General features: G+C 42.3%; 58 protein-coding genes and 2 rRNA genes (2 of these 60 only partly in view). 46 read left to right on the top strand and 14 right to left on the bottom strand.

Features of this window, described 5'->3' with window-relative positions:
* The 3 genes from ACQY73_RS19180 to rrf all read left to right on the top strand — a co-directional run.
* Nucleotides 1–1,837 (top strand): 23S ribosomal RNA (locus ACQY73_RS19180) (it extends 968 nt beyond the left edge of the window).
* 198 nt (nucleotides 1,838–2,035) lie between these two features.
* Nucleotides 2,036–2,167: a hypothetical protein gene (locus ACQY73_RS19175; protein ID WP_428653839.1), complete on the top strand. Its 132-nt coding sequence runs from the start codon at nucleotides 2,036–2,038 to the stop codon at nucleotides 2,165–2,167.
* A gap of 17 nt (nucleotides 2,168–2,184) precedes the next feature.
* A 5S ribosomal RNA gene (rrf, locus tag ACQY73_RS19170) occupies nucleotides 2,185–2,296 on the top strand.
* Nucleotides 2,297–2,388: 92 nt separating this feature from the next.
* On the opposite strand, the gene ACQY73_RS19165 is transcribed toward rrf, so the two are convergent.
* The 8 genes from ACQY73_RS19165 to purU all read right to left on the bottom strand — a co-directional run bounded on the left by ACQY73_RS19165 (nucleotide 2,389) and on the right by purU (nucleotide 10,073).
* On the bottom strand, nucleotides 2,389–2,610 hold the full coding sequence (locus ACQY73_RS19165; protein ID WP_013927448.1) for a DUF2795 domain-containing protein: 222 nt from the start codon (nucleotides 2,608–2,610) through the stop codon (nucleotides 2,389–2,391).
* Between the two features lie 140 nt (nucleotides 2,611–2,750).
* Nucleotides 2,751–3,248 carry an NADH-quinone oxidoreductase subunit C gene (locus tag ACQY73_RS19160; RefSeq protein WP_428653835.1) on the bottom strand — a complete coding sequence of 166 codons (498 nt, stop codon included), beginning with the start codon at nucleotides 3,246–3,248 and terminating at the stop codon, nucleotides 2,751–2,753.
* Between the two features lie 4 nt (nucleotides 3,249–3,252).
* Nucleotides 3,253–3,789 carry an NADH-quinone oxidoreductase subunit NuoB gene (nuoB, locus tag ACQY73_RS19155; RefSeq protein WP_428653833.1) on the bottom strand — a complete coding sequence of 179 codons (537 nt, stop codon included), beginning with the start codon at nucleotides 3,787–3,789 and terminating at the stop codon, nucleotides 3,253–3,255.
* An 11-nt stretch (nucleotides 3,790–3,800) separates the two neighbouring features.
* Nucleotides 3,801–4,643, bottom strand: a complete 843-nt coding sequence (locus tag ACQY73_RS19150; protein ID WP_428653832.1) for a phosphatase — start codon at nucleotides 4,641–4,643, stop codon at nucleotides 3,801–3,803.
* Nucleotides 4,630–5,832 carry a DUF1501 domain-containing protein gene (locus ACQY73_RS19145; RefSeq protein WP_428653830.1) on the bottom strand — a complete coding sequence of 401 codons (1,203 nt, stop codon included), beginning with the start codon at nucleotides 5,830–5,832 and terminating at the stop codon, nucleotides 4,630–4,632. Before ACQY73_RS19145 ends, ACQY73_RS19150 begins: the two co-directional genes overlap by 14 nt.
* A 33-nt stretch (nucleotides 5,833–5,865) precedes the next feature.
* A complete protein-coding gene (locus tag ACQY73_RS19140) occupies nucleotides 5,866–7,302 on the bottom strand; it encodes a DUF1800 domain-containing protein (protein ID WP_428653827.1) in 1,437 nt (478 codons plus the stop codon).
* 157 nt (nucleotides 7,303–7,459) lie between these two features.
* Nucleotides 7,460–9,073: a sodium:solute symporter family transporter gene (locus ACQY73_RS19135; protein ID WP_428653825.1), complete on the bottom strand. Its 1,614-nt coding sequence runs from the start codon at nucleotides 9,071–9,073 to the stop codon at nucleotides 7,460–7,462.
* 172 nt (nucleotides 9,074–9,245) lie between these two features.
* Nucleotides 9,246–10,073 (bottom strand): formyltetrahydrofolate deformylase, encoded by an 828-nt coding sequence (gene purU, locus ACQY73_RS19130; RefSeq protein WP_428653823.1) that lies wholly within the window; start codon nucleotides 10,071–10,073, stop codon nucleotides 9,246–9,248.
* Nucleotides 10,074–10,216: 143 nt separating this feature from the next.
* On the opposite strand from purU, the gene ACQY73_RS19125 reads away from it, so the two are divergent.
* The gene (locus ACQY73_RS19125; RefSeq protein WP_428653821.1) at nucleotides 10,217–11,578 is read left to right on the top strand and encodes a CotH kinase family protein; all 1,362 of its coding nucleotides are present in this window, start codon (nucleotides 10,217–10,219) and stop codon (nucleotides 11,576–11,578) included.
* A 19-nt stretch (nucleotides 11,579–11,597) separates the two neighbouring features.
* On the opposite strand, the gene ACQY73_RS19120 is transcribed toward ACQY73_RS19125, so the two are convergent.
* Nucleotides 11,598–12,434 carry an outer membrane beta-barrel protein gene (locus ACQY73_RS19120; RefSeq protein WP_428653819.1) on the bottom strand — a complete coding sequence of 279 codons (837 nt, stop codon included), beginning with the start codon at nucleotides 12,432–12,434 and terminating at the stop codon, nucleotides 11,598–11,600.
* A gap of 468 nt (nucleotides 12,435–12,902) precedes the next feature.
* Here ACQY73_RS19120 and rplC point away from each other — a divergent pair, with 468 nt between their 5' ends.
* The 33 genes from rplC (at nucleotide 12,903) to ACQY73_RS18955 (ending at nucleotide 32,363) form a co-directional block, all read left to right on the top strand.
* A complete protein-coding gene (gene rplC, locus ACQY73_RS19115; RefSeq protein ID WP_428653817.1) occupies nucleotides 12,903–13,523 on the top strand; it encodes a 50S ribosomal protein L3 in 621 nt (206 codons plus the stop codon).
* Nucleotides 13,524–13,561: 38 nt separating this feature from the next.
* Nucleotides 13,562–14,191 (top strand): 50S ribosomal protein L4, encoded by a 630-nt coding sequence (gene rplD, locus ACQY73_RS19110; protein WP_428653814.1) that lies wholly within the window; start codon nucleotides 13,562–13,564, stop codon nucleotides 14,189–14,191.
* Between the two features lie 4 nt (nucleotides 14,192–14,195).
* Entirely contained in the window at nucleotides 14,196–14,486 is a 291-nt protein-coding gene (gene rplW, locus ACQY73_RS19105) for a 50S ribosomal protein L23 (protein WP_013927436.1), read from the top strand.
* A 36-nt stretch (nucleotides 14,487–14,522) separates the two neighbouring features.
* On the top strand, nucleotides 14,523–15,347 hold the full coding sequence (gene rplB / locus ACQY73_RS19100) for a 50S ribosomal protein L2 (RefSeq protein ID WP_428653812.1): 825 nt from the start codon (nucleotides 14,523–14,525) through the stop codon (nucleotides 15,345–15,347).
* 10 nt (nucleotides 15,348–15,357) lie between these two features.
* Complete coding sequence (gene rpsS, locus ACQY73_RS19095) at nucleotides 15,358–15,636, top strand: 30S ribosomal protein S19 (RefSeq protein ID WP_013927434.1); 279 nt, start codon at nucleotides 15,358–15,360, stop codon at nucleotides 15,634–15,636.
* 76 nt (nucleotides 15,637–15,712) lie between these two features.
* Nucleotides 15,713–16,078 carry a 50S ribosomal protein L22 gene (gene rplV, locus ACQY73_RS19090; RefSeq protein WP_114068154.1) on the top strand — a complete coding sequence of 122 codons (366 nt, stop codon included), beginning with the start codon at nucleotides 15,713–15,715 and terminating at the stop codon, nucleotides 16,076–16,078.
* A gap of 13 nt (nucleotides 16,079–16,091) precedes the next feature.
* Nucleotides 16,092–16,955: a 30S ribosomal protein S3 gene (gene rpsC / locus ACQY73_RS19085; protein ID WP_428653809.1), complete on the top strand. Its 864-nt coding sequence runs from the start codon at nucleotides 16,092–16,094 to the stop codon at nucleotides 16,953–16,955.
* Nucleotides 16,956–17,004: 49 nt separating this feature from the next.
* A complete protein-coding gene (rplP, locus tag ACQY73_RS19080; RefSeq protein WP_298355412.1) occupies nucleotides 17,005–17,439 on the top strand; it encodes a 50S ribosomal protein L16 in 435 nt (144 codons plus the stop codon).
* 11 nt (nucleotides 17,440–17,450) lie between these two features.
* Nucleotides 17,451–17,651 carry a 50S ribosomal protein L29 gene (gene rpmC, locus ACQY73_RS19075; RefSeq protein ID WP_013927430.1) on the top strand — a complete coding sequence of 67 codons (201 nt, stop codon included), beginning with the start codon at nucleotides 17,451–17,453 and terminating at the stop codon, nucleotides 17,649–17,651.
* Between the two features lie 39 nt (nucleotides 17,652–17,690).
* A complete protein-coding gene (rpsQ, locus tag ACQY73_RS19070; protein ID WP_428653806.1) occupies nucleotides 17,691–17,975 on the top strand; it encodes a 30S ribosomal protein S17 in 285 nt (94 codons plus the stop codon).
* 2 nt (nucleotides 17,976–17,977) lie between these two features.
* Nucleotides 17,978–18,346, top strand: coding sequence for a 50S ribosomal protein L14 (rplN, locus tag ACQY73_RS19065; RefSeq protein ID WP_114068150.1), 369 nt, complete (start codon nucleotides 17,978–17,980; stop codon nucleotides 18,344–18,346).
* 5 nt (nucleotides 18,347–18,351) lie between these two features.
* Nucleotides 18,352–18,705 carry a 50S ribosomal protein L24 gene (gene rplX / locus ACQY73_RS19060; RefSeq protein WP_428653802.1) on the top strand — a complete coding sequence of 118 codons (354 nt, stop codon included), beginning with the start codon at nucleotides 18,352–18,354 and terminating at the stop codon, nucleotides 18,703–18,705.
* A gap of 82 nt (nucleotides 18,706–18,787) precedes the next feature.
* A complete protein-coding gene (rplE, locus tag ACQY73_RS19055) occupies nucleotides 18,788–19,342 on the top strand; it encodes a 50S ribosomal protein L5 (RefSeq protein ID WP_428653800.1) in 555 nt (184 codons plus the stop codon).
* 27 nt (nucleotides 19,343–19,369) lie between these two features.
* Nucleotides 19,370–19,639, top strand: coding sequence for a 30S ribosomal protein S14 (rpsN, locus tag ACQY73_RS19050; protein WP_013927425.1), 270 nt, complete (start codon nucleotides 19,370–19,372; stop codon nucleotides 19,637–19,639).
* Between the two features lie 77 nt (nucleotides 19,640–19,716).
* Nucleotides 19,717–20,115: a 30S ribosomal protein S8 gene (gene rpsH / locus ACQY73_RS19045; RefSeq protein WP_428653798.1), complete on the top strand. Its 399-nt coding sequence runs from the start codon at nucleotides 19,717–19,719 to the stop codon at nucleotides 20,113–20,115.
* A 19-nt stretch (nucleotides 20,116–20,134) separates the two neighbouring features.
* Entirely contained in the window at nucleotides 20,135–20,692 is a 558-nt protein-coding gene (gene rplF, locus ACQY73_RS19040) for a 50S ribosomal protein L6 (protein WP_428653796.1), read from the top strand.
* Between the two features lie 27 nt (nucleotides 20,693–20,719).
* Nucleotides 20,720–21,076 (top strand): 50S ribosomal protein L18, encoded by a 357-nt coding sequence (gene rplR, locus ACQY73_RS19035; RefSeq protein ID WP_428653794.1) that lies wholly within the window; start codon nucleotides 20,720–20,722, stop codon nucleotides 21,074–21,076.
* Between the two features lie 6 nt (nucleotides 21,077–21,082).
* Nucleotides 21,083–21,598 carry a 30S ribosomal protein S5 gene (gene rpsE / locus ACQY73_RS19030; RefSeq protein WP_428653792.1) on the top strand — a complete coding sequence of 172 codons (516 nt, stop codon included), beginning with the start codon at nucleotides 21,083–21,085 and terminating at the stop codon, nucleotides 21,596–21,598.
* Between the two features lie 12 nt (nucleotides 21,599–21,610).
* On the top strand, nucleotides 21,611–21,790 hold the full coding sequence (gene rpmD / locus ACQY73_RS19025; protein WP_013927420.1) for a 50S ribosomal protein L30: 180 nt from the start codon (nucleotides 21,611–21,613) through the stop codon (nucleotides 21,788–21,790).
* Nucleotides 21,791–21,803: 13 nt separating this feature from the next.
* Entirely contained in the window at nucleotides 21,804–22,250 is a 447-nt protein-coding gene (gene rplO / locus ACQY73_RS19020) for a 50S ribosomal protein L15 (protein ID WP_428653789.1), read from the top strand.
* Between the two features lie 60 nt (nucleotides 22,251–22,310).
* Entirely contained in the window at nucleotides 22,311–23,624 is a 1,314-nt protein-coding gene (secY, locus tag ACQY73_RS19015) for a preprotein translocase subunit SecY (protein ID WP_428653787.1), read from the top strand.
* Between the two features lie 8 nt (nucleotides 23,625–23,632).
* Nucleotides 23,633–24,427: a type I methionyl aminopeptidase gene (map, locus tag ACQY73_RS19010; protein WP_428668501.1), complete on the top strand. Its 795-nt coding sequence runs from the start codon at nucleotides 23,633–23,635 to the stop codon at nucleotides 24,425–24,427.
* A gap of 22 nt (nucleotides 24,428–24,449) precedes the next feature.
* The gene (gene infA / locus ACQY73_RS19005; RefSeq protein ID WP_013927416.1) at nucleotides 24,450–24,668 is read left to right on the top strand and encodes a translation initiation factor IF-1; all 219 of its coding nucleotides are present in this window, start codon (nucleotides 24,450–24,452) and stop codon (nucleotides 24,666–24,668) included.
* A 66-nt stretch (nucleotides 24,669–24,734) separates the two neighbouring features.
* Nucleotides 24,735–24,851 (top strand): 50S ribosomal protein L36, encoded by a 117-nt coding sequence (rpmJ, locus tag ACQY73_RS19000; RefSeq protein WP_428653785.1) that lies wholly within the window; start codon nucleotides 24,735–24,737, stop codon nucleotides 24,849–24,851.
* A gap of 9 nt (nucleotides 24,852–24,860) precedes the next feature.
* A complete protein-coding gene (gene rpsM / locus ACQY73_RS18995; protein ID WP_013927414.1) occupies nucleotides 24,861–25,238 on the top strand; it encodes a 30S ribosomal protein S13 in 378 nt (125 codons plus the stop codon).
* A gap of 113 nt (nucleotides 25,239–25,351) precedes the next feature.
* Nucleotides 25,352–25,747 (top strand): 30S ribosomal protein S11, encoded by a 396-nt coding sequence (gene rpsK / locus ACQY73_RS18990; protein ID WP_428653782.1) that lies wholly within the window; start codon nucleotides 25,352–25,354, stop codon nucleotides 25,745–25,747.
* 103 nt (nucleotides 25,748–25,850) lie between these two features.
* The gene (gene rpsD / locus ACQY73_RS18985) at nucleotides 25,851–26,462 is read left to right on the top strand and encodes a 30S ribosomal protein S4 (protein WP_428653781.1); all 612 of its coding nucleotides are present in this window, start codon (nucleotides 25,851–25,853) and stop codon (nucleotides 26,460–26,462) included.
* 130 nt (nucleotides 26,463–26,592) lie between these two features.
* Nucleotides 26,593–27,582, top strand: coding sequence for a DNA-directed RNA polymerase subunit alpha (locus ACQY73_RS18980; RefSeq protein WP_428653778.1), 990 nt, complete (start codon nucleotides 26,593–26,595; stop codon nucleotides 27,580–27,582).
* Nucleotides 27,583–27,718: 136 nt separating this feature from the next.
* On the top strand, nucleotides 27,719–28,495 hold the full coding sequence (gene rplQ, locus ACQY73_RS18975) for a 50S ribosomal protein L17 (RefSeq protein WP_428653776.1): 777 nt from the start codon (nucleotides 27,719–27,721) through the stop codon (nucleotides 28,493–28,495).
* A gap of 187 nt (nucleotides 28,496–28,682) precedes the next feature.
* Nucleotides 28,683–29,783: a glutamine-hydrolyzing carbamoyl-phosphate synthase small subunit gene (carA, locus tag ACQY73_RS18970; protein ID WP_428653774.1), complete on the top strand. Its 1,101-nt coding sequence runs from the start codon at nucleotides 28,683–28,685 to the stop codon at nucleotides 29,781–29,783.
* A gap of 216 nt (nucleotides 29,784–29,999) precedes the next feature.
* The gene (locus tag ACQY73_RS18965; RefSeq protein ID WP_428653772.1) at nucleotides 30,000–30,935 is read left to right on the top strand and encodes a bile acid:sodium symporter family protein; all 936 of its coding nucleotides are present in this window, start codon (nucleotides 30,000–30,002) and stop codon (nucleotides 30,933–30,935) included.
* Between the two features lie 27 nt (nucleotides 30,936–30,962).
* Complete coding sequence (locus ACQY73_RS18960; protein ID WP_428653770.1) at nucleotides 30,963–31,730, top strand: SDR family NAD(P)-dependent oxidoreductase; 768 nt, start codon at nucleotides 30,963–30,965, stop codon at nucleotides 31,728–31,730.
* Between the two features lie 6 nt (nucleotides 31,731–31,736).
* Nucleotides 31,737–32,363, top strand: coding sequence for a LysE family translocator (locus ACQY73_RS18955; protein ID WP_428653766.1), 627 nt, complete (start codon nucleotides 31,737–31,739; stop codon nucleotides 32,361–32,363).
* 77 nt (nucleotides 32,364–32,440) lie between these two features.
* Here ACQY73_RS18955 and ACQY73_RS18950 read toward each other — a convergent pair whose 3' ends face one another.
* Nucleotides 32,441–32,683 carry a type B 50S ribosomal protein L31 gene (locus tag ACQY73_RS18950; protein WP_428653764.1) on the bottom strand — a complete coding sequence of 81 codons (243 nt, stop codon included), beginning with the start codon at nucleotides 32,681–32,683 and terminating at the stop codon, nucleotides 32,441–32,443.
* Nucleotides 32,684–32,912: 229 nt separating this feature from the next.
* Here ACQY73_RS18950 and ACQY73_RS18945 point away from each other — a divergent pair, with 229 nt between their 5' ends.
* Both ACQY73_RS18945 and ACQY73_RS18940 read left to right on the top strand, forming a co-directional pair.
* On the top strand, nucleotides 32,913–35,030 hold the full coding sequence (locus ACQY73_RS18945; RefSeq protein WP_428653762.1) for a molybdopterin-dependent oxidoreductase: 2,118 nt from the start codon (nucleotides 32,913–32,915) through the stop codon (nucleotides 35,028–35,030).
* 57 nt (nucleotides 35,031–35,087) lie between these two features.
* Nucleotides 35,088–35,834 carry a glycosyltransferase family 2 protein gene (locus ACQY73_RS18940; RefSeq protein ID WP_428653760.1) on the top strand — a complete coding sequence of 249 codons (747 nt, stop codon included), beginning with the start codon at nucleotides 35,088–35,090 and terminating at the stop codon, nucleotides 35,832–35,834.
* A gap of 54 nt (nucleotides 35,835–35,888) precedes the next feature.
* Here the strand turns inward: ACQY73_RS18940 and ACQY73_RS18935 are convergent, their stop codons facing one another.
* Nucleotides 35,889–36,530 carry a thioredoxin family protein gene (locus tag ACQY73_RS18935; protein ID WP_428653758.1) on the bottom strand — a complete coding sequence of 214 codons (642 nt, stop codon included), beginning with the start codon at nucleotides 36,528–36,530 and terminating at the stop codon, nucleotides 35,889–35,891.
* A 44-nt stretch (nucleotides 36,531–36,574) separates the two neighbouring features.
* The gene (locus ACQY73_RS18930; protein WP_428653755.1) at nucleotides 36,575–37,060 is read right to left on the bottom strand and encodes a TlpA disulfide reductase family protein; all 486 of its coding nucleotides are present in this window, start codon (nucleotides 37,058–37,060) and stop codon (nucleotides 36,575–36,577) included.
* Between the two features lie 156 nt (nucleotides 37,061–37,216).
* Between ACQY73_RS18930 and accC the strand changes: the two genes are divergently transcribed.
* Nucleotides 37,217–38,710 (top strand): acetyl-CoA carboxylase biotin carboxylase subunit, encoded by a 1,494-nt coding sequence (gene accC, locus ACQY73_RS18925; RefSeq protein WP_428653753.1) that lies wholly within the window; start codon nucleotides 37,217–37,219, stop codon nucleotides 38,708–38,710.
* Between the two features lie 96 nt (nucleotides 38,711–38,806).
* Here accC and ACQY73_RS18920 read toward each other — a convergent pair whose 3' ends face one another.
* A complete protein-coding gene (locus tag ACQY73_RS18920) occupies nucleotides 38,807–39,220 on the bottom strand; it encodes a DoxX family protein (protein ID WP_428653751.1) in 414 nt (137 codons plus the stop codon).
* Nucleotides 39,221–39,338: 118 nt separating this feature from the next.
* Here ACQY73_RS18920 and ACQY73_RS18915 point away from each other — a divergent pair, with 118 nt between their 5' ends.
* From ACQY73_RS18915 to ACQY73_RS18895, 5 genes are all read left to right on the top strand, one after another.
* Complete coding sequence (locus ACQY73_RS18915; protein ID WP_428653749.1) at nucleotides 39,339–39,719, top strand: hypothetical protein; 381 nt, start codon at nucleotides 39,339–39,341, stop codon at nucleotides 39,717–39,719.
* A gap of 95 nt (nucleotides 39,720–39,814) precedes the next feature.
* A complete protein-coding gene (locus tag ACQY73_RS18910) occupies nucleotides 39,815–42,109 on the top strand; it encodes a TonB-dependent receptor (RefSeq protein ID WP_428653747.1) in 2,295 nt (764 codons plus the stop codon).
* A complete protein-coding gene (locus ACQY73_RS18905; protein ID WP_428653745.1) occupies nucleotides 42,106–42,570 on the top strand; it encodes a thioredoxin family protein in 465 nt (154 codons plus the stop codon). The genes ACQY73_RS18910 and ACQY73_RS18905 overlap by 4 nt, the downstream gene beginning before the upstream one ends.
* 79 nt (nucleotides 42,571–42,649) lie before the next feature.
* Nucleotides 42,650–43,048, top strand: coding sequence for a group III truncated hemoglobin (locus tag ACQY73_RS18900; RefSeq protein WP_428653743.1), 399 nt, complete (start codon nucleotides 42,650–42,652; stop codon nucleotides 43,046–43,048).
* Nucleotides 43,049–43,214: 166 nt separating this feature from the next.
* Nucleotides 43,215–43,526: an isoamylase early set domain-containing protein gene (locus ACQY73_RS18895; protein ID WP_428653741.1), complete on the top strand. Its 312-nt coding sequence runs from the start codon at nucleotides 43,215–43,217 to the stop codon at nucleotides 43,524–43,526.
* A gap of 54 nt (nucleotides 43,527–43,580) precedes the next feature.
* On the opposite strand, the gene ACQY73_RS18890 is transcribed toward ACQY73_RS18895, so the two are convergent.
* Nucleotides 43,581–44,000: a hotdog fold thioesterase gene (locus ACQY73_RS18890; RefSeq protein ID WP_428653739.1), complete on the bottom strand. Its 420-nt coding sequence runs from the start codon at nucleotides 43,998–44,000 to the stop codon at nucleotides 43,581–43,583.
* A 134-nt stretch (nucleotides 44,001–44,134) separates the two neighbouring features.
* Here ACQY73_RS18890 and ACQY73_RS18885 point away from each other — a divergent pair, with 134 nt between their 5' ends.
* Nucleotides 44,135–44,171, top strand: partial view of a histidine phosphatase family protein gene (locus ACQY73_RS18885; protein WP_428653737.1) — the start only. It continues 599 nt past the right edge of the window; 37 of the gene's 636 nt are visible here — the first part of the coding sequence; it begins with the start codon at nucleotides 44,135–44,137; its stop codon lies off the right edge, out of view.

The raw sequence follows: 44,171 nt of genomic DNA, 5'->3' as shown, positions 1-44,171 counted from the left end.
GCCGGGGTGCTAAGGTCACGGTCCGAGAGGGGAACAACCCAGAGCAACCGCTAAGGTCCCTAAGTATATACTAAGTTGAACAAAGGAAGTCCGACTGCCGAGACAGCCAGGATGTTAGCTTGGAAGCAGCTATACATTTAAAGAGTGCGTAACAGCTCACTGGTCGAGCGGGGCGGGCGTCGATAATAAACGGGCATCAAGTATATCACCGAAGCGATGCGATAGTAATATCGGTAGGGGAGCATTCTGTTTGCAGCGAAGCTGTAGCGTGAGCTATGGTGGAGCGGATAGAAAAGCAAATGTAGGCATAAGTAACGACAATGTATGTGAGAACCATACACACCGTAAAGCTAAGGATTCCTCAGCTATGTCAATCAACTGAGGGTTAGTCGGGGCCTAAGGGGAAGGCGAAGGCCGCACCTGACGGACAGCAGGTTAATATTCCTGCACCTGATGCAAGTGTGAAGCGCACGGGGTGGAAGAGACGCTACGAAGTGACGGAAGTCTTCGTTGAGCAGAGTCTACGGACGAAGCGAAGTGTTGAATCTGCCTCCAAGAAAAACCGCTGAAACATCAGCTTGCATGAGCCCGTACCGTAAACCGACACAGGTAGCTGGGTAGAATATACCAAGGTGCTCAAGTGAATCACGGTTAAGGAACTCGGCAAATTAGTCCTGTAACTTCGGGAAAAGGGACACTCGAGTAAAATTGAGTCGCAGAGAAATGGCCCAGGCGACTGTTTAACAAAAACACAGGGCAACGCAAAGTGGAGACACGACGTATGTTGCCTGACACCTGCCCGGTGCCGGAAGGTTAAGAGGGGAAGTCATCGCAAGAGAAGCTTTGAATCGAAGCCCCGGTAAACGGCGGCCGTAACTATAACGGTCCTAAGGTAGCGAAATTCCTTGTCGGGTAAGTTCCGACCTGCACGAATGGTGTAACGATCTGGGCACTGTCTCAACCGTGAGCTTGGTGAAATTGTAGTAGCGGTGAAGATGCCGCTTACCCGTCACGGGACGGAAAGACCCCGTGCACCTTTACTACAACTTTGCGTTGAACATGGGATATGAATGTGTAGGATAGGTGGGAGGCTGTGAACCGGGTTCGTCAGGATTCGGGGAGCCAACGTTGAAATACCACCCTTTTGTATTCTGTGTTCTAATTCAGTTATGAAGACCGCGCATGGTGGGTAGTTTGACTGGGGTGGTCGCCTCCAAAAGAGTAACGGAGGCTTCCAAAGGTCGGCTCAGCACGCTTGGTAACCGTGCGGGGAGTGCAAAAGCACAAGCCGGCTTGACTGTGAGACCGACGGGTCGATCAGGTGGGAAACCAGGGTTTAGTGATCCGGTGGTTGCGCATGGGTGTGCCATCGCTCAAAGGATAAAAGGTACGCCGGGGATAACAGGCTGATCATCCCCAAGAGCTCACATCGACGGGATGGTTTGGCACCTCGATGTCGGCTCGTCACATCCTGGGGCTGGAGAAGGTCCCAAGGGTTCGGCTGTTCGCCGATTAAAGTGGCACGCGAGCTGGGTTCAGAACGTCGTGAGACAGTTCGGTCCCTATCTGTGATGGGCGTAGGAAATTTGACGGGGGCTGACCTTAGTACGAGAGGACCGGGTTGGACTCACCGCTGGTGAATCGGTTGTAACGCCAGTTGCACGGCCGAGTAGCTACGTGGGCAACGGATAAGCGCTGAAAGCATCTAAGTGCGAAACCGGCCTGAAGATGAGATTTCCAAACAAGGGACGTTATAGACGATGACGTTGATAGGCTGCAGGTGTAAAGGTGGTGACATCAAAGCCGAGCAGTACTAATTGCCCAATAGCTTCTATATATACTGCTTATTTATTTTTCTTTCCAATGTCAATTAATGTATAAGACCCTATAGTCTGAAAAGACCTGATAAGAATTGAGAGGCGACAGATGTCCCTGATTAACTCGAATCAAAAAGCCTTAAAGATAGGTTAGCAAGACAGGATGGTGCGGTAATTAATTTTACTGATGTCAGTTCTGAAACGCTAAAACGACCTTGATGGTGGTTACAGGTTGGGACGGTGCGACGGTTCGCTTCACCTGTTCTCCTTCCGAAAACCCCAAAACGACCTTGATGGTGGTTACAGGTTGGGACGGTGCGACGGTTCGCTTCACCTGTTCTCCTTCCTAAAACCCCAAAACGACCTTGATGGTGGTTACAGGTTGGGTGTTCACCTCTTCCCATTCCGAACAGAGAAGTTAAGCCCCAATCCGCCGATGATACTGGGATAAAACCTGGAAAAGTAGGTAGCCGCCACAATATTAAAAGAAAAGCTCACTATATGTGAGCTTTTTCTGTTTCTAATCATACCTATTAAAAAAAAGCCCATTTACTGGGCTTTTTTTGTTTTTTTAATATTCATCTTCGTTAAAGAAGAAATCGTCTTTGGTTGGATAATCAGGCCATATTTCCTCAATACTTTCATAAGGTTGACCATCATCTTCCAACTCCTGAAGGTTTTCGACGACTTCCAGAGGAGCTCCCGTGCGAATAGCAAAATCAATTAATTCGTCCTTTGTGGCGGGCCAAGGCGCGTCCTCCAAATAAGAGGCTAATTCCAGTGTCCAATACATACTCAATTCCTTTTATTAGTTCTAAAATAAGGTTTAAAAACCAAGCAAACTTGCCAATCCAACGCTTTTTTAGCTGAATTTGTTGCGAAGGATAGCATTTTTTTTGATTATGTCAAGAAAAATTTTCAACTCATTGATTACTAGTATTTTACTTTTATTCCGTGGTAGGAGTCCTGTTCTTCGTAATCTTTTCTTAATGGGTATCCTTCCCAGTCTTTAGGAAGTAGTATACGACGCAAATCAGGATGGTTTTCAAAGGAAATTCCAATTAGATCAAACGTTTCGCGTTCATGCCAATTAGCGGTTTGCCAAATACCGCTTACACTTGGAGCTGAAGGTAACAAACTGCCTGTTTGCCTTGGTATCACAATTTTGAGAACTAAATTTCTTTGGTATGGAATTGACGTTAAATGATAAATTATTTCAACAGTACCTTTGTCAGGGCCATTATCAATACCGGTAACGCAAGCCAAAAAGTCAAAAAATAATAGTTCGTCATCGTGCAAAAATTGACAAGTGCTGATAAGCAACTCAACCGGTATTTGCAGAATAGGTTGTGTTGACCTTTCGTTCACAACTATTATCGACTCTGTTGCAAACACATCAATTAACCGCTGTTGTATATCTTTTGTAGTCATAAGGCTAGGCGGGCTGATTTTCAATTTCTAATAGTAACGTTGGAGCAATCGGATGTTCCTGTCGAATTTTTTCCTGTAATTTCAGAAAACCTCCAATTAATGCTTCGGGGCGGGGCGGGCAACCGGGCACATACACATCTACAGGAATAATTCTATCTACTCCTTTTACAACATGATAGCCATGCTCCCAATACGGCCCTCCGCAGTTTGAACAGCTTCCCATAGAGATCACATAACGCGGCTCCGGCATTTGCTCATACAAACGCCGAATGCGGTCGGCCATTTTGAAAGTAACAGTTCCTGCAACAATCATTACATCAGATTGACGTGGAGAAGGCCTTGGAAAGATCCCAAAGCGTTCGAGATCATAATTAGAAGCATACGAAGCCATCATTTCTATGGCGCAACATGCCAGTCCAAATCCCATAGGCCAAAGAGACGATAATCTTGACCAGTTGAGTAAATCTTCCACACTGGTAAGAATTATTCCCCCTTCGCCTGTTTTTAATCTATTTTCCTGAAAATTTATGGATTGTGACATTACGATAAATACTACAGAGTTTGCAATTCAAATTTCCCCTCAGCCAACGTAAAAAATGAACTTTCAATCATTTGACGTTCAGAGAGGTATTGGTCATATTCAGGATAAAAACGTAGCCTTTTTGTAATTGTTTGATCATGTATTTGGTCAACTCCCAATAAGAGTTCACATCCTTCTCTGACGGCAAAAGCGCCGCCTACCTGACCGGTAATATAGTCAACAAGATTATTGTCGACAACGTATTTTTGAAATAAAGGATTTCCATTATGTCGTATCATGATACGAATACCGCATTGTTCTGCGATTGATAGATCTAAAGCATCATCAAAAAAGAACGCTATTTCCTCCGATTTAAGACCGTATATATTCATGAAGTGTTCCAGGGCGGCAATCTTATGTTTGATACGAAAATAACAGGATTCGTAATGCTCACGCTGAACCAACTGAAAAGACATAACATTCCGTTCGCCTGAAATAATAGCAGTATGGGGCATTTTTGAATGAGATAACCACCAACCAAACCGCAGTAAATTGATTCCCATTGAATCAACCTCACTGAAATTACTGGTTCCCTGTTCGTTTTTAGTGCCATCATTAAAAACGCCGTCCCAGTCAAAAATGAAGGCCTTTATCTTTTTTACTTTTTCGGCAAATATGTCTGTTGGAATGATGAATTCTCCGCCAAGTGTACTGAAAATTTTTGCTGTATCATTGATAGTATGGGGCATTTCGTCTTTTATTGATTGACGTAAAAATAGGAAAAAGCCACCAAGGAAGAGGAGAATAGAAAAGATAATTAGCTTTAAATTAAAATGACTGCTCTCAGGCAGCCATTTTAATTTAAAATAGGGCAAGTTTACTGAATTTCTTATTAAGGATATTGCCGGAATCGGTATGTAACCAATCATCCAATAAGGTTGCATAGATTTCCCTAAAATCAATTTTGTATTTTAGATCACCATTGTCTAAATCTGTTAAGTCAGGCGCTTCGCTGACAATAGGTTTTGTACGTTTAGGCCCGCCAATCAAAAATACATTATTGGCAGTACCGTGGTCAGTGCCGTTACTGGCGTTTTGTTTTACCCGCCGGCCAAATTCACTAAAGGTTAAGATCATAACATCGTCAAGTCGACTATTGGATTTCATATCATTCACAAAAACATTGACCGCTTCAGAGTATTGACGTAAAAGACGGTCTTGCTGGTCGTTTTGGCGAATATGCGTATCAAAACCGGACAATGAAACGTAATAAACACTTGTGCTTACACCGGCAGTAATAAGTTCGGCAATTGTATTAAGGCTTTTTCCGAGTTCGGTTGTTGGGTACAACAACCGAGATTTGTTGACCTTTGCCTTGGAATGAACATAATCAGCAGAAGATATGGTTTCGGCTAATGTTTTATAGAGATAGCCTACATTTTCATGCGTATCAGCAGCCGGAGTGTTATCCAAGGTCTTAACAAATGCACTTTGAGTTTGCTTATAGAGCTTTTCAGGGTTTTGTAATGAAAGTCCATTCACCTGTTGACCCTTTAACGCTAAGCTCAATGTATCATCAATTTCAAGCGCCTGATGCGGTAAACACGAATGCCCGATGCATTGTGCGTCCAAATAACGCCCGATCCAACCCGTAGAAAGATAATCTTCCGAGCCGCTTCCTGTTTGCCAAATATCCATCGAACGGAAATGAGAACGGTCGGGGTTTGGATAACCTACATTATTAACAATGGATACCAAACCGTTATCATACAGTTCTTTTATTTTTTCCAACGCCGGATTTAGCCCAATTTCGTCATTTAATCGCAGAATATTATTTTGATTAATGGAAATCGAAGGCCGTTCGCGGTAATAAATATCGTTCCTGAACGGAACTACCGTGTTCAGTCCATCATTGCCACCGGAGAGCTGAATAATAACAAGAATTTTATCGTTCAACGGTTTTTGCCCAAGGTGTTTTTGCTCATACGCTTTTAAAAATTGTGGAATTAAAAGTGAGCCGGCCGTGGTGAAAGCAGTGTTTTTAAGGAAGTTGCGACGTTTCATAAGTTAAATAGATAGTATTTGAAGGCCGGAGGTTTAGCAAACTTGGTATTCGAGTGTACTCATTAAAGCAATGCTGAGTTGTTTGATAACGTCAGGTCGCTCTTTTGTAGAAACCTTATTTTCAATGCGTTTCATCAACTCATCACTAATCGGGACCTGTAACAAATAAGATGCCAAGGTTTTACAAAGTTCAGCATCCGAAACCGATTTGAAGGATTGGGCAAAGGCCTGCCAATCCATGTTGGTTTCAAACCTGTTTTTGTGTTTTAAGGATTCTTCATTTGCGTCTCCGCTCTCTTTTACGCTGACATTGATAACTTCGTTGCGAAAAAATATGTTTGGCATTTGTAAACGTGAAAGCAGACTTGAACTGTCGATCCATGCTTTTCCGCCGGGCCAGCCGGCCACATTAGGTGGATTGAAAAGCACTTGTCCCAGAATTTTTTGGGTGTATAATACGGGTGCTTTATCAACGAAATCCAAATTCAGCGTTCGCTGCAACCCGGCAATGTATTCGACCGGTGATTTGATTTGAGCGCCAACATTCGTTGAATTATAAAACCAATCGGACATAAAAACGAATTCCATTAAATCGGCAATGTCGTAATTGGTATTATAAAAACGCTTCGACATGGCATCAACGTGGGCTTGAACTATTTTTTCATTCACAAAATGTCGATATATTTTCGTTGAAATATGTCGTGCAGTCATAGGGTTGGATAAAAGCATTTCGATCACATCCTCACCGGTATAATTGCCTGATCTGCCAAAGATGGTTTTGGTGCCGTCATCGTGGAAAATTTCCCGAAATACGAAATCACCATTGATCGTAAATCCCCAGCCTGTAAATGCCCGGGCGGCTTCTTTAATATCCTGCTCGGTATATTGGCCTCGACCAACGGTAAATAGCTCCATGACTTCACGGGCAAAGTTTTCGTTAGGGCTTTTTTTGCGATTTTGCTGATTGTTCAAAAATTGCAGCATGGCCGCATCTTTGGAAATCGCCATCAGTAAATCACCGAACTTCCCAAAAGCATGGGTACGAATAGTATTATTTTGTTGTTGAATAAACGCACCTATTCTACTGCGACAGGCAAAATGATTATGCCAAAAAAGGGTCATTTTTTCACGCAATGCATAATCGGGATTTCCCATTTTGGCAACCCACGCATCATTAAGGCTTCCGATGGTTTCGCGGCGTTGCTGCGCAATGTCCTTTAATCGGTCTCTCATTTCTTCGCGTGAACTGCCGGCGTTTTGTTTCGCTGCTTTTTTAAGATTTTTTAAGTCCTGATAAGGCGCATCTGATACTTGAGCAAGCAACTCCAGGCCTCTTCCATTCTTGAATAAATCTTTTACAAGCTGATGCCTGGACTTAGACATTGCTTTTTGCACTTCCATTGGGGACGCTCCGAAGCCTGCCCGCCAAAATAAGTGTTGAATGTTGCGTTGGTGTTGGATAATGTCCATAGTGGATTGATTAACAGCGTTGAGTAATTTTTAGAAAATTTCAAACGGCATTGAAGCTTAGAGAGATAAACAACCCGGAAAGTTTAATGAAGAGCAAAAAAATACCCCTATCAGTACCGGTACCGATAGGGGTAAACAATCTATTGAGTAAAGTCGACTACCAGAATACAGTATAAAGTATTGTAATTATAGTACAGATAATAACCGTCCCGATGGCGAATGTACCTTTAATTTTAAACATAGACGCGTCAATTTTGAGCCCTTTGTCGCTTGGTTGCCAAAGACCCAGTGCAATCATAACAGCTACACAAATCAAGAATACAATGCCCATCCGATCCAGAAAAGGAACGGCTGTCCAATCAGTACCCGGAAGCCAGTTGTTGTGCATGGAAAAGGCAAGTAAGAAGCCACCTACAATGGCAAAAAGAGCGCCTGCGGAATTGGTCTTTTTCCAGAAAAAGCCCAAAATAAACGCTGCGAATACACCCGGAGAAACAAGGCCTGTCATCTCTTGGATAAATTGGAACCCACCTTTTTTGTCAATGCCCATATACGGAGAAATCACAATCGCCAAAATCATGGCAATAACAATAGTCACCCGACCAACCCAAACCAATTTCTTTTCATCGGCATTTTGCTCGATGTATTTTTTATAAATATCAAGGGTGAAGATCGTAGAGATACTGTTTGCCTTTCCGGCCAATGAAGCTACAATTGCGGCAGTTAGTGCGGCGAATGAAAGCCCTTTCAAACCTACCGGAAGTAAGTTAAGCAATACGGGATAAGCACGATCTTGGTTTAATTCGCCACCCTCAAGCATTTCCATTTGAAATAAGCCTTTTTGGTAAAGAGTATAAGCGGCAATTCCCGGTAATACAACGATAACGGGCATCAATATTTTTAAGAAAGCAGCAAACAGGATTCCTTCACGCGCTGTCTTAAGATCAGCCCCCAATGCCCGTTGCGTAATATATTGATTACAACCCCAATAGTTAAGATTCACAATCCACATTCCTCCGATCAATACCGTTAAACCCGGTAAGGCCATATAGTTTGGATTGCCTTCGTGGAATATCATATGAAAATGGTCGGCTGATTTATCAAGCATTGTACCGAAAGCACTTGTGATTCCCTCAACCCCAAACTCTTGCGAAACCAGATCCATGGCGAGATAAGTCGTAGCCAATCCACCTAAGATAAGAAAGAAGACCTGAATCACGTCGGTGTAACCAATTACCTTCATACCCCCTACGGTAATGATTACGGCAAAAATGGCTAAGCCGATCATACAAACGGTAAAATCAATGCCTGAAATGGTTGAAACAGCCAGCGCACCTAAAAACAAAATAGATGTCAAATTCACCAAAACGTATAAAAACAACCAAAAAACGGCCATAATAAGGCTGACAGTTGTGTTATAACGTTGGTTTAAGAACTGGGGCATCGTGAAAATGCGATTCTTTAAATAGATGGGCATAAAGAAAATACCTACCACCAAAAGAGTCGCTGCGGCCATCCATTCGTAAGTGGCAATGGCTAGCCCCATTGAAAAACCGTTTCCTGACATTCCGATAAATTGCTCAGCCGAAATATTCGAAGCAATTAAAGAAGCGCCGATCGCCCACCAGGTAAGAGAGCCTTCGGCTAAAAAGAAATCAGTTGTACTGGCTTCTTTGGTTTTTTTTCGTTGATAAATCCAATAACCGTAACCGGCCACTACTATGAAATAAAAAAGAAAGACCAGATAGTCTAAGGATTGAAGTTTTTGCATGTCTTCCAAAAGGTTAGTTATAGGGTTAAAAACGGGTTGCAAGATACTTAAACCTAAACAACAATTACAGAAAATTAGATTTTAAGTTGATTTTGTTGTAGAGAACTTCTCTCAAATAGATAGAAGGACTTAATTGCCTAAAAACCGGTAAAAGCGCTCACTGAAAAATGACTTATAATATGATTGTTCGATTTCCGTGAATGAATACGCGGTCATTGAATACCAACTTCAACGCTTTTGACAGTACCGATTTCTCAGTATCTTTCCCTAACGTTGCCATGTCGGCAGCCGTTAGGCGGTGATCCGCTTCTTTTACGTCCTGAGCAATTATTGGCCCTTCATCCAGGTTATCATTAACAAAATGAGCCGTAGCACCAATGATTTTTACACCGCGCTCATACGCCTGACGATAAGGATTGGCCCCAATAAAAGCCGGTAAAAAGGAATGATGAATGTTGACGATTCGGTTGGCATAATGTTTAACAAAATCGCTTGTAAGCACGCGCATGTATTTGGCCAATACTAAATATTCGGGATGGTAAATATCCAACGTTCTTAAAATAGCTTCTTCGTGTTCCTGACGGGTTTTATGTTCATGAGAAATATAGTGAAAAGGAATTCCGAATTTGCTCACTAAAGGTTGCAGAATATTATAATTGCTGATCACGGCCTGAATGGTAGCATCCAGTTCGTCGAAGGCATATCGAATAAGCAGCTCACCCAAACAGTCATGTTCTTTGGTGACGAATACAACAATGTCTTTCTTTTTTTTAGGATTAAGACGAAGATTAATTCCTGAGGGTAAAGTGCTATAAAGATCATCCATGATTTTTGCCACATCGCCTTCGCCTTCAAATTCCGTCCGCATGAAAAACTGTTTGGAAGGACTTACGTATTCGTCTTGACTGATAATGTTTTGGTTGTGATTATACAATACGTGGGTTACGTGATAAATAAGCCCTTTGTGGTCAGGGCCGTCCATAAGAAGGATATGTTTCATTGAACAAAAAATCAAGTTAATGCTTTACCAACCTCAAAGAAAAATAAGAGATTGCATCGAAAAAACAATTGAATGCGTAAAGTAAAAGAACTTCCGATTAATATAAAGAGTACTGATTTTTAAAAGCCTGATTTGACATCCTTATGAATATACTAAAGGTATTAGCTCTATTTATTCTCCTTACCATTGCATTTGCCTGCAAAGATAAAGAGATTGTTGCTACCGATGATGGAAGTGGGGCAGGTTTGGCAGATTGGACAACAGAAACACACAGTAAAGACGGTGTACCTAATTATGACATTGTTTTTCCACAAAATCAGGTAAATACCCTTGAAATTCGTATGAAAACGACGGATTGGAGTGCTATCCGTACAGATATGAAAGCCTTGAAAGGCAGTGATTTCGGCGTAGCGGGAGGTGGTGCCGGCGGAGGCGTTAATACGTCTGACGAACCTAATTATGTAGCAGTATCAATGAAGTTCAACGGCAAAGAATGGTATAAGGTAGGTTTTCGTCTAAAAGGCAATTCCAGCTTATCGTCTATATGGCGGGCAGGTATTTATAAACTTCCCTTCCGTCTGAAAATGGATGAATTTGAAGATCAATATCCTGAAATAAATGATCAGCGTTTTTATGGGTTTAAAGAATTTTCGCTGTCACCGGCCTTTAAAGATAATTCCCTTATCAGAGAAAAAGTTACGGCGGATATTTTTCGAATGGCAGGAATTCCCGCAGCACAAACATCTTTCTATAAAATTTATATTGATTTTGGCGACGGCCTGAAATATTGCGGTGTTTATACGCTATTGGAAACGATAGAAGATGAAATGCTGAAATCACAGTTTGGGGAGAAAAAAGGGAATGTCTACAAACCGGAATCTACTTTTCAATCTTTTTCTCAAAGCCAATTTGAGAAAAAGAACAACGAAGATGTTGCCGATTGGAGTGATGCAAAAGCGTTTATTACAGCATTGAATGATCCTATTCGCACGACGAATGCATCGCTATGGAGAGAGAATCTTGAAAAGATATTTAACATAGACCACTTTATTAAGTGGCTGGCAGTGAATACAACGATGGTCAATTGGGATACCTATGGAGCTATGGCCCATAATCACTATCTATACAACCATTCTGCCAAGAAGCTTACATGGATTCCGTGGGATAATAACGAAGCTTTAACAAGTAATGCCCGTGTGCAACTCTCATTGGCAGGTGTTGCAGGCAGTTGGCCGCTCATTCGGTACGTGGCAGATGACGCCGTTTATTACGCTAAGTACAAGACCTATGTAAAAGAATTTAACAACACGGTTTTTACGACGGCCAAAATGAATGAGCTTTTTGATAAAAACACAACGCTGATTTCCCCTTTCGTAAATGGAACGGAAAAAGAGCAGACACCTTACTCCAACTTAGCTAATCTCTCCAATTTTACAAGTGCATTGCCTGTCTTGAAGCAGCAGGTTGTGAGTCGAAATCAAGCAGTTACTGATTTCTTAAAATAAAAGACTGATTTAGTTGTGCTTAATAATAGCATCTCAACTTGCGGCGTTCGGCGCGTCTTGCCTGAGTGCCGATCAGGTATTCGGCCCGAAATGAAAGAAACCCATATGAATCTTTCACTTTAGGATTTCCACGTTGGTTCCCCGGTTCATTCCGTGGGGAATACCCGGAAGGCAGATTCGTTAATTCCGACCTTCTGTCAGATAGAGCTAAGGCCAACTCAGACATTCCTGTCGGATTTGGATAATTGGTACTGACATCGTCTAAGTAATCTGAACCAGCAAAGTTGTCAGTAAGTTCTACTGCAAAATTCCAACGATCATCGTATTTCCAAGAGACTCCAAAGCCAATAACGGCAATGCGTACGTTACGTTTATAAGCTACCCCTTCAGTCATTAGCGGAGGCAAACTATACCAATTGCCTTGATAATTAGCTTTGGGATTAATTCTTGTTATTCCTATTCCACCCAACAAATAGGGCTTCAAAAAGCGTTCATCATTATAGCGAAAAGCATCAATTTGTAATCCGATATAGCCCGCAGGATTATCAGAACGAAATGACAGGTTATTGTACCAAATAGGACCCCCTTCCTGCTTTCCTGAAATACGATACAGATCAAATTCTCCTCTTAAAGCAAAACGTTCAGCCAATCGATAACTGATTCCTAAAGCTAAATGGGGCTGAAGAAACCGTAAGTCAGTCTTTGCGCGCATATCTCCCATATAATAAGATATGCCCGTACCGGCATAGACCTTCAAAACTCCAAAAGCGGGAACATTACGATAAATAGGGCGATTGCGCCGTGACTGAGCGCTGAGATCAAAACAGGAAATGATTGCTAACAGAGTGATTATCACTCTAATACATACGTTTTTCATAGTTTACGGGTATTCCTCTGTATTGTCTACTAACGAAAATAGTGTCAATAGTTGTACAACCGTTTAATCAATATTCGGTATGCGGGATGGAGAGAAAGTTGTCAAAAATAGCCGAATAAAATTATTTTATAAAATTTTTCAGAATTACGCTTGCTTTTAAAGAGGAAAATGCAGACCTTTGCGAGCCTTTTACAAAAAGACACTTTCAAAATTTCAATCGACATAGATTGGATGAAGGTCCGAAAGGAAACCGCATCTGAATTCATAACTAGGTTAAGTAGCTTTTGCTTTCCCACAGTAAAATGAGGTCAGATGTTTATCATCTGACCTTTTTTTATGGAAGAAAAATAATAAAAGAAGTAAAAGATTTGGATTGCTGAATTTAATTTCAGACTTTTGCAGTCCGTTTTACAAAATAAATTTTATAACCTGCTGTAAATCAAAAAGATGTCTGGTTTAATAGGAAAAAAAATCGGGATGACCAGCGTGTACAGTGCGGACGGGCAGGCTCTGGCATGTACGGTAATTGAAGCTGGTCCTTGTGTTGTTACACAAGTTAAAACCGACGAAACAGATGGATACAAAGCTGTCCAACTCGGTTTCGGGGAAAAAAAAGAAAAGCATACGACTCAGCCGCTCGTGGGTCATTTTAAGAAAGCAGGTACTACGCCAAAACGTAAATTGGTAGAGTTCAAAGAGTTCGAACAGGAACTTGATCTCGGCCAGGCACTGTCAGTAGCAGATGTATTTGGAGAAGGCGACTTCGTTGATGTTGTAGGTACTGCCAAAGGACGTGGTTTCCAAGGCGTAGTAAAACGTCATGGTTTCGCAGGGGTAGGTGGCCAAACACACGGTCAGCACAACCGCCAACGTCACCCGGGTTCAATTGGTGCATGTTCATTCCCTTCTCGTGTATTCAAAGGGATTCGTATGGCAGGACGCATGGGGAACAATCGCGTTAAGGTTCAAAACCTTAAAGTGTTGAAAGTAATTCCTGAGCAGAATCTGGTTGTTATCAGTGGTTCGGTGCCGGGTGCGAAAAATTCGTTTGTAATCATCGAGAAGTAGTTAATCGCTAACGCGAACCGTTCAATCCGATCAAGACAATGGAACTTTCAGTATTAGATATAAAAGGACAAGATACGGGCAAAAAAGTAGCCCTTGCCGAAACGGTTTTCGGTATTGAGCCAAATCAGCACGTAGTGTATTTAGACGTAAAGCAATATCTTGCCAATCAACGTCAGGGTACACACAAATCAAAAGAGCGCGCCGAAGTTTCTTACTCTACAAGAAAAATCAAGCGTCAAAAAGGAACAGGAGGCGCACGTGCCGGGTCAATTAAATCACCTTTGTTTGTAGGTGGTGGCCGCGTATTCGGACCAAGACCGCGCGACTATAGTTTCAAACTTAACAAGAAAGTGAAAGTATTGGCTCGTAAGTCAGTTCTTTCAGCCAAAGCGAAAGCAAACGGTATTTCGATTGTAGAAGATTTTACCTTCGACGGTCCTAAGACCAAACAATATCTTTCTTTCCTGAGTGCTTTCTCTTTAACAAATAAGAAAACACTTCTTATTCTGCCTAACCACGACGATAACGTATTTTTGTCAGGGCGCAATATTCCAAAGGTAAACATCACTACTGCTGATTCTGTAAACACCTACGATCTTATCAATGCGGAAGTATTGTTGATCAGCGAGGCTGCAGTGTCGAAGTTAGAAAATCTCTTGAACAAGTAAGACAATGAGTGTACTCAAGCGACCGATATTGACCGAAAAAGCTACTGCGCTCAGCAACTTGGGCAAGTATGTATTTGAAGTGTCTAAAACTGCCAATAAAATTGAGATCGCAAACGCCATCGAAAAAGTCTATGGCGTTAAGGTAGCCAGCGTGGATACCATGCGTTCAATCGGTAGAAAAAAATCAAGAATGTCACGAGGTAAAGCAATTAGTGGTATTACTTCAACGTACAAGAAAGCCATCGTGACACTAAAAGCAGGCGAAATAATTGATATTTATTCTGATATCGCCTAACTAAATCGTTGAAGTAGCAAATAACTGAAAAAAACAATGGCAGTCATTAAGCTAAAACCAACAACTCCCGGTCAGCGCTTTCGTACGGCTCCGTCGTTTGATGAGATCACAACCGACACGCCTGAAAAAAGCTTGTTGGCTCCGATTAGAAAGACAGGTGGACGTAACAACCAAGGTCGTCGTACTGCTCGTTATATTGGTGGTGGTCACAAACGCATGTACCGTATTATTGACTTCAAACGTAACAAGTTTGATGTTCCGGCAACAGTAGTATCCGTTGAATACGATCCCAACCGTTCTGCCCGTATTGCTTTGGTAGAATATCAGGATGGTGAGAAACGGTATATTCTTGCTCCGCAAGGTATTAAAGTAGGACAAACGATTGTGTCCGGAGCGGGTGTAGCACCTGAAGTAGGTAACGCCCTCCCATTAAGTTCAATGCCAATCGGTACAATTGTTCACAACGTTGAGTTGCATCCCGGTAAGGGAGGACAATTGGTACGTAGCGCAGGTACTTATGCACAATTAGTAGCTCGTGACGGCAAATATGCAGTATTGCGTATGCCATCAAGTGAAATGCGCATGATACTTTCTACGTGTATCGCAACGGTGGGTTCAATATCCAACGCCGATCACATGAACGTAAGTCTTGGAAAAGCAGGACGTAAGCGTTGGTTGGGTGTTCGTCCACGAGTTCGTGGGGTTGCGATGAACCCGGTCGATCACCCTATGGGTGGTGGTGAGGGCCGTGCCTCAGGAGGTCACCCTCGTTCACGCACAGGTTTGTATGCGAAAGGTAAAAAGACCCGCACGCCGAAAAAGTATTCTAACCGTTTGATTATCAGCAAACGTAAAAAATAATCGAAGATAAATGGGACGTTCGATAAAAAAAGGACCGTACATTGATTTCCGCCTTCAGACCAAAATTGATGTAATGAATGGTGCCGGCAAGAAATCAGTTATCAAGACTTGGTCAAGACGCAGTACAATCTCTCCGGATTTTATTGGTCATACTTTTGCAGTACACAATGGCAATAAGTTCATTCCTGTGTACGTAACCGAAAACATGGTCGGACATAAATTGGGTGAGTTTTCCCCAACACGTAATTTCCGCGGACACATTGCCAAAAAAGATAAAGGCAAAAGATAGAATAGTCAATAGTTGTTCAGTCAATAGCCATTTGACCAGATGACTGACACTAACCACTAACGACGCACAAAAGAAAATGGAAGCAAGAGCTATATTAAGAAACGTACCTACTTCACCTCGTAAGATGCGGCTTGTAGCTGATATGATTAGAGGACAGAAAGTTAGTCGTGCGCTGGCAATTTTGCAATATCAACCGCAAGGTGCCGCTCCGGTTTTGAAAAAAGTATTGATGTCGGCTGTCGCCAACTGGCAACAACGCAACGAAGATGCTAAACTTGAAGATGCTGAATTATACGTAAAAACAATTTTTGTTGATTGTGGCGCAATGTTAAAGCGTCTGCGTCCGGCACCCCAAGGTCGTGCTTACCGAGTTCGTAAACGCTCTAACCACATTACCATTGTGGTAGATGACGCAGCAGAAGTAATCCAACAAGAAGCCTAAATTTCAATAACGAATGGGACAGAAAGTTAATCCTATAGGTCTGCGACTCGGTATCGTCCGTGGTTGGGAATCAAGCTGGTACGGAGGACGTGAGTTTGCCGACAAGCTGATTGAAGACGAGCAGATCCGCAAATATATTTCAGCTCGTATTCCTAAAGGTGCAATCTCCAAAGTAGTCATTGAACGTACTTTGAAGCGGATCACCCTTACTATTCACACGGCCCGTCCGGGAATAGTGATCGGTAAAGGCGGAAACGAGGTCGACAAGATCAAAGAAGAGCTCAAGAAGATTACGGGTAAAGATATCCAGATCAACATCTACGAAATTAAGCGTCCTGAAATTGATGCTAAATTGGTGGGAGAGTCAATCGCTCAGCAATTGGAAAATCGTATCTCTTATCGTCGTGCTATGAAGCAAGCGATATCATCAGCGATGCGTGTAGGTGCCCAAGGAATCAAAGTTCGTGTTTCGGGTCGTCTGGGTGGTGCTGAAATGGCCCGTACAGAAGAATACAAAGAAGGACGTGTGCCTTTGCATACACTCCGCGCTGATATCGATTATGCAATTTCAGAAGCACTTACCGTATATGGTAAGATCGGTATCAAAGTTTGGGTATTCAAAGGTGAAATCTTCGGAAAACGCGATTTATCACCAATAAGCGGTGGTGCTGCTTCAGCAGAACGTGCCGGTGGCAATGAGCGTGGCGGAGATCGCGGAGATCGTCGCAGAGGTGGCGGAGACCGTGATGGAGATCGTCGCAGAGGCGGTGGCGGAGACCGTGACGGTGGAGATCGTCGTGGAGCTGGTAACGGTCCGGGAGCCGGCAACGGTCCGGGCAAAGGCCGCAACAATAATAACCGTAATAAGAAAAAGTAATTATCGAAAGCAACGGGTCTTTATTGACACCGAATAATACTGCTGAACCATGTTACAACCGAAAAGAACCAAGTTCCGCAAACAACAAAAAAGCAAAGGGTCTGAACAAGGTATGGCCACTCGTGGCCACCAGATCGCTTTCGGTACGTTTGCCATCAAATCGCTTGAACCCGGCTGGATTACAGCTCGTCAGATTGAAGCGGCTCGTATTTCTGTAACACGTGCTATGAAGCGTGAAGGTCAGGTATGGATTCGAATATTTCCTGATAAGCCTATTACCAAAAAACCTCTTGAGGTTCGTATGGGTAAAGGTAAAGGTGCCCCTGAATATTGGGTAGCCCCTGTTAAAGCAGGAACCATTCTATTTGAAGCAACAGGAGTTTCACTTGAATTAGCAAGTGAAGCCCTTCGGTTAGCCGCTCAAAAGTTACCTGTGAAGACTAAATTCGTAGTTCGTCGCGATCATCAAGAAGAAGCAGAATAAGCATTAGTCAAATGAAAAATAGTGAAATCAAAGCGCTGACGGTAGAGCAATTGAAGCAAACCCTCGTCGAGGAGCAAGATCGTCTACTCAAGTTGAAGTTTGCTCACGCCGTATCTCCGATTGAGAATCCGATGCGTATTCGTAATACGCGCCGTCTGATTGCCAGATTGATGACGGAGTTGTCGGCTAAGGATAAAGCCGCAAGCGCGTAATAATGGTCAGGAGACCCCAATTGCAAAATAACCGACACAATGGAGGCAGCAGCACAAACAACTACAACTGTAGAAAGAAATTTACGCAAAGTCAGAGTTGGCCGCGTGGTAAGCAGCAAGATGGACAAATCTTGTGTTGTCGCGGTAGAGCGTAAAGTTAAGCACCCTAAATATGGTAAGTTTATGAAAAAAACGACCAAACTAATGGTGCATGACGAAAACAATGAGTGTGGAATCGGTGATACCATTCGCGTAATGGAAACCCGCCCACTCAGTAAGAACAAGCGTTGGAGATTAGTCGAAATCATTGAAAAAGCGAAATAACAATGGTACAGCAAGAATCAAGACTGTCTGTGGCCGATAACAGTGGCGCAAAAGAAGTACTGGTAATCCGTGTATTAGGCGGAACCGGGAAACGATACGCTTCTATCGGAGACAAAGTAGTAGTGACAGTTAAGCAGGCAATTCCTTCAGGTAACGTAAAGAAAGGTACAGTTTCTAAAGCTGTAGTTGTTCGTACCAAAAAAGAAATCCGTCGTAAGGATGGCTCTTATATTCGGTTTGAAGACAATGCCGTCGTATTACTCAACAACCAGGATGAACCTCGCGGTACTCGTATCTTCGGACCTGTTGCTCGTGAATTGCGCGAGAAAAATTTTATGAAAATTGTTTCATTGGCACCTGAAGTATTGTAGAAGCAATGGAAAGAAAATACAACAAACAGCCCAAATTACACATTCGTACGGGAGATTCCGTGAAGGTAATTGCCGGTAACTCAAAAGGCCAGTCGGGTAAAGTCACTAAAGTTTTGGTAGAAAAACAACGTGCTATTGTGGAGGGTGTGAATTTGATCACCAAACACATCAAGCCAACAGCCGCCAATCCTCAGGGTGAACTCAAGAAAACAGAAGGTTCAATTCATATCAGCAATTTGATGGTGATTGACCCTGCAACCGGACAAGCTACTCGTATTGGCCGTAAAGCCAACGAAGCAGGTAAGTTGCAACGTTACTCAAAAGAATCGGGTAAGTTTATCCCTGATCCTTCAAAGTAAGTGGTTTGGTGAATGGTTGAGCCATTTGCTGTAAACTCAAATTAACAACTGTGGGTCGGAAATCCACAAAACAATTCAAAAAATGGCAACTCCGAGATTAAAAGAAAAATACTCAAAGGACGTAGTTAAGCATTTGCAAGACAAGTTCCAGTATAAATCGGTAATGCAAGTACCTCGTTTGTCGAAAATTGTTATCAACAAAGGAATTGGTGCAGCGGTAGCTGATAAGAAGTTGATTGACCAAGGGCTTGAAGAGATCACGATTATTGCCGGTCAAAAGGCAGTACCTACCATCTCTAAGAAAGCAATTTCAAACTTTAAGTTGCGTGAGAAAATGCCGATCGGTGTTAAAGTTACTCTTCGCGGCAACCGTATGTTTGAATTCCTGGATCGTTTAACTTCGATTGCTCTACCTCGTGTACGTGATTTCCAAGGTATCAGCGATAAAGGTTTTGATGGACGTGGCAACTATACATTTGGCGTGAAAGAACAAATCATCTTCCCCGAAATTCAGTTTGACAAAATCAACAAGATTTCAGGAATGGATATTACGTTCGTAACCACGGCCAATACTGACGAAGAAAGCTATGAATTGCTTAAATCGCTTGGTATGCCCTTTACTAAAGGTAAGAAATAAGAATCCCTTTTTCAACGAAATAAGGAAATGGCTAAAGAATCCGTAAAAGCAAGAGAATTGAAAAAACAAAAGCTGGTTGCTAAATATGCCTCCAAAAGAGCTGCATTGAAAGAAGCTGGCGATTGGGAAGGTTTAGACAAGCTGCCACGTAGTTCATCAGCAGTTCGTTTGCACAACCGTTGCCGTTTAACCGGACGTCCCCGTGGATACATGCGTAAGTTTGGTATTTGCCGGGTGGTATTCCGCGAAATGGCTTCGGCAGGGAAAATTCCCGGTGTTACCAAAGCCAGCTGGTAAATCTCTTTTGTTTTTTAAAATCAATTCCGTAACTTTGCAGCCCTTTTACGGAAGGGCCGCAACAAATCAGTAGAGAAATGTTAACCGATCCCATAGCAGATTATCTGACGAGAATCAGAAACGCCATAAAGGCGAAGCACCGGGTTGTGGAGATACCTGCTTCTAATATTAAGAAGGAGATCACCAAGGTACTCTACGATAAAGGCTTTATCCAAAACTACAAGTTTGAAGATAACGGCCCGCAGGGTATTATTAAGATTGCTTTAAAGTACAACCCGGTAACAAAGCAATCAGCAATTGTTGACTTGCAACGTGTAAGCCGTCCGGGGTTGCGTAAATATTCGGGTTCTGCCGATATTCCACGCATTCTCAATGGACTTGGTGTAGCGATTGTATCTACCTCAAAAGGGGTAATGACCGACAAAGAAGCGCGCGTACTTAACGTGGGCGGAGAAGTATTGTGTTACGTTTACTGATAAAATTCACAGAAAGAACATGTCACGTATAGGAAAAAAGCCGATTACGCTACCGGCAAACGTCACAATAAGTGTCTCTGACGATAACGTTGTGACTGTGAAAGGTCCAAAAGGAACGTTGTCTCGTCCCATTGACCGCGATATCAAGGTAGAAGTAGAAGGAAGCGAATTGACAGTCGTACGTCCGACTGAGCAAAAACGCCATAAAGCATTGCACGGCCTTTACCGTTCTCTTATCAATAATATGGTAACAGGAGTAAATGAAGGCTACAAAGCTCAACTGGAAATAGTAGGGGTAGGTTATAAGGCATCAGTGAATAATAATATTCTTGAAATGAGCCTTGGCTACTCACACGGAATCTACTTTGCTGTTCCTTCAGAAGTGAAGGTTACGGCAACGATGGAGAAAGGACAAAATCCAAAAGTTTTTTTAGAGTGTATTGATAAAGAACTTTTGGGTCAAATTGCCGCTAAAATCCGTTCTTTCCGTAAAGTAGAACCTTACAAAGGTAAAGGTATCCGCTTCATCGGTGAGCAAATCAGACGTAAGGCCGGTAAAGCAGCAGCTAAGAAGTAATCAGTAATCTGAAAATTGTAATCAATCATGGCTTTAGCAAGAAGCGACAGAAGACAGCGCATCAAGTACCGGATTCGGAAGAAAGTAGCCGGAACAACAGAAAAGCCTCGCCTTTCAGTATTTCGTTCAAATGCCCGCATTTATGCACAGGTAATTGACGATACAAAAGGAGAAACGTTGGTCTCTGCTTCATCTATTGAACTTGATACTACCGGTAAAGCAAGTGTCAACGCAGAAGATGCGAAACAAGTAGGCATTAAATTGGCTGAAAAAGCAATTGCAGCCGGTGTAAGTTCAGTTGTATTTGACCGAAACGGTTATTTGTATCACGGCAAAGTAAAAGCATTGGCAGACGGCGCTCGCGAAGGGGGTCTCAAATTCTAATAAGATATGTCAAACAGTATCAAACCTCTTAAATACAACGAGGCAGACCTGAAAGAAAAGGTTGTGGCTATAAACCGCGTTGCCAAAGTAGTAAAAGGTGGTCGTCGTTTTAGTTTCTCGGCAATCGTAGTCGTAGGTGACGGCAAAGGAGTAGTAGGTTATGGATTAGGTAAAGCTAATGAAGTAACTGATGCTATTGCAAAAGGAATCGAGGATGCAAAGAAAAACCTCGTACAGGTTCCTCTCTTAAAAGGAACAGTTCCTCATGAGATGCACGGTAAATTTAGTGGAGGTCTGGTTTTTGTTAAGCCCGCCGCCCCTGGTACAGGTGTAATTGCAGGAGGTGCTATGCGTGCTGTTCTTGAAGCCGCAGGTGTACACGACGTGTTAGCAAAATCAAAAGGATCATCAAACCCTCACAATGTAGTGAAGGCAACCATTGATGCACTTCTTAAGATGAGAGCTCCTCACCAAGTTGCATTCCAACGTGGAGTAAAGTTGGCCAAAGTATTTAATGGATAATCTTTTGGGAACATGGCAAAGGTAAGAGTAACACAGGTTAGAAGTAAGATTGGACGTCCTGAAGACCAAAAGCGCACTTTAGCTGCTTTAGGTTTAGGAAAAATCAGTCGCAGTATAGAGATTGAAATCAATCCTGCCATTTCCGGCATGATTCAGAAAGTAAATCATTTGGTGAAAGTCGAAGAGATCTAATTGGCATACGACAATGAATCTTAGCTCATTAAAACCGGCTTCGGGCTCGGTTAAAACAAAAAAACGCCTAGGTAGAGGGCATGGCTCAGGAATGGGCGGTACATCTACGCGTGGACACAAAGGTGCGCAATCACGTTCAGGCTATAGCCAAAAAAGTCACTTCGAAGGAGGGCAGATGCCACTTCAAAGACGTGTACCTAAATTTGGTTTCAAAAACATTAATCGCGTAGAATACAAAGCGCTCAATCTTGATTCAATTCAGGCATTGGTTGAAAAAACGAATGTAACTGTCATCGACATTGAAGTATTGTACAGCAACGGTTTAGTTTCAAAAACTGACTTAGTAAAGATTCTTAGCCGCGGTGAATTAAAAGCTGCTGTTGAGCTGAAAGCACATGCTTTCTCAAAAGCAGCAGCAGAGGCCATCGAAAAAGCAGGCGGTAAAGCGGTTACTTTGTAATCTTACCAAAGATTTTTTGTAACTTTGCCTGATTTTTTCACGGGTAAATCTAACAAACGCATGAAACGGTTTATACAGACCTTAAAAAATATCTTTTCAATCGAAGAGTTAAAGAACAGAATCCTTTACACTCTTCTTTTGATTGCGGTTTATCGGCTTGGTTACTATATCGTCCTTCCGGGAGTAGATAGCAGTAAACTCAATATCGATACATCAGGCTTACTAGGCTTGTTAGATACATTTTTGGGAGGCGCCTTCAGTAAGGCTTCTATCTTCGCGTTGGGTATCATGCCCTACATTTCTGCTTCAATTGCCATTCAGTTATTAACAATGGCGCTTCCGTATTTCCAGAAAATGCAGAAGGAAGGAGAATCGGGTCGTAAGAAGTTAAACCAAATCACACGCGTCTTAACCATCTTTGTTACCATTGCTCAGTCGATAAGTTATTTACAAACTACTATTTCGACGGATGCTCTTTTGATCAGCCGTACTGCCTTTACAATATCTTCAGTATTTATTCTGACAGCCGGTACGATTTTTTGTATGTGGTTGGGAGAAAGAATTACGGATCGCGGTATTGGCAACGGAACATCAATGTTGATCATGATCGGGATTGTATCACGTTTTCCAAGAGCAATTTATCAGGAAGCAGTTTCGAGAGGAACAGGAGAAGCGTTGATTTTTGTACTTGAAATTGTAGCATTGTTCTTAGTTGTAATGTTTGCAGTAGCATTGACGCAGGCAGTTCGTCGAGTACCGATTCAATATGCAAAGCAAGTTGTGGGGAATAAGGTAATGGGCGGTCAGAGACAATATTTGCCTCTAAAACTTAATACCTCAGGCGTAATGCCAATCATTTTTGCGCAGGCTCTAATGTTTATTCCATCGCTTATTGCCGGATTGTTCGCTGAGAAAAGTGATTTTGCAAGCTCTATTGCAAGTACTTTTAATGACTATACCACTTGGCAATATAATGGACTTTTTGCTACCTTAATCATTGTCTTTACATTTTTCTATACTGCAATCGCGATCAGTCCGCAGCAAATTGCAGATGATATGAAGAGAGGAGGAGGATTTATTCCGGGAGTTAAGCCGGGCCTTTCTACTTCCGATTTTATCGCTACAGTATTGGATCGGATTACGTTACCCGGTGGGATTCTTTTAGCAGTGGTAGCTATTCTGCCATCGCTGGCAAGTATGACCGGTATGACGAGAGAGTTTGCTCAGTTCTTTGGAGGTACATCTTTGCTGATTTTGGTAGGTGTTGTACTTGATACATTGCAACAGGTCGAAAGCTATCTCCTCATGAAACGCTATGAAGGCTTAATGAAGTCGGGTCGTGTAAAAGGACGCACTGAAACGGTAGCGGTATAATGACAAAAATGATTTTTCTTAAATCAGAAGAAGAAGTTTTACTGATTAAAGAAAGTGCGCAAGTCTTGGGGAAAGCCCATGCAGAGGTGGCAAAGTGGATAAAACCCGGAGTAACTACGAAGCAATTAGATAAAGTAGCTGAAGAGTTTATCAAGGACCATAAAGGATTGCCTTCTTTCAAAGGATATAACGGTTTTCCTGCTGCGCTTTGTATTTCGTTAAACGATATTGTGGTACATGGTTTTCCAAGCCAATATCAATTGCGGGAAGGAGATATTATCTCAATTGATTGCGGAGTAAAATTAAACGGATTTCATAGTGACAGCGCTTATACCTACCCTGTAGGAAATATAAGTCCGGAAGTAATGAATCTTCTGAAACGTACCAAACAATCACTTTATTTAGGGATTGAGCAAGCCACAGAGGGGAAGAGAGTAGGAGATATCGGCTATGCAATTCAATCTTATGTTGAAAGGTTTGGATACGGTGTAGTAAGAGAACTGGTAGGACACGGTGTTGGACGTAATTTACATGAAAGTCCGGAAGTACCAAACTATGGTAAAAGAGGTCAGGGGCCTAAGTTAAGAGAAGGAATCGTGATTGCAATAGAGCCCATGATCACCTTAGGAAAAAGAGCCGTAGTGCAGGAAAAAGATGGATGGACCATTCGTACTACTGACCGTAAACCTGCCGCTCACTTTGAGCACACGGTATTGGTTAGGAAGGGTAAAGCAGAAATTTTAACGACGTTTAAGTACATAGAAGAAGTAACCGAAAATACGACGTTAATGGTAAGCGTCTAATTCACTTACCGAAAAGCAGTATATGGCAAAACAAGGACTCATCGAAGTAGACGGAATTATAGTAGAAGCGCTCTCTAACGCTATGTTTCGAGTACAACTGGAAAACAAACATGAGGTTATTGCTCATATCTCCGGTAAGATGCGAATGAACTATATTAAGATTTTGCAAGGTGACAGAGTAAAATTAGAGATGTCGCCGTATGATTTGTCAAAAGCACGGATTATTTACCGATACAAATAATAGTCACTTGATTATAGATTATTGGTTATAAAGACCGAACATCTTAAATCCAAAATAAATACGACAATGAAAGTAAAAGCGTCTATTAAAAAGCGCAGTGTTGACTGTAAAGTGATTCGCCGCAAAGGCAAACTTTATGTTATCAACAAGAAAAATCCAAAGTACAAACAAAGACAAGGATAATCATAAGATATGGCACGTATTGCAGGTGTTGACATTCCGGACAAAAAACGTGGAGAAATCTCGTTGACTTACATCTACGGGATTGGCCGTAGCTCTGCTCGCAAAATTTTGGAGAAAGCCGGAATCAATTTTGACAAAAAAGTAGCTGAATGGTCTGACGAAGAGTCTAACGCTGTTCGTGGAATCATTAACGGTGAATTTAATACTGAAGGTGCGCTTCGTTCTGAAGTTCAGCTGAGTATCAAACGGTTAATGGATATTGGTTGTTATCGTGGTTTGCGTCACCGTAAAGGGTTGCCTGTACGTGGACAAAGAACTAAAAATAATAGCCGTACTCGTAAAGGCAAGCGTAAGACTGTAGCCAATAAGAAGAAAGCTACTAAGTAGTAAGTAAAGTTATCCGTTATCTGTTAATGGTTAATTGGGAACATTTGTAACAGATAACTATTAACAGACGGTTCGCCGCAGCGATAACAACTAACGATTAACATTACAAAAAAATGGCTCAAAATAAGCGTAAAGATAAAGCTAAAAAGCGCGTTGTACAGGTGGAGCAAGTGGGTCAAATTCACATCAGAGCTTCATTTAACAACATTATTATCTCGGTTACCAACTTGTCCGGACAAGTAATTTCCTGGGCATCAGCGGGTAAAATGGGTTTTAAAGGATCAAAGAAAAATACTCCTTATGCTGCTCAAACAGCAGCCCAAAGCTGTGCACAGGTTGCATACGACCTTGGAATGCGTAAAGCAGAAGTCTTTGTAAAAGGACCGGGTTCAGGTCGCGAATCAGCTATCCGTACCGTACAGAATGTAGGAATTGAAGTTACTACAATCAAAGACATTACTCCGCTACCTCACAATGGTTGCCGTCCACCCAAACGTAGAAGAGTTTAGTTTTTAAATTTTTATAAGGCCGTAAGGACAATCCGCAATTTGGACACTGGGGTTGCTGGATTGTTCCTACGGTAATTTTTGTGTTTAAATAAATCAAAATCAAATGGCACGGTATACAGGTCCAAAGTCAAAGATTTCGCGTCGTTTTGGTGAGGCCATCATGGGTCCCAGCAAGGCGCTTAACAAAAAGAATTATCCTCCCGGTCAACATGGCCGTGGACGTCGTAGCAAGAAGTCAGAATATGCACTTCAATTGCAGGAAAAGCAAAAGGTAAAATATACCTACGGAATCTTGGAACGTCAATTCCGTAACCTATTTCATCGTGCAGCGGTTCGTGAAGGAATTACAGGGGTAAACCTTTTAAAACTTTGTGAAGCTCGCCTTGACAATACTGTTTACCGTTTAGGAATTGCTCCTACTCGTCGGGCGGCTCGTCAATTGGTAAGCCATAAGCACATTACGATCGACGGTGAAGTAGTAAACGTTCCTTCTTTCTCGTTACGTCCGGGTCAAACCGTAGGCGTTCGTGAAAAATCGAAGTCGCTCGAAGCAATTACTGATAGCTTGGCGGCACGTACAGCTACTACAAAACGTTTCAATTGGCTTGAATGGGATAGCAATTTATTGGTTGGTAAGTTTGTTCAATATCCGGAACGCGATCAGATCCCGGAAAATGTGAACGAGCAGGCAATCGTCGAGTTGTACTCTAAATAGTCTTAAATTATTACAAAACCCATTTGATGTGGTGTTTCCATATCAGGGGTTTTGTTTTTGTGTGTTTGGTAAAACATACTTTTTTGCGGTTAATTACCGCCCTTCGGACTCTAAAAAAACTGCTAATCCTATGTCTATTTTAGCATTCCAAATGCCCGACAAAGTCGTAATGGAAAAAGCCGACGATTTTCACGGGTTGTTTGAGTTCAAGCCACTGGAAAAAGGCTTCGGTGTAACCATTGGAAATGCGTTGCGTCGTATCCTGCTTTCATCGTTGGAAGGCTATGCCATCACCAGCGTGAGATTCCCCAGTGTGCTCCACGAATTCTCTTCGATCGAAGGGGTTGTGGAAGATGTTACCGAAATCGTGCTGAACCTTAAGATGGTTCGCTTTAAAAAGATTTCGGAAATGGTTGATAACAAAATCACAGTAAGTGTTAAGAACCAATCAGTGGTGACGGCCGGCGATATCGCCAAGTTTACGTCTTCATTCCAAGTTTTAAACCCTGATTTAGTTATTTGCCATATTGACGACCAAATGACTTTCGAGATGGAAATCCTGATTGAAAAAGGTCGTGGTTATGTACCCGCTGATGAACCGCGTAATCAGGAATTGCCCATTGGCCATATTCCCATTGACGCGATTTACACACCCATCAAAAATGTTAAGTACAGCGTTGAAAATACGCGCGTTGAGCAGAAAACTGACTACGAAAAACTGTTAATTGAAGTGACAACCGACGGGTCAATCCACCCGGAAGAAGCACTGAAAGGGTCAGCTTACATTTTGATTCAGCACTTTATGTTGTTCTCAGATCAAACCATGACGTTTGAAACTCAGAAAAACGACGAAGTAAGCGAAGTAGATGAAGAAATGTTGCGTATGCGCAAACTTTTGAAAACGCCTCTTGCTGACCTTGATCTGTCAGTTCGTGCTTACAACTGTCTTAAATCAGCCGACATCAAGACCTTGGGAGACCTTGTGAAACTTGAAGTTGCCGATATGATGAAGTTCCGCAATTTCGGTAAGAAATCACTCACTGAATTGGAACAACTTGTCGCTGAGAAAAATCTGGTATTCGGTATGGATGTTGTGAAGTACCGTTTGGATGAGGACTAAGTAATTATGGGCTTCGAAAGCCTGATCTGAAAATAGATCAGGTTCTTTCGAAGCCTAAATTTTAAGTAAATGTTTCACCGGTTAGTATTCTGAAGCGCGTGAACCGCAGCTCGAAGCTAATCACAAACTCAAACCAATGAGACACGGTAAGAAAGACAATCATTTAGGACGTACCTCCTCGCACCGCAGTGCATTACTGCGTAACATGGCGTCGTCTTTGATCTTACACAAGCGCATTCAGACAACATTGGCAAAAGCCAAAGAGCTTAAAAAGTACATTGAGCCAATTTTGACAAGAGCGAAAGAAGATAATACGCATAATCGTCGTATCGTTTTCTCTTACATCCCTGAGAAGGATGTAGTAAAAGAACTTTTCAGTACAGTATCTGACAAAATCGCTGACCGCCCGGGTGGTTATACCCGTATCATCAAATTAGGTACTCGTCAGGGAGATGCCGCTGAAATTTGCTTGATAGAGTTGGTTGATTTCAACGAAACGTTATTGACTGCTGCTGAAGAAAAAACAACTAAAACACGCCGTAGCCGTCGTGGAGGTAAAAAAAGCGCCGATGCTGAAACTTCTGCCGTAGAAGTAAAAGAAGCAAAAGCTGCGCCGGTAGTTGTTGAAGAAGCACCTATCATAGAAGCTGAAGCTACTCCTGCGGGTGCAGACGATCTTGAAATTGTGGAAGGAATTGGGCCAAAAATCGCAGAAGCGCTTGCCGAAGCAGGTGTAACTACCTTTGCTCAGTTGGCTGATATGACCCCTGAAGCTATTCAGGAAATCGTATCTGCAGCAGGTATTGGTTCAAAAAGCCCCGCAACATGGCCGCAACAAGCTGCCCTTGCTCGTGATGGCAAGTTTGATGAATTGAAAACTTGGCAAGACGAATTAAACGGAGGCCAAGAATAACTTTTATCATTGATACTTTTAAGAAATGAAGAAAAGTTAAAATATTAAAAAAGGGGGTTAAACGAAAGTTTAGCCCCCTTTTTTTGAAATTTGCAAAATCAAACCCGGTTGGACGTAGACGGCTAGGAACAAATATGATACTCCGCTCGTTTATTAAGACCATTAACTATACAATACCAATCAAAAAATGAGTTCTCAACAACCGGCACTCTTACTTCTTGAAGACGGAACAGCACTGAGAGGTTTAGCTCTTGGTAAAATCGGCACCATGGGTGGTGAAATTTGTTTTAATACCGGTATGACGGGTTATCAGGAGATTTATACAGACCCCTCTTACTTTGGACAAATTGTAGTTAACACAAATTCTCACATTGGCAATTACGGTGTACAGTTGGAAAACGAGGAAGAATCAAACTCGATCAAAATAAGCGGGATGGTTTGTAACTCATTTTCGCAAATTTACTCGCGAAAAACGGCCGACTTTTCACTTCAAAACTATTTTGAAAAAGCCAATATCGTTGGGATCAGCGAAGTTGATACCCGCCAATTGGTACGGCATGTAAGGGAAAAAGGAGTAATGAACGCCATTATCTCATCCGAAATTTTGGATGAGAAAAAATTGATGGAATACCTGAAAGAGGTTCCGAACATGGATGGATTGGAATTATCCTCAGTTGTAAGCACGAAAGAGCCCTATTTTATGGGCGATGAATCAACGGCTCGCTACCGCATAGCCGTTATGGACTACGGTATTAAAAAAAGCATTTTATTGAACTTGACTCGTCGTGGATGTTTCTGCAAAGTATTTCCGGCTAAAACGCCTGTTGAGGAAGTATTGGCGTGGAATCCTGATGGCTTTTTCATTTCAAACGGCCCGGGCGACCCTTCGGCAATGCCATACGCAGTGAAAACAGTACAGGAATTTTTGGAAACCAACAAACCACTCTTCGGTATCTGCTTAGGACACCAGATATTGGGCTTAGCCAGTGGAATTTCTACTTTCAAAATGCACCATGGTCACCGGGGATTAAATCACCCGGTTAAAAATTTCCGAACAGGATTGTGTGAAATTACCTCCCAAAATCACGGTTTTGCGGTCAGTCCGGCCGAAATTGAAGCCCATCCGGATGTAGAAGTAACGCACATCAATCTGAATGATAAGACAATTGAGGGCATCAAAAGAAAAGACAAACCCGCGTTTTCGGTGCAATACCACCCGGAAGCTTCTCCCGGCCCTCATGATTCACGTTACCTTTTTGATGATTTTGTAAAATTATTTGAAGCATAAAATTTCAATATATTGTTTTCAAAAAGCTCCTTACCAATGGCAAGGAGCTTTTTGATTTTAACAGTAAAGTAAGTATAATAGCTTTGCATTCCGCATGACAGTAATTTTGAGGGTAGCCCTGCTTTTGTGAGGGCAGCTTTTTCCATTTAGTCCTTATTCATTAAGGCGATTTGCGGAAATTGCGTATTGCCACTTACTAAGCCTTTAAACCGAAAAATGAAAAATTACCTGTACACTTTTTCAATCATCGTTGCGGTGATCATTGCCTACAATTTCCCTCAGTATTTTATTGAAATCAATGGATTCAAATTAAAAGGGTTGATCGTGCCTTTACTCCAAATCATTATGTTTGGAATGGGAACAACCATGAGTTTTGAGGATTTTATCGGAGTGGTTAAAACACCAAAAGCAGTATTTATCGGTATTATCGGGCATTATATGATCATGCCCACACTGGGATACATCATTGCCAATTCCTTTGACTTTGAACCCGAAATTGCGGCCGGGATTATTTTAGTAGGATGTTCGCCCAGTGGTTTGGCGTCCAATGTTATTTCATTTATTGCCAAAGCCAATGTCGCACTTTCTATTACAGTTACTGCCGTTTCGACACTTTTGGCTCCGTTACTTACGCCATTGTTGATGAAATTACTGGGGGGACAGTTTATTGAAGTCAATTTTTTGGATATGGTATGGGAGATTTTCAAAATTATTATTATTCCGGTAAGCATTGGCTTCCTGATTAACAAACTTACCAAAGGGCGTGCTGAATGGCTTCAAAAAGTATTGCCGATTATTTCAATGGTGGGAATTGCGCTGATCATTGTGGTCATTACTGCCGCCGGCCAAAAAGACCTGCAAAAAGTAGGTTTTCTGTTGATCATATGTTCTTTGATCCATAATTGCTTCGGATATTTTTTTGGGTATTGGGCAGGAAGAGCTATCGGCTTAAATGAACAGGACAGTCGGACAACCGCCATTGAAGTAGGCCTGCAAAATGCCGGTTTAGCTTCAGGGTTAGCAAATCAAATGGGTAAATTGGCTACCGTAGGACTTGCTCCCGCACTTTTTGGTCCTATTATGAACATAACAGGTTCATTGTTGGCAAGCTGGTGGAGTAAGAAACCGATTGAAAATGTTGCTTCAAAATAAAGACACAAATTATCAGTAAAAGAATTAATGACGCAATTTAAAAATCAGGTGGCAATCGTAACGGGTGCCGGACAAGGCATTGGCTTGGAAATTGCCCGACAGTTGGCCGAACAGGGAGCCGCAGTACTTCTCAATGACCTTGATGATGAACTTGCCGATACGGCAGCCGCATCTATCCAAAAAGTAGGTGGAAAGTGTATGGCCTACAGTGGTAACGCGGCAGATGTGGACTTTGTACGGGAAATAGTAGACGAAGCGGTAAATGTATTTGGTAAACTTACCATCATTGTTGCCAATGCCGGTATAACAACTTTTGGCGATTTCTTTGATTATACGCCCGAGTCTTTGCAAAAATTACTGGATCTAAACCTTCGGGGAAGTTTTTTCTTAACGCAGGCAGCGGCTCGTCAGATGCGTTTGCAGGGAGAAGGAGGACGTGTTTTATTGATGTCGTCTGTAACCGGGCATCAGGCACACCAATTTTTGGCGGCGTATGGTATGACCAAAGCAGCACTCGAAATGCTGGCAAAAAGTTTGGTTGTTGAACTTTCCCCTTTTGGTATCACCATTAATGCCGTAGCCCCGGGCGCAACCATGACCGAACGCACTGCCGAAGACCCCGAATATGAAAAGACCTGGGGCCGCATTACACCGATTGGCCGCCCTGCAAAAGTGCAGGATATTGCCCATGCGGCCTTATTTCTGGTTTCGCCGCAGGCAGGTCATATCACAGGGCAATCGTTGGTCGTTGACGGTGGATGGACAGCGGTAAGTCCTTCGCCTTATAATGGGTAATTGATAATGGAAAAAGCAATTATCATTTTCTTGGTTACGGCAGGAATTAGTTTTACGGGATCATTACAAATAGGCCCCTTAAGTCTAACGGTGGTTCAAACGGTGTTGCAACGGCACCTAAGGGCCGGTTTGTTGGTCGCATTGGGAGGCTGTATACCGGAATTTATATATGCCACTGCCGCAGTTAGAGTAGGGATGTGGTTGGAAAAAAATCCTGAAATCTGGCGAATGATGGAGTGGGCATCCATCCCGATCCTGATCCTGATAGGAGTTATGTTGCTGCGTAGTCCCGGTCAACCTTTAAAAGTAACGGCATCGAATAAGTCTCATTCCGATGTATTGAAAGGCTTTACATTGGCAATGTTGAATCCTCAGCTTTTTCCGTATTGGTTGTTTATTTTGGTCCAATTTCAGGGATATAAGCAATTAAATGTTGAACAGCCGGCCGAACAGATCGCATATGCAGCAGGGGCCTCATTGGGGGCGGCAGGTTTATTGAGCGGAGTAGCTTATTTTACAAATCGTTATCGGGAAAGACTGCTTAACAGATTAGGCAAAATAAACCTTAATAAGGTGTTGGGCGGGATATTTATAGCACTTGCGGTCGTCCAGTTTATTAAACTGATGCGCTAAAAAAAGCGGTAAGCTGTCTCAGACAGCTTACCGCTTTTTTACTTCGATTTGCAATTAAATCAAAAAGTAACGGAGAATTATTTCTTGCCGTATTTTTTGAAGAATTTATCAACACGACCTGTAGTATCGATCAAAGTGTTTTTGCCGGTGTAGAATGGGTGAGATTCTGAACTAACTTCCACTTTGTAAACAGGATATGTTTTTCCTTCGAAATCAACTGTTTCTTTGGTAGGTGCGCATGAACGCGTAATGAATTTGTGATCGCTCGACAAATCCCAAAAAACTACCTCTCTGTAATCCGGATGAATGCCCTTTTTCATTTCTGTATCAACTATTTATGATGTTACTGTGCTTTTTCTAAAACGGGACGCAAAGATAGTAACTTTTTGAAAATCAAAAAAATATCTAAAAAAAGAAGTTATAAACGGAAAGTGCCGAAAAAAATCAAAGTGCTTATTTACAGCATATTATATATTTATTGGTTTTTAACTTTCCTATCCGGAAACTGCATTCGAAAAATTGATAAATTGCATCAAACTAGTTAAAAATATGACTAACCCCAGTGTTCATTATCGGGCGTGCAATTTATGTGAAGCTATTTGCGGATTAGAGATCACTTACGTTGACAATCAGGTTGTGTCAATAATCGGGGATAAAAAAGATTCGTTCAGTCGTGGTCATATTTGTCCTAAAGCATTGGCATTGAAAGATATATATGAAGATCCTAACCGCCTCAAGCTTCCGTTAAAGCGATCTGAAAACGGTTGGAAAACAATTTCTTGGGAAAATGCCTTTGATGAAATAACCAACAAGATTAAAGCCGTTCAAATACGCAATGGAAACAACGCCGTAGCCATGTATGCAGGCAATCCATCGGTGCACAATTCCGGTACTTTTCTGTCCGGAACGAGTCTCATGCGTGTTTTGAAAACCCGAAATATTTATTCAGCTACTTCCGTTGATCAATTGCCGCATCATTTTGCGGCTTGGCAAATGTTTGGGCATCCTTTTCTGCTGCCCATTCCCGACATTGACCGAACGGATTTTTGGCTGATCATGGGCGGTAATCCCATCGCTTCAAACGGAAGTCTGATGACGGTTCCCGACGTGGGCAATCGCTTAAAAGCAATTCAACAAAGAGGCGGCAAAGTAGTCGTGATAGATCCGCGTTTTACCGAAACGGCCACTAAAGCCGACGAGCACCATTTCATCCGACCGGGCACGGATGTCTTTTTATTGTTAGCCATGTTGCAGGTCATTTTTGCAGAGGGGTTAGATAAAACGCCCGATTTTGTCACAGGATTGGAAGAATTAAAACATATCGTAGTGGAGTTTTTACCCGAAAAAGTAGAAGCTCAGACAGGCATTGCGGCAGATTCAATCCGAAGTTTGACCAGAGCTTTTGCCAATGCGCCCTCAGCCGTAGCTTATGGGCGTGTAGGGCTTTCGATGCAGGCATTTGGAGGAGCGTGTCAATGGTTGTTAAACGCACTGAATATAGTAACTGGGAATATTGACCGAGCGGGCACAGCTATGTTTACACATCCTGCCGTAGACATATTGGCTAACCCTAAAGGTTTGTATGATAAGTACAATCGTTACCAAAGTCGGGTGCGCGGTTTGCCGGAGTTTATGGGAGAACTTCCCGTTTCGGTATTGGCGGAAGAAATCTTGACCGAAGGAGAAGGACAAATCAAAGCCTTGATAACCAGTTGCGGTAACCCTATTCTATCAACGCCCAATGGTCGTCAATTAGATAAAGCATTGGAAAGTCTGGAGTTGATGGTTGCAATTGATATTTACGTTAACGAAACAACGCGCCATGCCGATTATATTCTGCCACCGGCTACGGGCTTAGAAGTAGCTCATTATGATTTGACCTTTAATGCCTTAGCGATTAGAAATGTTACGCGTTTTTCGGAGCCGTTGTTTCCAAAGGCAGAAAATGCTAAATACGACTGGGAGATTTTTCAGGAATTAGCGGCGCGGCTATCAGGAGATTATTCCGCAAAAACGGCTTCTGCACCGCAAGATCCGCATAGTAAAGTAGACATGGGGTTGCGTTTTGGAGGTTATCAATTAAGTTTGGAACAACTTCGTCAACAACCTCACGGGATGGATCTGGGGCCGCTTCGACCGGATTTGCCGAATCGTTTGCAGACGCAGGATAAAAAGATTCATCTTGCGCCTGAACTTTTGAGAAAAGACGTGGCCCGTATCAAAAAAGTGTTGGAGCAAAGCCTTTCAAATTCAGACTTTGACTTATTGCTGACCAATCGTCGGCATTTGCGGGATAATAATTCTTGGTTGCACAACTCACAGCGTCTCGTAAAAGGACGTAATCGTTGCACATTAATGATGCATCCTGATGATGCTATGCAGCGCAACATTGCCGAAATAGATGTCGTAAAGATCAGCTCCCGCGTGGGAGAAGTGGAAGTTCCGGTGGAAATTACGGATAAAGTAATGAAGGGAACGGTGAGTTTACCGCACGGGTATGGACACGGTCGCGAAGGTGTACAACTTTCTGTGGCGCAATCACACGCCGGAGTGAGTGTTAATGATTTGACCGACGACTTGGTTATTGATGAATTGACGGGTAATGCCGTTTTTGTCGGAGTGCCTGTGCGTGTTGAAGTTGTCGAGGTGGTTGGAAATACTGTCTGATAAGACTAATTTTGCCGCTTCGCATTTCATAAAACGTTGAGTTGCGAAAGCTGATGTATGTATAAAAACAAAAAAGTAATCATTGTGATGCCGGCCTATAAGGCATCACTTACCCTCGAAAAAACGTATCTTGAAATACCTTTTGATCTGGTCGATGAGGTGATTTTGGTCGATGATGCCAGTCCGGACAATACCATAGAAGTAGCAGAGCGTTTAGGCATTAAACATGTGATTCGCCACGATAAGAATAAAGGCTATGGCGGCAATCAGAAGACCTGTTATTCGAAAGCACTTGAACTTGGAGGCGATATTGTGATTATGCTTCACCCTGATTATCAATATACTCCGTTGTTGCTTACGGCCATGATTTCCATCATTGGCAATGGATTATATCAAGTTGTATTCGGATCACGCATTTTGGGAAAAGGGGCGCTTAAAGGTGGAATGCCGATGTACAAATACATTGCCAATCGGTTTTTGACCCTCGCACAAAATATCTTAATGAATCAAAAGCTCTCGGAATATCATACAGGATACCGAGCATTCTCCGGAGAAGTATTGCGAAATGTTCCTTTTCATAAATGCGATGATGATTTTGTGTTCGACAATGAGATGATTGCGCAGATTTTTTGGAAAGGGTACGAAATCGCCGAAGTAACGTGCCCGACAAAGTATTTTGACGAAGCCTCTTCCATTAACTTTACACGAAGCATGAAGTATGGTTTGGGCGTTTTAGGCGTATCAAGCCGTTATTGTTTGGCAAAACTGGGTCTTTGGAAATGGAACTTGCTGGAAAACCAATAAAAAAAGCCCAACGTCAATTGGGCTTTCTCTTTATAATATTTAGGTGATGGCTGCTTACGCATCTTTCCATCCAATGGCGCAGCCAACCGCTTTGGTTTGCGTTGCTACTACCGGTTTGCCGCTTAAGATATTTGAAACGGCATCTTCTACGTATCTTTTGGTTACACCACTTGGGTCCTGATAATTGTCGTCAATGGTTCCAATGTATTGAACGGTGAATTTGCCGCCGTCATTACGCAACACAAAAACGTGAGGAGTGCGGGTAGCGCCAAATGCTTTTGCGATGGCTTGCGTATCATCCTGTAAATACGGGAATGTATACCCTTTTTCCTGCGAACGTTTTTTCATGTTATCAAACGAATCTTCTTCGTAATCACCGGCATCGTTTGAATTTATGGCTACCAAGGGAAAACCCTGCGAAGCGTATTTTTTATCCAAACCCATGATGCGTTCTTCGTAGGCTTTTGCAAATGGGCAGTGATTGCAGGTAAATACCACGATTACTCCTTTTTTATCTTTGTAGTTGGACAAAGCAACAACGTTACCGTCCACGTTTTTAAGCTTAAAATCAGCGACGGTTCCTCCTATCGGATAGCCCGTAGGAGAGGCTTGGGCGCGCTCTTGTCGGAGCACCAGACTGACCAGTATACCTAAGGTCAGTGTTATGATGAATGAGATCCAAAATTTCTTTTTCATGCTAGTTCAGGTAAGTACCGTTTTGACATTATTCTATTTAAAAGTCACAGAAAATCAGAGAGTTCCTTCACCAAACGGTCATATTCCAGTTTTTGTTCAAAAAAGACCTTTTTCTTCTTTTGGTTGTTTACAATCAATGTTGCCGGAATCGCTCCCGACCATTCTGCGCTTACTTTATCAATCCAACTGTTGGCATCAGGTTCGTTCAATACCCAAACCTTGCTTATCAACTGACGTTTATTCACAAACGGAATGACCCGCGTTGTTAAATCCTTTGCAAAATCCATGCTAACCAATACTACTTTGACATTTTTGTCTTTAAAATTTCGCTGAACCTCTTCAAAATAAGGGATTTCCGTCACACAGGGCTTACACCAAGTAGCCCAGAAATTAATAACAAAGGTTGTGTCGGAAGACTGTGACAAAATGTCTTGAATTTCTTTCCATTTTACCACTGTCACTTCTTGAGCCTGAACTGATTGCAAACCAATAAACAACACTATTCCGCACACACCAATGATTTTTCTCATTACCCTGTCGTGATTTACTAACATAAATTTAACTCATTAAACGATATGTTGTAACTTTCGGTGCTTATTAAAGACCAAAAGTTATAAATTGATTTAAAAGAGTTGTGATTGCCGAGGCCCCAACTTATTTAAATTTTTACAATCCCATGACTTACAATGCCTTCTATCAAAAAAATTCTTGTTGCCAACCGTGGTGAAATTGCCTTACGGGTAATGCGTACCGCCCGTGAAATGGGTATTAAAACAGTCGCCGTTTATAGCGAGGCTGATCGCACGGCGCTGCACGTCAGATACGCCGATGAGTCGGTGTGCATTGGCCCGGCGGCTTCTTCCGAATCCTATTTGCGGGGAGATAAGATCATTGAAGTGTGCAAACAGTTGGGAGTAGATGCGATTCACCCCGGTTATGGATTTCTTTCCGAGAATGCCGGGTTTTCTCAAATGGTCAAAGACGCCGGACTGATTTTCATTGGACCTTCGGCCGAGAGCATTGAGATCATGGGCGATAAATTATCGGCTAAACGGACCGTGGCAAAATACAATATTCCGATGGTTCCGGGCACGCCTGATGCCGTTGAAGATCGTGCCGAAGCAAAAAAAATAGCGAGTCAAATCGGTTACCCGGTCTTGATCAAAGCAAGTGCAGGCGGAGGAGGTAAGGGAATGCGTATCGTTGAAAATGAAGAAGAGTTTGATGAGCAAATGGAACGTGCTGTCAGTGAAGCTATTTCTTCGTTTGGGAACGGATCCGTTTTTGTGGAAAAATACGTAGCTTCTCCCCGTCACGTAGAAATTCAGGTGTTAGGAGATCAACACGGTAATATCATCCATTTGTTTGAGCGGGAGTGTTCTGTCCAGCGTCGCCATCAAAAAGTAGTTGAAGAAGCACCTTCTTCGTGCCTGACGCCCGAAATTCGCGAAGCAATGGGTAAATGTGCCGTAGATGTGGCGCGTTCGTGTGGGTATTATGGGGCAGGAACGGTGGAATTTATTGTTGATGAAAAGTTGAATTTCTATTTTCTGGAGATGAACACGCGTTTGCAGGTAGAACACCCGGTATCGGAAATGATCACAGGTGTGGACTTGGTACGGCAAATGATCTATATCGCCGAAGGAAAAACGTTGGAAATAAAGCAGGAAGATCTGAAAATAAACGGACATGCAATGGAAATCCGCGTCTATGCCGAAGATCCAGCCAATAACTTTTTACCTGATGTGGGAACGCTGCAAACCTACGTTCGTCCACAGGGAAATGGAGTAAGGGTAGACGATGGATTTGAACAGGGCATGGCCATTCCGATTTACTATGACCCCATGATTGCCAAACTGATCACCTATGCTTCCACGCGCCAGGAATCCATTGACAAAATGGTTCGGGCTATTGATGAATACAACATCTCAGGAGTACAGACCACATTAAGTTTTTGCCGCTTTGTAATGCTGCATGAGGCTTTTACTTCCGGCAATTTTGATACACATTTTGTGAAACATTATTTTACGCCCGAAGTACTTAAACACGCAACGGACGAAAACGAAGCGCAGATCGTAGCGGCGTTAGTAGGATATTTAATGGAACAGACAAAAAAAACCACAAATGTGGCGGAAACAGTATCCGTAAAAAGTAAGTGGAAAGCTAATCGCATGCATTAAATAAGACTTTCCAAGTTTTAGCTATCAAGCCATTTATAATCAACAGCGTCAAAACTTGGAAAGTCTATATTAGGTCTTTTCTTTAGCGACTTTCTTTTAAGCAGCGTATAGCACGAATCCTGCCATAGTCATCAGAAAATAAGGAACCAGTGTAGCCGCGCCTGCGTAATCTCGGGCGACACGTTGCCCGAAAAATAAACAGATCAGAGAAATGCTTCCCAAGCCCATTCCTGAAGCCGCAACGGTAGAGCCTGCATCATTTCCACTCAAAAGCAACAGTAATCCCAGTAAAGAAGCCAACCCCGCCGATGTTTCAAGCAAGGTAATAACCGGCATCAACAAACCTACGGTAGAAGCAAGGGGAGACTTTTTGAAATGGTCTTTAAAATAATCCAAATTTCCTTGGTAATGAAAGACTTTATCCAACCCTGACTGGGTAAAAAGGATTCCGTTGAAAGCCGCAAAAAATAGTTTGGAAAGGAATAATACAGAAAATCCAAAAAGTTCCATAGATAGTAATGTTGTAGGTTTTAGGCGTGTACAAATTTCGCGGTTTTCGGCAATTATTTCGTGCATTTAAACTTTTTATCAAATAACGTAGTTAAATTTACGAAACAACAACTCCTTCATGCTCTTCAGCCGGCGCATACGACAAACCATCGCTAACAGTATCTTGGTCCTTTTTACCTTGATGTTGTTGAATGGTATTGTATTCCGACACGCGCACAAGCTGTCAAGCGGTAAAATAATTACCCACGCTCACCCTTATAAGTCCTCTAATTCCAATTCGCCTTTTCAGCCCAACGATCACACGAGCAATGAGCTTTTTTTGTTGGATTCCGTTACCAATGCGGTATTTGTTGGATTGACGCTGACGATTGTATTAGCGAGCGTAAAAATTATTGAGATCATCTTTTCTCAATATTTCTCTTCCTACGTATTAACAGCCTATCGTAAGCCATTCTTTGGCGATTTCTCCCATCGAGGTCCCCCCGCACATCAGTGTTAATGATTTTAATTGCTTTAGTGAATTTTTCGTGTCAAAACCAATGACAGGGATTGACGTGAAGGTATCACATCATTATTTATTTACACTGATTATCAATGAACAAAATATACGTATTGCTGGCATTTTTGCTGGTACAACTTTCTGTGTATGCCCAAACAGGAAGTATTAGGGGAACTGTCACCGTGAAAGGAAAACCGCTCGAATTTGGAACGGCAGCTTTAAAAGGAACCCAATATGGTACAACCACCAACGAGCAGGGTGTTTTTGAGCTTAAAAATGTAAAATATGGTACCTATCAGTTAGTAATTTCGTCCATTGGTTACCGCAACATTACCAAGGCAATCACCATTTCAGAGTCTAAATTTTTTCAGGAGTTGACTTTCCAAACCGAAGAATTGGAAAATTCACTGAATGAAGTGGTGGTCACGGGTACGATGAAAGAAGTGTCAAAATTGGATAGCCCCGTTCCGGTTGAAATTTATACTCCCGTTTTCTTTAAGCGAAATCCTGTTCCCAATCTTTTTGAATCACTTCAAAACATCAACGGAATTCGTCCGCAATTGAACTGTAACGTTTGTAATACCGGCGATATTCACATTAATGGTTTAGAAGGACCTTATACCATGATCATGATCGATGGGATGCCCATCGTTTCGGGCCTTTCGACAGTATATGGTTTGAGTGGTATTCCGAGCGCATTGATTGAACGGGTGGAAATCGTAAAAGGCCCTGCTTCTACGCTATACGGCTCTGAGGCAGTTGGAGGTCTGATCAACGTAATTACGAAAAAACCTTCTACGGCTCCTTTAGTCTCGGCCGATGTTATGGGGACTTCCTGGTCAGAGTTTAATACTGATTTAGGGGTTAAGTATAGATTAGGTGAAAAAGTGCAGTCTTTGTTTGGGTTAAATTACTTTAATTTTCAAAAACCTACTGACAAAAACGGCGATGGTTTTACGGACATTACGCTTCAGAATCGAATCTCATTATTCAATAAAATCAGCGTTGAACGAAAAGACAATCGCATATTTACGATCGGTGCGCGCTATGTGTACGAAAATCGTTGGGGCGGACAAACGCAATGGACGCCTAAATACCGAGGCAGCAATGAATTGTATGCCGAAAGTATCTATACCAAGCGTTGGGAAGTAATAGGGGCCTACCAATTACCGATCAAGGAAAAGATTACCTTCCAGTTTTCTGCCAACGGCCATAATCAAAATTCTTTTTATGGTACTACTCCCTTCAACGCGCAGCAAACCATTGCTTTTGGGCAATTTACGTGGGATAAGAAAGCGGGCGAAAATCATGACCTGCTCATAGGAACGGCACTGCGTTATACCCATTATGACGACAATACCACCGCTACGAGTCTTGATGGTCGCAATGCACCTTCAAAAGTGGCGTTGCCCGGTATCTTTGCTCAGGATGAAATTACGCTAAACACCAACAATAAACTGTTATTGGGACTTCGCTATGATTACAATTCCATTCATGGAAACATTCTGACGCCCCGTTTGAATTACAAATGGACATCAACGGATAAAAAGAATGTTTTCAGAGCCAGTTTTGGAAATGGTTATCGTGTAGCCAACGTATTTACCGAAGATCACGCGGCGCTGACGGGCGCGCGGCAGGTAGTGTTTACCGAAGCACTTAAGCCGGAACGTTCCTGGAACGGAAATTTAAATTATGTGCGTAAATTCTTCCTTTCAAACGGGAGCTTTATTGGCTTGGATGGGACTGTATTTTATACTTACTTCAACAATCGCATTATTCCTGATTATTTAACTGATCCAAACAAGATCATTTACAGCAATTTAGCAGGCAATGCCGTTTCGCGGGGAATTTCATTGAATGTGGATTTCTCGTTTGCCAACGGTCTCAAAGCGATGGCGGGTGCAACGGCGATGAATGTATTCCAACGGCAAGAAAATGCTGCGGGTAAACTGGTGAAAAAGACACAATTACTTACTGAGAAATTCACGGGAGTGTGGTCGATTTCGTATTCTTTCCAACGCATCGGTTTGTCGATTGATTATACAGGAAATCTATATGGTCCCATGAAATTGCCGATTTTAGGCCCATTAGACCCGCGTCCGGAATATTCGCCTTGGTGGAGCCTGCAAAACATTCAGTTGACCAAGAAATTTAACAGCGGTCTGGAAATTTATGGCGGTGTAAAGAACCTGCTCAATTTCACGCCAACCGCTGCCGCTATTGCCCGAGCGTTTGATCCTTTTGATAAGCAGGTAACATTTGGCCCTGACGGACAGGTAGTTCCAACGGCTAATAACCCTTATGCCTTAACGTTTGATCCATCGTATGTGTACGCACCCAATCAGGGCATTCGTACATTTTTGGGCGTCAGATATAATTTCTTCAAATGAAAAAAGGCATTCTCATCCTGTTTATGGCTTGGTTTGGGCTTACTGCCGTTCAGGTAAAAGCCCAAACCCTGCAATGGACTTCCTTTGAGCATTTAAACGACAGCTTACGTAAAGAACGGCGCCCTTTGTTGATCTTTATCCATACGGATTGGTGCAAATACTGCAAAATGATGGAGGTGAAGACCTTTACCAATCCTGAATTGATCAAGCAATTGAACAAACATTTTTACTGTCTTGACCTCAATGCCGAACAGGCGAAAACCATTCCTTTTTTAAATCGAAACTATAAGTTTAAGCCGAGTGGCGTCAATACCGGAATCCATGAATTGGCCGAGTTGTTGGGAACTGAAAAAGGTAGATTGACGTATCCCACTACGGTTTTTTTTGACGAAAATTTACAGCTTCAAAGCCGATTGGTGGGAGCGTTGGAAGCAAAACAATTGCTTCAATTATGCGAATAAGATAACAATTTACCCTGATTTTTATCATTACATTCAATGAAGTCCGGCACCTATCTTGCCGGACTTTTGTTTTCCCGCTATGCCAAAATTACTCGAAACCCGCGAAGACGTTGAACTGATGGTCAATCAGTTTTACCAAAAAATCCGACAAGAGCCGGAACTTGGGCACATATTTGAAGACGTTGCTCAGATCAATTGGGAATTGCACTTGCCGAAAATGTATGACTTTTGGGAAGGTATTTTGTTGGGAACCGCCAATTATGCCGGTCGTCCGATGCCACCGCATTTTCGCCTGACTACAAAATATACCCTGACGCCTGAGCATTTTGATCGTTGGCTGCATCTGTTCTTTGAAAATGTGGACGAATTGTTTGAAGGCGATATCGCTGCCGAAGCTAAGTATCGTGCTTACAGCATTGCGACCATTATGAACCAACGTGTGCAGCAGGTAAATGCGCAGATTTCTTCAGAAAATTGATTGTGAAGTAATTAGCCCGGCATAGTTTTTTGGATGTTTTTTGTAACGATGAAGTTTTTAATTGTACAATTAAAAGAATGTTAATGTATAACTAATTGGTATTCATTGACTTTAATTGGATTTATTTTATACCTTTGTGTCGCAAACCAAAACCAACAAAAACACTATGGCTATTGCAAAGCAATTTTTGAAAAGCAAACCTGTCTGCAAAGTAACGTTCTCACTTTCTTCTGACGTAGTAGCAGATGCGAAAGATGTAGCAGTATTGGGCGAGTTTAACGACTGGGCTACCGAAGCCGCTACCAAATTGAAAAAACAAAAAGATGGTTCATATAAAGCAACGGTCGAATTGGAAACAGGAAAAGAGTATGCTTTCCGTTATTTGATCGATGGCGCTACCTGGACCAACGACGAAGCCGCTGACAAATATATCCCAAGCGGAGTATCTTACGAAGAGAATTCAGTGATCGTTCTGTAAGAAAAAGAATTTCACAAACGCCTCTTCCTTGTTCAGGGAAGAGGCGTTTTGCTTTTAAAGCGTAATGATCGCCATTGTCAAACGACTTATACAGACCAATTTGCCTTCTTCATTAGTGATTTTTATTTCCCACACATGCGTTGTGCGCCCAATATGAATAGGCGTAGATTTGCCGTATACCCAGCCGCTTTTTACCGCTCGAATGTGATTGGCATTGATGTCAAGTCCAACGGCCTGTTGCTTAGTAACATCGGGTAGCAGTAGGAAAGAAGAAAGACTGCCGAGGGTTTCGGCCAATACGACCGAAGCGCCGCCGTGCAAAATACCGAAAGGCTGATGTGTACGGCGATCAACGGGCATACGTGCAGTAAGAGAATCTTCACCGATTTCCAGGTATTCGATGCCTAATTGTTCGCCGATGGTGTTTTTGTTCCACTGTTGGACTTGTTCGAGTGCAATATTTTTGTTGAACATCGGGAAAAGGGGTATTTTTGTAAACAGAGTTAAAACTCAGGATAATTTCGTTTGATTTTGGAAAGTTTTATGAAATAACTTCCTGCGCAAAACTACAAAGCCTAACATACATTAAACTTAAAATTACCCACAAATTGTCTTCTAAAACTATTTATTTGATTCGTCACGGCG

The organism is Runella sp. (assembly GCF_965279615.1).
In the GTDB taxonomy this organism is placed as follows: domain Bacteria; phylum Bacteroidota; class Bacteroidia; order Cytophagales; family Spirosomataceae; genus Runella.
Note: the sequence above shows the minus strand (reverse complement) of the source record. Positions and strands in the feature narration are given on the sequence as shown.

Excerpts from the sequence above, each read along its gene's own strand:
- rplP (WP_298355412.1), top strand. The coding sequence starts at position 17,005 with ATGTTACAACCGAAAAGAACCAAGTTCCGCAAACAACAAAAAAGCAAA.
- ACQY73_RS19160 (WP_428653835.1), bottom strand. The coding sequence starts at position 3,248 with ATGACTACAAAAGATATACAACAGCGGTTAATTGATGTGTTTGCAACA.
- ACQY73_RS18940 (WP_428653760.1), top strand. The coding sequence starts at position 35,088 with ATGTATAAAAACAAAAAAGTAATCATTGTGATGCCGGCCTATAAGGCA.
- rpsK (WP_428653782.1), top strand. The coding sequence starts at position 25,352 with ATGGCTCAAAATAAGCGTAAAGATAAAGCTAAAAAGCGCGTTGTACAG.
- ACQY73_RS18945 (WP_428653762.1), top strand. The coding sequence starts at position 32,913 with ATGACTAACCCCAGTGTTCATTATCGGGCGTGCAATTTATGTGAAGCT.
- rplW (WP_013927436.1), top strand. The coding sequence starts at position 14,196 with ATGAGTGTACTCAAGCGACCGATATTGACCGAAAAAGCTACTGCGCTC.
- rplQ (WP_428653776.1), top strand. The coding sequence starts at position 27,719 with ATGAGACACGGTAAGAAAGACAATCATTTAGGACGTACCTCCTCGCAC.
- ACQY73_RS18905 (WP_428653745.1), top strand. The coding sequence starts at position 42,106 with ATGAAAAAAGGCATTCTCATCCTGTTTATGGCTTGGTTTGGGCTTACT.
- rpsC (WP_428653809.1), top strand. The coding sequence starts at position 16,092 with ATGGGACAGAAAGTTAATCCTATAGGTCTGCGACTCGGTATCGTCCGT.
- rpmD (WP_013927420.1), top strand. The coding sequence starts at position 21,611 with ATGGCAAAGGTAAGAGTAACACAGGTTAGAAGTAAGATTGGACGTCCT.
- ACQY73_RS18895 (WP_428653741.1), top strand. The coding sequence starts at position 43,215 with ATGGCTATTGCAAAGCAATTTTTGAAAAGCAAACCTGTCTGCAAAGTA.
- ACQY73_RS18950 (WP_428653764.1), bottom strand. The coding sequence starts at position 32,683 with ATGAAAAAGGGCATTCATCCGGATTACAGAGAGGTAGTTTTTTGGGAT.
- ACQY73_RS18890 (WP_428653739.1), bottom strand. The coding sequence starts at position 44,000 with ATGTTCAACAAAAATATTGCACTCGAACAAGTCCAACAGTGGAACAAA.
- ACQY73_RS19140 (WP_428653827.1), bottom strand. The coding sequence starts at position 7,302 with ATGGACATTATCCAACACCAACGCAACATTCAACACTTATTTTGGCGG.
- rpsD (WP_428653781.1), top strand. The coding sequence starts at position 25,851 with ATGGCACGGTATACAGGTCCAAAGTCAAAGATTTCGCGTCGTTTTGGT.
- purU (WP_428653823.1), bottom strand. The coding sequence starts at position 10,073 with ATGAAACATATCCTTCTTATGGACGGCCCTGACCACAAAGGGCTTATT.
- rplB (WP_428653812.1), top strand. The coding sequence starts at position 14,523 with ATGGCAGTCATTAAGCTAAAACCAACAACTCCCGGTCAGCGCTTTCGT.
- carA (WP_428653774.1), top strand. The coding sequence starts at position 28,683 with ATGAGTTCTCAACAACCGGCACTCTTACTTCTTGAAGACGGAACAGCA.
- infA (WP_013927416.1), top strand. The coding sequence starts at position 24,450 with ATGGCAAAACAAGGACTCATCGAAGTAGACGGAATTATAGTAGAAGCG.
- ACQY73_RS18930 (WP_428653755.1), bottom strand. The coding sequence starts at position 37,060 with ATGAGAAAAATCATTGGTGTGTGCGGAATAGTGTTGTTTATTGGTTTG.
- ACQY73_RS18910 (WP_428653747.1), top strand. The coding sequence starts at position 39,815 with ATGAACAAAATATACGTATTGCTGGCATTTTTGCTGGTACAACTTTCT.
- map (WP_428668501.1), top strand. The coding sequence starts at position 23,633 with ATGATTTTTCTTAAATCAGAAGAAGAAGTTTTACTGATTAAAGAAAGT.
- rplF (WP_428653796.1), top strand. The coding sequence starts at position 20,135 with ATGTCACGTATAGGAAAAAAGCCGATTACGCTACCGGCAAACGTCACA.
- rplE (WP_428653800.1), top strand. The coding sequence starts at position 18,788 with ATGGCAACTCCGAGATTAAAAGAAAAATACTCAAAGGACGTAGTTAAG.
- ACQY73_RS18920 (WP_428653751.1), bottom strand. The coding sequence starts at position 39,220 with ATGGAACTTTTTGGATTTTCTGTATTATTCCTTTCCAAACTATTTTTT.
- ACQY73_RS19125 (WP_428653821.1), top strand. The coding sequence starts at position 10,217 with ATGAATATACTAAAGGTATTAGCTCTATTTATTCTCCTTACCATTGCA.
- rpmC (WP_013927430.1), top strand. The coding sequence starts at position 17,451 with ATGAAAAATAGTGAAATCAAAGCGCTGACGGTAGAGCAATTGAAGCAA.
- rplO (WP_428653789.1), top strand. The coding sequence starts at position 21,804 with ATGAATCTTAGCTCATTAAAACCGGCTTCGGGCTCGGTTAAAACAAAA.
- secY (WP_428653787.1), top strand. The coding sequence starts at position 22,311 with ATGAAACGGTTTATACAGACCTTAAAAAATATCTTTTCAATCGAAGAG.
- ACQY73_RS18915 (WP_428653749.1), top strand. The coding sequence starts at position 39,339 with ATGCTCTTCAGCCGGCGCATACGACAAACCATCGCTAACAGTATCTTG.
- rpsS (WP_013927434.1), top strand. The coding sequence starts at position 15,358 with ATGGGACGTTCGATAAAAAAAGGACCGTACATTGATTTCCGCCTTCAG.
- rplX (WP_428653802.1), top strand. The coding sequence starts at position 18,352 with ATGGAAAGAAAATACAACAAACAGCCCAAATTACACATTCGTACGGGA.
- rplC (WP_428653817.1), top strand. The coding sequence starts at position 12,903 with ATGTCTGGTTTAATAGGAAAAAAAATCGGGATGACCAGCGTGTACAGT.
- ACQY73_RS19175 (WP_428653839.1), top strand. The coding sequence starts at position 2,036 with ATGGTGGTTACAGGTTGGGACGGTGCGACGGTTCGCTTCACCTGTTCT.
- nuoB (WP_428653833.1), bottom strand. The coding sequence starts at position 3,789 with ATGTCACAATCCATAAATTTTCAGGAAAATAGATTAAAAACAGGCGAA.
- rplD (WP_428653814.1), top strand. The coding sequence starts at position 13,562 with ATGGAACTTTCAGTATTAGATATAAAAGGACAAGATACGGGCAAAAAA.
- rpsM (WP_013927414.1), top strand. The coding sequence starts at position 24,861 with ATGGCACGTATTGCAGGTGTTGACATTCCGGACAAAAAACGTGGAGAA.
- ACQY73_RS19165 (WP_013927448.1), bottom strand. The coding sequence starts at position 2,610 with ATGTATTGGACACTGGAATTAGCCTCTTATTTGGAGGACGCGCCTTGG.
- ACQY73_RS18955 (WP_428653766.1), top strand. The coding sequence starts at position 31,737 with ATGGAAAAAGCAATTATCATTTTCTTGGTTACGGCAGGAATTAGTTTT.
- ACQY73_RS19135 (WP_428653825.1), bottom strand. The coding sequence starts at position 9,073 with ATGCAAAAACTTCAATCCTTAGACTATCTGGTCTTTCTTTTTTATTTC.
- rplV (WP_114068154.1), top strand. The coding sequence starts at position 15,713 with ATGGAAGCAAGAGCTATATTAAGAAACGTACCTACTTCACCTCGTAAG.
- rpsQ (WP_428653806.1), top strand. The coding sequence starts at position 17,691 with ATGGAGGCAGCAGCACAAACAACTACAACTGTAGAAAGAAATTTACGC.
- ACQY73_RS18980 (WP_428653778.1), top strand. The coding sequence starts at position 26,593 with ATGTCTATTTTAGCATTCCAAATGCCCGACAAAGTCGTAATGGAAAAA.
- rpsN (WP_013927425.1), top strand. The coding sequence starts at position 19,370 with ATGGCTAAAGAATCCGTAAAAGCAAGAGAATTGAAAAAACAAAAGCTG.
- ACQY73_RS18900 (WP_428653743.1), top strand. The coding sequence starts at position 42,650 with ATGCCAAAATTACTCGAAACCCGCGAAGACGTTGAACTGATGGTCAAT.
- rpsH (WP_428653798.1), top strand. The coding sequence starts at position 19,717 with ATGTTAACCGATCCCATAGCAGATTATCTGACGAGAATCAGAAACGCC.
- ACQY73_RS18965 (WP_428653772.1), top strand. The coding sequence starts at position 30,000 with ATGAAAAATTACCTGTACACTTTTTCAATCATCGTTGCGGTGATCATT.
- rpsE (WP_428653792.1), top strand. The coding sequence starts at position 21,083 with ATGTCAAACAGTATCAAACCTCTTAAATACAACGAGGCAGACCTGAAA.
- accC (WP_428653753.1), top strand. The coding sequence starts at position 37,217 with ATGCCTTCTATCAAAAAAATTCTTGTTGCCAACCGTGGTGAAATTGCC.
- rpmJ (WP_428653785.1), top strand. The coding sequence starts at position 24,735 with ATGAAAGTAAAAGCGTCTATTAAAAAGCGCAGTGTTGACTGTAAAGTG.
- rplR (WP_428653794.1), top strand. The coding sequence starts at position 20,720 with ATGGCTTTAGCAAGAAGCGACAGAAGACAGCGCATCAAGTACCGGATT.
- ACQY73_RS18960 (WP_428653770.1), top strand. The coding sequence starts at position 30,963 with ATGACGCAATTTAAAAATCAGGTGGCAATCGTAACGGGTGCCGGACAA.
- ACQY73_RS18935 (WP_428653758.1), bottom strand. The coding sequence starts at position 36,530 with ATGAAAAAGAAATTTTGGATCTCATTCATCATAACACTGACCTTAGGT.
- ACQY73_RS19145 (WP_428653830.1), bottom strand. The coding sequence starts at position 5,832 with ATGAAACGTCGCAACTTCCTTAAAAACACTGCTTTCACCACGGCCGGC.
- rplN (WP_114068150.1), top strand. The coding sequence starts at position 17,978 with ATGGTACAGCAAGAATCAAGACTGTCTGTGGCCGATAACAGTGGCGCA.